The sequence below is a fragment of the Sphingomonas sp. Leaf5 genome (genome assembly GCF_001421155.1).
GTDB lineage: Bacteria > Pseudomonadota > Alphaproteobacteria > Sphingomonadales > Sphingomonadaceae > Sphingomonas.
Genome location: NZ_LMJZ01000014.1, coordinates 1 through 57671, shown reverse-complemented (window position 1 = coordinate 57671; position 57671 = coordinate 1). Strand labels below are relative to the sequence as shown.

Annotated in this window: 48 protein-coding genes and 5 tRNA genes (1 of these 53 running past the window's edge); 25 read left to right on the top strand and 28 right to left on the bottom strand. The window is 66.4% G+C overall.

The features are described 5' to 3' along the window. Window positions 1-88 carry the 3' portion of a hypothetical protein gene (locus ASE50_RS10820; protein WP_156347376.1) on the top strand. 449 nt of this gene lie to the left of the window's left edge, so the window shows 88 of its 537 coding nt (coding positions 450-537); its start codon lies beyond the left edge, outside the window; its stop codon occupies window positions 86-88. A gap of 264 nt (window positions 89-352) precedes the next feature. On the opposite strand, the gene ndk is transcribed toward ASE50_RS10820, so the two are convergent. The 3 genes from ndk to ASE50_RS10805 all read right to left on the bottom strand — a co-directional run bounded on the left by ndk (window position 353) and on the right by ASE50_RS10805 (window position 2865). After that, entirely contained in the window at window positions 353-775 is a 423-nt protein-coding gene (gene ndk / locus ASE50_RS10815) for a nucleoside-diphosphate kinase (protein WP_056399893.1), read from the bottom strand. A 73-nt stretch (window positions 776-848) separates the two neighbouring features. Continuing rightward, complete coding sequence (locus ASE50_RS10810; RefSeq protein ID WP_056399940.1) at window positions 849-1286, bottom strand: DNA polymerase III subunit chi; 438 nt, start codon at window positions 1284-1286, stop codon at window positions 849-851. A 109-nt stretch (window positions 1287-1395) separates the two neighbouring features. Next, window positions 1396-2865, bottom strand: coding sequence for a leucyl aminopeptidase (locus ASE50_RS10805; RefSeq protein WP_056399938.1), 1470 nt, complete (start codon window positions 2863-2865; stop codon window positions 1396-1398). Window positions 2866-3037: 172 nt separating this feature from the next. Here ASE50_RS10805 and ASE50_RS10800 point away from each other — a divergent pair, with 172 nt between their 5' ends. From ASE50_RS10800 to rsmA, 4 genes are all read left to right on the top strand, one after another. Further along, window positions 3038-5272, top strand: a complete 2235-nt coding sequence (locus tag ASE50_RS10800; protein ID WP_156347378.1) for an LPS assembly protein LptD — start codon at window positions 3038-3040, stop codon at window positions 5270-5272. A gap of 68 nt (window positions 5273-5340) precedes the next feature. Beyond that, window positions 5341-6720: a peptidylprolyl isomerase gene (locus ASE50_RS10795; protein WP_056399886.1), complete on the top strand. Its 1380-nt coding sequence runs from the start codon at window positions 5341-5343 to the stop codon at window positions 6718-6720. Between the two features lie 13 nt (window positions 6721-6733). Beyond that, window positions 6734-7729, top strand: coding sequence for a 4-hydroxythreonine-4-phosphate dehydrogenase PdxA (gene pdxA, locus ASE50_RS10790; RefSeq protein WP_082438967.1), 996 nt, complete (start codon window positions 6734-6736; stop codon window positions 7727-7729). Next, window positions 7726-8562 (top strand): 16S rRNA (adenine(1518)-N(6)/adenine(1519)-N(6))-dimethyltransferase RsmA, encoded by an 837-nt coding sequence (rsmA, locus tag ASE50_RS10785; RefSeq protein ID WP_414882092.1) that lies wholly within the window; start codon window positions 7726-7728, stop codon window positions 8560-8562. Before pdxA ends, rsmA begins: the two co-directional genes overlap by 4 nt. Window positions 8563-8581: 19 nt before the next feature. Here the strand turns inward: rsmA and ASE50_RS10780 are convergent, their stop codons facing one another. The 6 genes from ASE50_RS10780 to ASE50_RS10755 all read right to left on the bottom strand — a co-directional run bounded on the left by ASE50_RS10780 (window position 8582) and on the right by ASE50_RS10755 (window position 15048). After that, window positions 8582-9319 (bottom strand): SIMPL domain-containing protein, encoded by a 738-nt coding sequence (locus tag ASE50_RS10780; RefSeq protein ID WP_162236189.1) that lies wholly within the window; start codon window positions 9317-9319, stop codon window positions 8582-8584. 69 nt (window positions 9320-9388) lie between these two features. Next, window positions 9389-9913 carry a tetratricopeptide repeat protein gene (locus ASE50_RS10775; RefSeq protein ID WP_056399929.1) on the bottom strand — a complete coding sequence of 175 codons (525 nt, stop codon included), beginning with the start codon at window positions 9911-9913 and terminating at the stop codon, window positions 9389-9391. A gap of 25 nt (window positions 9914-9938) precedes the next feature. Continuing rightward, window positions 9939-11117, bottom strand: coding sequence for an RsmB/NOP family class I SAM-dependent RNA methyltransferase (locus ASE50_RS10770; protein WP_056399875.1), 1179 nt, complete (start codon window positions 11115-11117; stop codon window positions 9939-9941). A 167-nt stretch (window positions 11118-11284) separates the two neighbouring features. Next, window positions 11285-12742 carry an IMP dehydrogenase gene (gene guaB / locus ASE50_RS10765; RefSeq protein WP_056399872.1) on the bottom strand — a complete coding sequence of 486 codons (1458 nt, stop codon included), beginning with the start codon at window positions 12740-12742 and terminating at the stop codon, window positions 11285-11287. 19 nt (window positions 12743-12761) lie between these two features. Further along, complete coding sequence (locus tag ASE50_RS10760; protein WP_056399869.1) at window positions 12762-14213, bottom strand: M20/M25/M40 family metallo-hydrolase; 1452 nt, start codon at window positions 14211-14213, stop codon at window positions 12762-12764. Window positions 14214-14250: 37 nt separating this feature from the next. Then, window positions 14251-15048, bottom strand: coding sequence for an HpcH/HpaI aldolase/citrate lyase family protein (locus tag ASE50_RS10755; RefSeq protein ID WP_056399863.1), 798 nt, complete (start codon window positions 15046-15048; stop codon window positions 14251-14253). Between the two features lie 49 nt (window positions 15049-15097). Here ASE50_RS10755 and ASE50_RS10750 point away from each other — a divergent pair, with 49 nt between their 5' ends. The 3 genes from ASE50_RS10750 (at window position 15098) to ASE50_RS10740 (ending at window position 18408) form a co-directional block, all read left to right on the top strand. Beyond that, window positions 15098-16075, top strand: a complete 978-nt coding sequence (locus tag ASE50_RS10750) for an SPFH domain-containing protein (RefSeq protein ID WP_056399860.1) — start codon at window positions 15098-15100, stop codon at window positions 16073-16075. Then, the gene (locus ASE50_RS10745; RefSeq protein ID WP_056399857.1) at window positions 16072-16506 is read left to right on the top strand and encodes an NfeD family protein; all 435 of its coding nucleotides are present in this window, start codon (window positions 16072-16074) and stop codon (window positions 16504-16506) included. The genes ASE50_RS10750 and ASE50_RS10745 overlap by 4 nt, the downstream gene beginning before the upstream one ends. 72 nt (window positions 16507-16578) lie before the next feature. Then, complete coding sequence (locus tag ASE50_RS10740) at window positions 16579-18408, top strand: DUF885 domain-containing protein (protein ID WP_056399855.1); 1830 nt, start codon at window positions 16579-16581, stop codon at window positions 18406-18408. Between the two features lie 68 nt (window positions 18409-18476). Here ASE50_RS10740 and ASE50_RS10735 read toward each other — a convergent pair whose 3' ends face one another. Beyond that, window positions 18477-19595, bottom strand: coding sequence for a mechanosensitive ion channel family protein (locus ASE50_RS10735; protein ID WP_056399852.1), 1119 nt, complete (start codon window positions 19593-19595; stop codon window positions 18477-18479). Between the two features lie 127 nt (window positions 19596-19722). Here ASE50_RS10735 and gyrA point away from each other — a divergent pair, with 127 nt between their 5' ends. Both gyrA and ASE50_RS10725 read left to right on the top strand, forming a co-directional pair. Further along, window positions 19723-22506, top strand: coding sequence for a DNA gyrase subunit A (gene gyrA / locus ASE50_RS10730; RefSeq protein ID WP_056399849.1), 2784 nt, complete (start codon window positions 19723-19725; stop codon window positions 22504-22506). After that, on the top strand, window positions 22503-22847 hold the full coding sequence (locus ASE50_RS10725) for a DUF952 domain-containing protein (RefSeq protein WP_056399846.1): 345 nt from the start codon (window positions 22503-22505) through the stop codon (window positions 22845-22847). The genes gyrA and ASE50_RS10725 overlap by 4 nt, the downstream gene beginning before the upstream one ends. Before the next feature lie 133 nt (window positions 22848-22980). Here ASE50_RS10725 and ASE50_RS10720 read toward each other — a convergent pair whose 3' ends face one another. Beyond that, window positions 22981-23412 carry a DUF488 family protein gene (locus tag ASE50_RS10720; RefSeq protein WP_056399843.1) on the bottom strand — a complete coding sequence of 144 codons (432 nt, stop codon included), beginning with the start codon at window positions 23410-23412 and terminating at the stop codon, window positions 22981-22983. 104 nt (window positions 23413-23516) lie between these two features. On the opposite strand from ASE50_RS10720, the gene trmFO reads away from it, so the two are divergent. Then, a complete protein-coding gene (gene trmFO, locus ASE50_RS10715; protein WP_056399840.1) occupies window positions 23517-24842 on the top strand; it encodes a methylenetetrahydrofolate--tRNA-(uracil(54)-C(5))-methyltransferase (FADH(2)-oxidizing) TrmFO in 1326 nt (441 codons plus the stop codon). Here the strand turns inward: trmFO and ASE50_RS10710 are convergent. From ASE50_RS10710 to ASE50_RS10695, 4 genes are read right to left on the bottom strand one after another with little or no spacing between them, the layout of a single operon-like run. Further along, window positions 24829-25080 carry a DUF3325 family protein gene (locus tag ASE50_RS10710; RefSeq protein ID WP_056399838.1) on the bottom strand — a complete coding sequence of 84 codons (252 nt, stop codon included), beginning with the start codon at window positions 25078-25080 and terminating at the stop codon, window positions 24829-24831. The genes trmFO and ASE50_RS10710 overlap by 14 nt on opposite strands. After that, complete coding sequence (locus ASE50_RS10705) at window positions 25077-26663, bottom strand: PepSY-associated TM helix domain-containing protein (RefSeq protein ID WP_056399835.1); 1587 nt, start codon at window positions 26661-26663, stop codon at window positions 25077-25079. Before ASE50_RS10705 ends, ASE50_RS10710 begins: the two co-directional genes overlap by 4 nt. After that, on the bottom strand, window positions 26660-26974 hold the full coding sequence (locus tag ASE50_RS10700; RefSeq protein WP_056399832.1) for a hypothetical protein: 315 nt from the start codon (window positions 26972-26974) through the stop codon (window positions 26660-26662). The genes ASE50_RS10705 and ASE50_RS10700 overlap by 4 nt, the downstream gene beginning before the upstream one ends. Beyond that, window positions 26971-29220, bottom strand: a complete 2250-nt coding sequence (locus ASE50_RS10695; protein ID WP_235512295.1) for a TonB-dependent siderophore receptor — start codon at window positions 29218-29220, stop codon at window positions 26971-26973. The genes ASE50_RS10700 and ASE50_RS10695 overlap by 4 nt, the downstream gene beginning before the upstream one ends. Window positions 29221-29339: 119 nt before the next feature. On the opposite strand from ASE50_RS10695, the gene ASE50_RS10690 reads away from it, so the two are divergent. After that, the gene (locus ASE50_RS10690) at window positions 29340-29966 is read left to right on the top strand and encodes a hypothetical protein (protein ID WP_056399828.1); all 627 of its coding nucleotides are present in this window, start codon (window positions 29340-29342) and stop codon (window positions 29964-29966) included. Window positions 29967-30007: 41 nt separating this feature from the next. On the opposite strand, the gene ASE50_RS10685 is transcribed toward ASE50_RS10690, so the two are convergent. Both ASE50_RS10685 and ASE50_RS10680 read right to left on the bottom strand, forming a co-directional pair. Further along, window positions 30008-31963, bottom strand: coding sequence for a sialate O-acetylesterase (locus tag ASE50_RS10685; RefSeq protein ID WP_082438965.1), 1956 nt, complete (start codon window positions 31961-31963; stop codon window positions 30008-30010). Between the two features lie 107 nt (window positions 31964-32070). Then, a complete protein-coding gene (locus ASE50_RS10680; RefSeq protein ID WP_056399925.1) occupies window positions 32071-32826 on the bottom strand; it encodes a FadR/GntR family transcriptional regulator in 756 nt (251 codons plus the stop codon). 306 nt (window positions 32827-33132) lie between these two features. Here ASE50_RS10680 and ASE50_RS10675 point away from each other — a divergent pair, with 306 nt between their 5' ends. The 3 genes from ASE50_RS10675 (at window position 33133) to ASE50_RS10665 (ending at window position 37812) form a co-directional block, all read left to right on the top strand. Continuing rightward, window positions 33133-34695: a glycoside hydrolase 43 family protein gene (locus ASE50_RS10675; RefSeq protein WP_056399819.1), complete on the top strand. Its 1563-nt coding sequence runs from the start codon at window positions 33133-33135 to the stop codon at window positions 34693-34695. A 97-nt stretch (window positions 34696-34792) separates the two neighbouring features. Beyond that, window positions 34793-36142, top strand: a complete 1350-nt coding sequence (locus ASE50_RS10670) for a glycoside hydrolase family 27 protein (RefSeq protein WP_056399805.1) — start codon at window positions 34793-34795, stop codon at window positions 36140-36142. A 29-nt stretch (window positions 36143-36171) separates the two neighbouring features. Further along, window positions 36172-37812, top strand: coding sequence for a glycoside hydrolase family 43 protein (locus ASE50_RS10665; RefSeq protein ID WP_056399803.1), 1641 nt, complete (start codon window positions 36172-36174; stop codon window positions 37810-37812). Between the two features lie 110 nt (window positions 37813-37922). Here ASE50_RS10665 and ASE50_RS10660 read toward each other — a convergent pair. From ASE50_RS10660 to ASE50_RS10645, 4 genes are all read right to left on the bottom strand, one after another. After that, window positions 37923-37999 (bottom strand) — tRNA-Arg (locus ASE50_RS10660). Between the two features lie 32 nt (window positions 38000-38031). After that, window positions 38032-38108, bottom strand: a tRNA-Arg gene (locus tag ASE50_RS10655). 172 nt (window positions 38109-38280) lie between these two features. After that, a tRNA-Arg gene (locus tag ASE50_RS10650) sits at window positions 38281-38357 on the bottom strand. 32 nt (window positions 38358-38389) lie between these two features. Continuing rightward, window positions 38390-38466, bottom strand: a tRNA-Arg gene (locus ASE50_RS10645). Window positions 38467-38548: 82 nt separating this feature from the next. Between ASE50_RS10645 and ASE50_RS10640 the strand changes: the two genes are divergently transcribed. Beyond that, on the top strand, window positions 38549-39043 hold the full coding sequence (locus ASE50_RS10640; RefSeq protein WP_056399800.1) for a hypothetical protein: 495 nt from the start codon (window positions 38549-38551) through the stop codon (window positions 39041-39043). Between the two features lie 49 nt (window positions 39044-39092). Here ASE50_RS10640 and ASE50_RS10635 read toward each other — a convergent pair whose 3' ends face one another. From ASE50_RS10635 to hemB, 3 genes are read right to left on the bottom strand one after another with little or no spacing between them, the layout of a single operon-like run. Further along, window positions 39093-41288 (bottom strand): spermidine synthase, encoded by a 2196-nt coding sequence (locus ASE50_RS10635; protein ID WP_235512293.1) that lies wholly within the window; start codon window positions 41286-41288, stop codon window positions 39093-39095. Beyond that, complete coding sequence (locus tag ASE50_RS10630; RefSeq protein ID WP_056399797.1) at window positions 41285-41815, bottom strand: GNAT family N-acetyltransferase; 531 nt, start codon at window positions 41813-41815, stop codon at window positions 41285-41287. Before ASE50_RS10630 ends, ASE50_RS10635 begins: the two co-directional genes overlap by 4 nt. Continuing rightward, window positions 41812-42798: a porphobilinogen synthase gene (gene hemB, locus ASE50_RS10625; RefSeq protein WP_056399795.1), complete on the bottom strand. Its 987-nt coding sequence runs from the start codon at window positions 42796-42798 to the stop codon at window positions 41812-41814. Before hemB ends, ASE50_RS10630 begins: the two co-directional genes overlap by 4 nt. 84 nt (window positions 42799-42882) lie before the next feature. Here hemB and ASE50_RS10620 point away from each other — a divergent pair, with 84 nt between their 5' ends. Continuing rightward, entirely contained in the window at window positions 42883-43767 is an 885-nt protein-coding gene (locus ASE50_RS10620) for a diacylglycerol/lipid kinase family protein (protein WP_056399791.1), read from the top strand. Between the two features lie 239 nt (window positions 43768-44006). Here ASE50_RS10620 and ASE50_RS10615 read toward each other — a convergent pair whose 3' ends face one another. From ASE50_RS10615 to ASE50_RS10600, 4 genes are read right to left on the bottom strand one after another with little or no spacing between them, the layout of a single operon-like run. After that, complete coding sequence (locus ASE50_RS10615; RefSeq protein ID WP_056399788.1) at window positions 44007-46841, bottom strand: valine--tRNA ligase; 2835 nt, start codon at window positions 46839-46841, stop codon at window positions 44007-44009. A 45-nt stretch (window positions 46842-46886) separates the two neighbouring features. Beyond that, window positions 46887-47438 carry a DUF2497 domain-containing protein gene (locus ASE50_RS10610; protein ID WP_056399785.1) on the bottom strand — a complete coding sequence of 184 codons (552 nt, stop codon included), beginning with the start codon at window positions 47436-47438 and terminating at the stop codon, window positions 46887-46889. Between the two features lie 32 nt (window positions 47439-47470). Beyond that, window positions 47471-49042, bottom strand: a complete 1572-nt coding sequence (locus tag ASE50_RS10605; RefSeq protein ID WP_056399783.1) for a TolC family outer membrane protein — start codon at window positions 49040-49042, stop codon at window positions 47471-47473. 7 nt (window positions 49043-49049) lie between these two features. Beyond that, the gene (locus ASE50_RS10600; RefSeq protein ID WP_056399780.1) at window positions 49050-49721 is read right to left on the bottom strand and encodes a protein-L-isoaspartate O-methyltransferase family protein; all 672 of its coding nucleotides are present in this window, start codon (window positions 49719-49721) and stop codon (window positions 49050-49052) included. Window positions 49722-50060: 339 nt separating this feature from the next. Here ASE50_RS10600 and ASE50_RS10595 point away from each other — a divergent pair, with 339 nt between their 5' ends. The 8 genes from ASE50_RS10595 (at window position 50061) to purU (ending at window position 57471) form a co-directional block, all read left to right on the top strand. Then, window positions 50061-52022 carry an acyltransferase family protein gene (locus ASE50_RS10595; RefSeq protein WP_056399775.1) on the top strand — a complete coding sequence of 654 codons (1962 nt, stop codon included), beginning with the start codon at window positions 50061-50063 and terminating at the stop codon, window positions 52020-52022. A gap of 259 nt (window positions 52023-52281) precedes the next feature. Continuing rightward, window positions 52282-52355: transfer RNA gene (locus ASE50_RS10590), tRNA-Cys, on the top strand. Window positions 52356-52473: 118 nt separating this feature from the next. Beyond that, a complete protein-coding gene (locus ASE50_RS10585; RefSeq protein WP_156347373.1) occupies window positions 52474-52740 on the top strand; it encodes a hypothetical protein in 267 nt (88 codons plus the stop codon). Continuing rightward, window positions 52737-53180 carry a periplasmic heavy metal sensor gene (locus ASE50_RS10580; RefSeq protein WP_056399763.1) on the top strand — a complete coding sequence of 148 codons (444 nt, stop codon included), beginning with the start codon at window positions 52737-52739 and terminating at the stop codon, window positions 53178-53180. Before ASE50_RS10585 ends, ASE50_RS10580 begins: the two co-directional genes overlap by 4 nt. After that, on the top strand, window positions 53177-53743 hold the full coding sequence (locus ASE50_RS10575; protein WP_056399755.1) for an RNA polymerase sigma factor: 567 nt from the start codon (window positions 53177-53179) through the stop codon (window positions 53741-53743). The genes ASE50_RS10580 and ASE50_RS10575 overlap by 4 nt, the downstream gene beginning before the upstream one ends. A 51-nt stretch (window positions 53744-53794) precedes the next feature. Further along, complete coding sequence (locus tag ASE50_RS10570; protein WP_056399753.1) at window positions 53795-55627, top strand: copper resistance system multicopper oxidase; 1833 nt, start codon at window positions 53795-53797, stop codon at window positions 55625-55627. Next, on the top strand, window positions 55624-56541 hold the full coding sequence (locus ASE50_RS10565; RefSeq protein ID WP_056399750.1) for a copper resistance protein B: 918 nt from the start codon (window positions 55624-55626) through the stop codon (window positions 56539-56541). Before ASE50_RS10570 ends, ASE50_RS10565 begins: the two co-directional genes overlap by 4 nt. Window positions 56542-56589: 48 nt before the next feature. Beyond that, window positions 56590-57471, top strand: coding sequence for a formyltetrahydrofolate deformylase (gene purU, locus ASE50_RS10560; RefSeq protein WP_056399748.1), 882 nt, complete (start codon window positions 56590-56592; stop codon window positions 57469-57471). The last annotated feature ends 200 nt before the right edge of the window (window positions 57472-57671 follow it).

Below are 57671 nucleotides of genomic sequence, written 5' to 3'. Positions count from 1 at the left end.
CCTCGCACGGTTGGAAGGCGCTACCGCGGGGGTTGGCCGGCGGCTGGATACGCTGTGGGCGCAGGAATTGGGGCGGTTGGCGGTTTAGGCTGTTCAGCCCCTTTATTCCTCCACTCCCGTTCGCTTCGAGCCTGCCGAGAACCGTAGTCGAGAAGGCGGTGCCCCAAGCAAGCCGTTCTCGACGGACGCTTCTCGACAAGCTCGAAGCTGCTCGAACCGAACGGGATGGGAGAATGGGGCGGTTTTGTCCCCATCCGTTCGTGCTGGGCAGGTATTGCAGCCGCGCCTTGGCGACAAAAAAAGGCCCGCCTCCTCATCGGAAGCGGGCCTTTCCCGTTAATCAGCCGATCAATCAGCCGACGATCTCTTCGGGCTTGAAGAAGAAGTCGATTTCGATCTTCGCATTCTCTTCGGAATCCGACCCATGGACCGAATTGGCTTCGATCGATTCGGCCAGTTCCTTGCGGATCGTGCCGGCGTCGGCGTTCGCCGGGTTGGTCGCGCCCATGATGTCGCGGTTCTTCTGGACGGCGTCTTCGCCTTCGAGAACCTGCACGACGACCGGACCCGAAATCATGAACGACACCAGGTCGTTGAAGAACGGACGCTCGCGGTGCACGCCGTAAAAGCCTTCGGCCTGTTCACGGGTCATCTGGATGCGCTTCGAAGCGACGACGCGCAGGCCGGCTTCCTCCAGCATCTTGGTGACGGCACCGGTCAGATTGCGGCGGGTCGCATCGGGCTTGATGATCGAAAAGGTACGGGTGGCGGCCATGGTGGTCGCAGCTCCTGCGTTGCTGGTTGGAAGTTGACGGTCCCCTAGTCGGGCACCGCGCGGCAGGCAAGCGTTACGCCGCCTGCTCCCAACCATTGTCGCCTTGCCGCCAGTACCGGCGTTCGACGCCATCGCGCTCGGCCAGGGCTTTCCACGCGCTGCGGGCAGAAGCGATATGGTCCTCGCCGAAGAAGTGAAACGCGCGGTCGAAGGTCAGCGCCGCGTCGCGCCATTGCCCGTCGACGATCGCGATGTTGCGCGCGGCGTTGGCGGGGGTGACATCGGCGGCGATCAGGACCGCTTGCCGGCTGTCGTCCCCTGCCCCGGCCTGCGCGTGCGGCAGGAAGCTGTCGGGCGCGTAGGTCCATAGCAGCATGTCGAGATCGCGGCGCTGGTCGGCATCGTCGGACACCAGCAGCAGCCGCTCGCCGTCGCCGTGCAGCCGCGCGGCGATGCGCGGGAGCACGCGGTCGAGCGGGCTGCGGGTCAGGTGGTAGAAGTCGACTTTCATGTCCGCGTCCACGCGTCGTTCCCGCGCAGGCGGGAACCCATATCCGCTGACGGTTACGATAGAGCCGCAACCTCAGCGTGTATGGATTCCCGCCTGCGCGGGAATGACGTTACTGTTCGAAATGATCCGTCACGAACCGGTCGAGCAGGCGCACGCCGAAGCCGGTCGCACCCTTGTCGTGGTGGTTGCCGGGCTTGTCCGCCCATACCATCCCGGCGATATCGAGATGCGCCCAGCGCACGCCGTCGTCGATATACCGCTTCAGGAACTGCGCGGCGGTGATCGACCCGGCACCGCGCGGCCCGATATTCTTCATGTCGGCGATCGGGCTGTCGATCAGCTTGTCATAGGCAGGCGACAGCGGGAAGCGCCACAACAGGTCGCCCGATTCGCGCGATGCGGCCAGCAGCTGGTCGGCCAGCGAATCGTCGTTGGCGAACATGCCGCCATGTTCGCTGCCGAGCGAGACGATCATCGCGCCGGTCAGCGTCGCGAGATCGACGATCGTCTTTGGCGAATGCGTCTTCTGGACCCAGGTCAGCACGTCGCACAGGACGAGGCGTCCTTCGGCATCGGTGTTGAGCACCTCGATCGTCTGACCCGACATGCTGGTGATGACGTCGCCGGGGCGCATCGCCTTGCCATCGGGCATGTTCTCGACCAGCCCGACGACGCCGACGACATTGGCCTTCGCCTTACGCGTGGCGAGCACCTTCATCGTGCCGGCGACGGCGCCCGCGCCGCCCATATCCCACTTCATGTCCTCCATGCCGGGTCCGGGCTTGAGCGAGATACCGCCGGTATCGAAGGTCACGCCCTTGCCGACCAGCGCGAGGTCGACATCGCCCTCACCCTTCCCGTTCCAGCGCATCGCCAGCAGGCGCGCTTCCTTTTCCGAGCCGAGGCTGACACCGAGCAGCGCGCCCATGCCGAGTTCGGCCATCTGCCGTTCGTCGAGGATAGTCAGTTCGATGCCCAGTTCGGCCAGTTCGCGGCATTTTTCGACGAAGCTGACCGGGTAGAGGATATTCGGCGGATCGGTGACCAGCGCGCGGGTCAGGTCCATTCCCTGCGTGATCGCATCGGCGGCGACGAACGCATCGTCGATCCCCTCGGGCGCGTTGGCGATGGTGATCGTCGTCAGCGTCGGCTTCGACTTTTCGGGTTGCCTGGTGCGATAGCCGTCCTGCCGCCAGCCGCGCTGGGCAGCCGTCGCCGCGAAGCGCGCGACCGATGCCGCCGATGCGTCGGTACCGGCGAAATCGACGGTCAGGTCGGTCAGCCCCGACAGCAGGAACCGCCCGGTCAGCGCGCCGCCCGCCTTTTCCAACGCCGCGCCGTCACCGGCACCGATGCCGAGCAGGATGACGCGGTTGGCGCTGTCGCCTTCGCCGGGGACGAAGATTTCGGCCATCGAACCGGCTTCCCCCTCGAACCGGCCGGCATGGGCGGCACCGGCGACCAAGGTAGCGGTCGAATCGTCCAGCCCGGCCGCGGCGATCCGGTCGAACCCTCCCGTAGCGACGGGCAGGACGAGGGCGGCGGCGGTTCCCCGGTCGGGGGCGAACTGGATCGAGATCGACATGCACTTCCTTCTACGCTGGCGCATCGGCGCTGATCGCTTCTAGGCCGCGGGGCGTGGGCAGGTAAAGCGGGTGGACGGCGATTGCGGTTCCGGCTGCACGATGCGATAGGCACGGGCGACAGGCTCGCCATGGGGCGGCGACGGTGCTGGGGAAGCGGGACTAGTGGTGCGTTCGATCGGGTCACTTGCCCTTGGGTTGACGTTGGCGTTCGGCGGGCCGGCCTTTGCGCAGGACCTGCAGGATCGCGCCGCGCCGCCGCCCGCGCCCGAACGGGCGCTGCCGACCCCGCCGACCAGCGACCAGATCGATTTCTCGTCGGACCTGCTGGAATATGACAGCAACGCCGATATCGTCACCGCCAGCGGAGAGGTTCGCCTGCTGCGCGACGGCAACCGGCTGCGTGCCGACCGCGTGACGTGGAACCGCAAGTCCGGCCAGGTCGTGGCGGACGGCAATATCGCGGTGACCAACCCGCAGGGCGACATCGCCTATGGCGACCGGATCGAACTGACCGACACGCTGAAGGACGGTGTGGTCGACAATATGCTGGTCGTGCTCGACGAAGGCGGGCGGATCGCGGCGAAACGCGGCACCCGGTCCGAGAACGGCGTCGTGACGGTCGAGAGTGCGGCCTACACCCCGTGTTCGGTGACCAATTCGGCGGGCTGTCCGAAGGAACCGTCGTGGAAGATCACCGCGATCCGGGTCCGCTACGATCCGGAGCGCAAGCGCATCCGATATACCGGCGCGGGGCTGACGATCTTCGGCCTGCCGACCATCCCGCTGCCGTCCTTTTCGCATTCGATCGGCGAGGGCAGTGATTCGGGGCTGCTGGCACCGTCGATCCGGCTCGACCGGGTCAACGGGGTCGAGGTCGCGGTCCCCTATTATTTCAACCTCGCGCCCAATCGCGACCTGACGATCACGCCGCACGTCTACACCGCGGTCCTGCCGATGGTGCAGGGCGAGTATCGCGCGCTGACGACGAACGGCGCGTATCGGGTGCAGGGCTATGCCACGGTCAGCCGGCGGAGCGACGATCTGGTCCTCGGCATCGTGCCGACCGGCAGCGAACAGTCGTTTCGCGGCTATCTCGACGCGGTCGGGCGGTTCCAGCTCGATCCGAACTGGGCGGTGTCGGGATCGCTGCGCTATACCACCGACCAGACGTTCCTGCGCCGCTACGACATATCGCGCGACGATCGCCTGCGCAACAACGTGACGGTCGAGCGGATCGATCGCGATTCGATGCTGACGATCAGCGGTTGGGCGGTGCAGACGCTGCGGGTCGGCGACGATCAGGGGATGCAGCCGGTCGCATTGCCCGAACTCGATTACCGCCGCCGGTTCAACGGCCTGCTGGGCGGGGTCGCGCAGGTGCAGCTCAACACGCTGGCGATCGGCCGCAGCGAAGGGCAGGATACGCAGCGCGCCTTTGCCGCCGCGCGCTGGGACCTGACGCGCTACACGCCGCTGGGGCAGGAAGTGACGTTTACCGCCTATGCGCGCGGCGACGTGTATAATGCGCATGATACGATCGATACCGCGGTGCTGAGCTATCGCGGCGACGAGGGCTTCACCCCGCGTGGTATCGCGGCGGCGGCGATCGATATTCGCTGGCCGGTCGTCGGGCCGCTCGGGTCGGGTACGCAGCGGATCAGCCCGCGCGTGCAGCTGGTGGCTTCGCCGAAGATCGCGAATCTGGCGGTCCCGAACGAGGATGCCCGCGCCGTCGACCTCGAGGATTCGAACCTGTTCGCGCTGAATCGTTTTGCCGGATATGACCGGTTCGAGGATTCGTCGCGCATCACCTACGGCCTCGATTATGCGCTCGATCTGCCCGGCGTGACGGTGGCGGCGACGGTCGGGCAGAGCTACCGGGCGAGCGAGCGTGCCAGCATCCTGCCGAGCGGCACCGGGCTGGACGATCGCTGGTCCGATATCGTCGGGCGGACCGATATCCGGTTCCGCGAGCTGGTCAGCTTCACCCATCGCTACCGGCTCGACAAGGACGGGTTGAAGATTCGCCGCAACGAACTGGACGCGACGGTCGGCAGCCGCCGGACGTATCTGCAGGTCGGCTATCTCCGGCTCAATCGCGATATCGACGAACTCGAAGATTTGCAGGACCGCGAAGAAATCCGCTTTGCGGGTCGCGTCGCGTACGGCCCATTCTGGTCGGCGTTCGGATCGGCGACGGTCGACCTGACCGACAAATCGGAGGATTCGCTATCGCTGTCCGATGGTTATGATCCGATCCGCCACCGGCTGGGCGTCCAGTATGAGGACGATTGTCTGCGACTGGGGCTGACGTGGAAGCGCGATTACCAGCGGATCGGCGACGCGCGCAGCGGTAGCAGCTATCTGGTAACGCTGGCATTGAAGAACCTTGGGCGATAAGGCCCTGTTCAGGCGCGGCGGGTCATGAATTTGCCCGAATGGTGCGGCACCGCCCTGATTTCGCGCGCATGGGATATGACGACCAAGTGACCAACAACATCGTGAATGTCGGCCGCATCGGCCGTTCGATCGCCGGATTCGTCGCGATCGCCGCCGCCGCCACGCTGACGGCACAGACCGTCAGCGACGGGCAGGAGGTGCCCGGGGCCAACCTCAACCTGCCGGGCAACCCGATCATCTTCGGGAAACTCGACCCGAATATCCGCAAGCCGACCGCGATCGTGAACGATACGGTGCTGACCGGCACCGATGTCGACCAGCGGATGGCGCTGATCGTCGCGCTGAACGATTTCAAGCTCAGCGACGCGGACCGCGAGGTGCTGCGCCAGCAGGTCGTGCGCCAGTTGATCGACGAAACGCTGCAGATCCAGCAGGCGAAGGCGAAGGACATCACCGTCACGCCGGCCGAGCTGGAACAGAGCTTCAACCGGCTGGCCAAGCAGCGCTTCAACCAGACGCCCGAGCAATTGCGCGCCTATCTGCGGACCGTCGGGTCGTCGGATCGTTCGCTCCGGCGGCAGATCGAGGGCGAGCTGGCGTGGAGCCGGTTGCTGCGGCGGCAGGTCGAGCCGTTCGTGAATGTCGGCGAGGAGGAAGTCGCCGCCGTCATCAAGCGCATGGAGGAATCCAAAGGCGCGGAAGAATACAGCCTGCGCGAAATCTATATGAGCGCCACGCCCGACCGCGCCGCCGAGGTGCAGGCGGGCATGACGAAGATGATCGAGCAGATCCGGCAGGGCGCGCCGTTCGAATATTTCGCGCGCAATTTCTCCGAAGCGTCGACCCGTGCGGTCGGTGGCGATCTGGGCTTCGTGCGGCTGAACATGCTGCCCGACCCGTTGCAGCGGGCCGCGCAACAGATGCAGGTCGGGCAGATCGCCGGGCCGATCGAGGTACCGGGCGGCTATTCGATCCTGTATCTGACCGACAAGCGGCAGGTGCTGACCGCCGATCCGCGCGATGCCAAGCTGGCGCTGCGGCAGTTGTTCCTGCCCTTCCCCGCCGGCACGACCGAGGCGCAGGCGAGCGCCAAGGTCGCGGCCTTCACCGAAGCGACCCAGACGATCCGCGGGTGCGGCGACGCGACCAAGATCGCGCAGGCGCAAAAGGCGGAAATCGTCGACAACGACGCGGTGACCGTCCGCAGCCTGCCGCCGGCGCTGCAGGAAATCATCCTGAAACTGAACGTCGGACAGGCGACCCCGCCCTTCGGTTCGCCCAAGGACGGCGTGCGCGTGCTGGTGCTGTGCGGTCGCGAAGACGCACGCAACGGCGCCTTGCCGAGTGCGGCGCAGATCCAGCAGGGACTGGAGCAGGAACGCGTCAACCTGCGGGCGCAACGGATGATGCGCGATCTGCGGCGGGACGCGGTGATCGAGTATCGCTGAGGGAACGGGCGCGATGCGGGGAATCGCTCCTCTGGCGGTATCGATGGGCGATCCCGCCGGGATCGGTCCGGAGGTGATCGCCAAGGCATGGGACCGGCGGGAGGGCGAGACGCTGCCCTGTTTCTTCGCGGTCGGTGACGTCCGCGCGGTATCGGCAGTGTGGAACGGGCCGGTCGCGCGGATCGACGACCCGCGCGATGCCGCCGACGTGTTTCGCCGTGCGCTGCCGGTGATATCGGTGGTCGACGACGACGCGATCGTGCCCGGACGGCCCGATATCGGTGGTGCGCGTTGCGCATTGCAGTCGCTCGAATTGGCGGCGGGGCTGGCGCGATCGGATGCGGCGTCGGCGCTGGTGACGGCCCCGGTGTCCAAGGCCGATCTGTACCGGGTCGGTTTCGATTATCCGGGGCAGACCGAATTTGTCGCCGAACGCTGCGGCGTGGCGCGTGAGAATGCGGTGATGATGCTCGCCGGACCGACCCTGCGCGTGGTGCCGGTGACGATCCACGAACCACTGGCGGCCGTGCCGCAGGTGCTGACAGTGGAGCTGTTGCTCGCGCGGGCGCGGGTCACGGCACGCGGCCTGATCCGCGATTTCGGGATCGAGGCACCACGGCTTGCGCTGGCCGGGCTCAATCCGCATGCCGGCGAAGGCGGCGCGATCGGACGCGAGGAAATCGACGTCATGATGCCCGCGGTGGAGCAGTTGCAGGCCGAAGGAATCGATATCGTCGGCCCGCTGGCCGCCGACACCATGTTCCATCCCCGCGCGCGGGCGCGATATGACGCGGCGCTGTGCGCCTATCATGATCAGGCTTTGATCCCAATCAAGACGTTGCATTTCGACGACGGCGTCAACATCACGCTGGGCCTGCCGATCGTGCGGACCTCGCCCGACCATGGCACCGCCTTCGACATTGCCGGGCGCGACATGGCGGAGCCGGGCGCGATGATCGCCGCGATTCGCATGGCGGGCGAAGCCGCCGCCCGCCGGGCCGCCGCGTGAGCATCGCCCCGGTCGGCGACTTGCCGCCGCTGCGCGAGGTCATCAAGCGGCACGATCTGTCGGCGAACAAGGCACTGGGGCAGAATTTCCTGTTCGATCAGCAATTGCTCGACCGGATCGCGCGCGTGCCCGGCGACCTGCACGATCGGGAAGTGCTGGAGGTCGGACCCGGGCCGGGCGGCCTGACCCGCGGGCTGTTGCTGGCCGGGGCGAAGGTGACCGCGATCGAGCGCGACCGTCGCTGCATTCCGGCGCTCGAGGAACTTGGTACAGCGTTTCCCGGACGCCTGCGCGTGATCGAGGGCGACGCCCTAGAAATCGATGCGCCGTCGTTGTTCGAAGGGCGGCCGCATATCGCGTCCAACCTGCCCTATAATGTCGGAACCGCGCTGTTCGTCGGCTGGCTGTCGGCGGCGTGGGAACCGTGGTGGCAGAGCCTGACGCTGATGTTCCAGCGCGAGGTGGCGGACCGGATCGTCGCCAGTGCCAATGACGACGCGTTCGGGCGGCTGGCCGTACTGGCGCAGTGGCGCAGTGCGGCGCGAATCGCGATGCCGGTGCATCGCAGCGCCTTCACCCCGCCGCCCAAGGTCATGTCGGCGGTGGTCCATGTCGTCCCGACCGATGCGCCCGAAGGCGTTTCGCTCAAGACGCTCGAACGCCTGACCGCTGCGGCATTCGGACAGCGGCGCAAGATGTTGCGGCAGAGTTTGAAGGCGGTGCCGGGCGCGATCGACGCGGCGGAAGCGATCGGCATCGATCCGACGCGTCGGGCGGAAACGGTCAGCGTTGCCGAATTCGTGGCAATGGCGCGGGTGCTGGACGCGGGCTGAACCGGGTAGCCCGCGATCCTTACCGCAGGATCGCGTACCGGGCGTTCACGCGGGCCTGCGTCTCGATCGCCTTGGGCGCGATGGCAATTTCAACCCGGGGACGGGCATTGCCGAGGCTCATCGACCCGATATCGTCCGCCGACATCGCCATGTCCATCTGCGCGTTCGGATCGTGCAACGCCAGCAATTCGCCGAGCCGAACGCCAGCACCGGCGGCCATCACCTCCGCCTTGGCGCGGGCGGCAGCGATCGCGGCGGCGGTTGCGCGACGTTGTGCTTCCGCTGGATCGCGCAACGAGAACCCCTGTATCCGCGCATCCCGCGCCCCCAGTCGGGCGACGGCACCGACGGCGGTCCCGGCCCGATCGACCGCACCCGTCCGCGCCGTGCCCTGCAAGGTCGCGATGTACCCGGTCACGGCGCAATCCCCCTCACTCAGTCGGGGGCGGCTGTTATAACCGGTGAAATTCTCGCATTTGTCGGATCGGGCTTCGATTACGCTCACCTCCCCCGACGACAATCGCGCGCCACGCCCGAGCACCGCCGTCAACTCCGCGACGATCGCCCGCTGCTTCGTTGCCAGGGCCACGCTGGCGTCGTCGGCGGTCTTGCCCTCGCCGATGACGGAATAGGAGATGGTCGCCACGTCGGGCGGCGTCGACACGGTGCCGACACCAATCACCTGAATGAGCGACACCCGTTCATCGGCAGACTGGGCCATTGCAGGAGTCGCGGCCAAGCCCAGAAGCAGCATCATCGCATGTTGCATCGCATCTCTCCCCTGCGTTTTCGATGCCAAGCGCCGCACATGACCGCGCAAAGGCGATTACTGGTTCGTCGGAGCGACCTTGCCCGGCACCGGTACCGTCGGCGGCGTCTGAAGCGCGGTCGCTGTCACCGGGGGCCCCTTGGCGATGGACGCTGCCAGTTCGTCGCTCGCCGGGCAGGTAGCACCGCAGACGGTCTTCAGCTTTGCGAGCGTTTCGCGCGCCTTGGTGACAGCGCCCTTCTGGACCAGCGCCTCACCCTCGCCCTTCAGCGCGACGACGTCATTGGGTTCGAGGCTCAGCGCTTCGCGATACAGGCGGATGGATTTTCCCGGCAATCCCTGCCCGCGTGCGATATCGGCCAGCGCGATATAGGCGGGCCGGTTGCGCGGATCGACTACGAGGGCGCTTTCGATCAGTCCGACCGCGCCCTCGATATTGCCGGATGCCTGTGCCGCGCGCCCCTGTTGAAGCAGAGCGGTCGAACGCGGGTCGATCTGATTATCGGGACGCTGCCCGCTGAGCGACGTCGAAGCGCATACCAGCGCGAGCGCGGCCGCGACCGAAACCGAGGTGAACCGCATCAACTTCTCCGACCGCGACACTGCCTTATCCCCGGCCGAGCCGTGCGACGAAGAAGCCGTCGGTTGAATCGGATGCCGGGGTCAGGCGCATTCCCGGACCGTGGACGCGCCCGCGCGGCAATGCAAGCGGCAGCGCGCGCCATTCGGGATGGCGGGTCAGAAACGCATCGACCTGCCCCGCGCCTTCGGCATCGAGCAGTGAGCACACGACATAGGTGATCGTGCCGGTCGGCGCGGTAAGGCCGGCGGCAATGTCGAGCAGCCGCTGCTGTGTCGCAACCACCCGGTCGAGCCGGTCAGGGGTCAGCCGCCAGCGCGCCTCCGGGTTGCGCCGCCAGGTGCCGGTACCCGAACACGGCGCATCGACCATCACCCAATCGGCCTGCCCGGCGACATCCGCCAACATCGCCGCTTCCTTGCCCGGATCGAGCAGCCGGGGTTCGGCGACCGACACCCCGGCGCGTGCGGCGCGGGGGGCGAGCCGCGACAGACGCGGGCGATCGGTGTCGGTGGCGAGGATGCGCCCCTCCCCCGCCATCTGCGCGGCGATCGCCAGCGTCTTGCCGCCGCCACCGGCGCACAGGTCGATGGCGAAGCCGCCCGGTTCGGCGCAGGCGGCGAGCGCGACGATCTGGCTGCCGAAATCCTGCACCTCGGCACGACCGTCGCGCAGCGCCTCGCTATCCGGCAGCGTGTCGGCGGGCAGCCGGATCGCGTCGGGCAGATCGGCCGCCGGTTCGCCGCCCAGTTCGCCGAGCAGCGCATCGCGATCGGTCCGCAGGCGGTTGACGCGGATATCGAGCGGTGCGCGCTCCAGCAGCGCGGCAAGGTCGGCATCGTCCAGCCCCGAGTGCCGCAACGCATCGACCAGCCATTCCGGCGCGAAACCCGGCTCGGCGCGGGGTTCGCCGGCAGCGATCGGCGCGGGGCCATAGGACGAACCGTCGAACGTCGCGGCGAGATCCTGATCGCTTTCGGCCAGCGCCACGATCGCGGCGCGGGCATTGACCGGTACCGCGCCGAACCGGCGGACCGCATCATAAGCGAGGGTGCGGATCGCGCGGCGATCCTTCGACCCGGCATAGCGGCGGGCGGCGAAAAACCGTTTGGCGACCTGATCGCCCGCCGCCCCACCGGTGCGTGCGGCGTCGAGGATCGCATCGACCAGATCGATCGCCGCCTGGGTACGTGCCGCCGGAGTCATACGCTATTGTCCAGAAAAACCATGCCCGACGCTACCAACATAACCTGGATCAATCCAGTGTCCGAAGCCACACGCGCGGTGCCGTACCGTCGAACGCGCGGTAGCGGGAAAGAGCACGGACGCGTCGAAAAGGCTGCGTGCCGCCGGCGACACGCAGCCGCCGATCGTCAGCGTGTCGGGTAGTTCGGCGCTTCGCGAGTGATCGTCACGTCATGGACGTGACTCTCGCGCAACCCAGCATTTGTGATGCGGACGAAGCGGGCACGCTCCTGCAGATCGGTGATGGTGTTCGATCCGGTATAGCCCATCGCCGCCTTCACCCCGCCGACCAGCTGGTGGATGACGTCCTTGGCCGGCCCCTTGAACGCGACCTGCCCCTCGATCCCCTCGGGTACCAGCTTCAGCTGATCCTTGATATCCTGCTGGAAATAACGGTCGGCCGAACCCTTGGCCATCGCACCGACCGAGCCCATGCCGCGATAGCTCTTATAGGCGCGGCCCTGATACAGGAAGGTTTCGCCGGGTGCCTCTTCGGTACCGGCGAGCAGCGATCCGATCATCACCGCCGATGCGCCGGCGGCCAGCGCCTTGGCGACGTCGCCCGAGGTGCGGATGCCGCCATCGGCGATGACCGGAACGCCGGTTCCCGCCGCTGCCTTTGCCGCGTCCATGACGGCGGTCAGCTGCGGCACGCCGACGCCGGCGACGACGCGGGTCGTGCAGATCGAACCCGGACCGATGCCGACCTTGATCCCGTCCGCACCCGCATCGATCAGCGCGCGGGTCGCTTCGCCGGTGGCGACGTTGCCGGCGATGACCTGCACATGCGGTGCGATCGCCTTTACGCGCTTCACCGCCTCGGCAACCTGCCGGTTGTGGCCGTGCGCGGTGTCGATGACGATCAGGTCGCATTCGGCCGCGATCAGCGCCTCGGTCCGCTCGTAACCCTTGTCGCCGACCGTGGTCGCGGCGGCGACGCGCAGACGGCCGGTCCCGTCCTTGGTCGCGTTGGGATAGGTGACCGCCTTCTCGATATCCTTGACGGTGATGAGGCCGACACAGGCATAGTCGTCGTCGACGACCAGCAGCTTTTCGATGCGACGATGGTGCAGCTGGCGACGCGCCTCTTCCTGCGAAACGCCGATGCGGACCGTGGCGAGGTTTTCGTGCGTCATCAGCTCGGCGACGGGCTGGTTCGGATTTTCGGCGAAGCGGACGTCGCGGTTGGTCAGGATGCCGACCAGCTTGCCCGAACCCTCGACGACCGGAATGCCGCTGATCCGGTGCCGTTCCATCAGCGCGCGCGCGGCCGAGAGCGGGGCGTCGGCGGTGATGGTGATCGGGTTGACGACCATGCCGCTTTCGAACCGCTTGACCGCGCGCACCGCCGCGACCTGTTCCTCGACGGTCAGGTTGCGGTGGAGCACGCCGATCCCGCCCAGCTGCGCCATGACGATCGCCATGTCGGCTTCGGTCACCGTGTCCATCGCGGAGGACAGGAACGGGATGTTAAGCGCCAGATCGCGTGCGACGCGGGTGCGCGGGTCGGCCTGGCTGGGCAGTACGTCCGATTCCTGCGGAACCAGCAGTACGTCGTCGAAGGTCAGGCCGAGGGTGATATCCATAACAGGCGTCGTCTCGTCTTCAGTTGGCGGGGTAGCGGATCGGGTCGGCAAGCGCGCGGGCGAGCGCGACATGCAGGTCGGCATCCTCGGCGGCACCCGACATGTCGATATGCGCGAGGTCGTCGTTCGGTTTGTGATAGGGGCCGTCGAGATAGGCGAACAACCGCTTCATGTCGCTGACCGAACCGGTCACCATGACGGCGGGGATGCCGCGCTTGCCGAACGCCCAGCCGTCCTGCCGCTGCACCATGATGTTCGCTTCGGTATCGGTATCGACCTTGCGGCCGATCGCGCGGGCGGTGGCGTCGACGATCGCGTCGATCTTCGGATAATTGCCGCGCCCGACCATCGCCACCGGCATGCCGGTCGGCACGATCGCGGCAGTATCGATATTGAGGTTCGCGACGATCTTCAGCGGGGTTTTGGCGACGGCAGCGGCATAGGCGTCGGCACCGATCAGGCCCTTCTCCTCCGCCGTCGTCGCGACGAAATAGATGCTGCGTTCGGGGCGCGGTCCCTTGGTCAGCGCCCGGGCCACTTCGATCAGGATCGCCGTGCCGCTGGCATTGTCGGCCGCGCCGTTGCAGATCCGGTCGGGTGCGCCTTCGGGACGGCAGATGCCGATATGATCCCAATGCGCCGACAGTAGAACGGCTTCGTTCGGGCGCGTCGTGCCGGGGATCATGCCGACGATATTGGCGGTGGTGTAGCGATGAACGGCGCCGGTCGCGGCGATATCGATCGTCGTCGCGGCACGGATCGGACGGAACTCCGCGGCGATGGCGGCCTTTCGCAGATCGGCCGCCGATCGGCCCAGCAGCGTTTCGGCAAGCGAGGCGGGCACGACGCCACTGAAATCGGGACGCCTGGCGATGCCGGCGACGGTCGCGCTCGTAAAGCTGTGAGCGACATCGGTCCATGGCGCCTGCGCCGGCGCGATCAGCAGCACTCCGATCGCACCCGCCGCCAGCAGTGCCGCGTTGCGGTCGGCGGTCGGGACCGGCGGCGCATCGGGCGCGGTACCGCCGATGAGCACCGCGATCGCACCGTTCAGCGGCGTACCGCGCATCTGCGCCGGATCGCCGCGCCCGACGAAGACGAGCGGGGCGCGCTGGATATTGGTCTTGGCGGACAGGCCGAGTCCTGCGATCTGGTCGGCGGTCAGCGGCGTGGTACGATCGCCCTGCCGAACGAAGGCGGTGATCGTTTCCGCGCGATATTCGGCCAGCGCCACTTCCTGCCGCCAGCGGCCATCGGGCGCGCCGGGCTTGAGACCGGCGGCGGCGAAGGCCTGCAATACATATGCTTCGGCCCGGTCACCGCCCGGCGTGCCGGGTTCGCGGCCTTCATAGGCATCGCTGGCCAGCACCGCGACATGGTCGCGCAGCATTTGTGGCGTGATCTGCTGGGCGAGGGCCGACGAGCCGCTGCTCAGCAGGGCGGCGAGTCCGAGGATCGTGCGGAGCGACATGCGCCCCACTATCGATCCGAAACGTGACGGGCAAGCGTCAACGCGCGCGTTCGATCAACCTTCGCGCGGTTTCGACGTGCATATCCTCGATCATCCGGTCGCGAAACCGCTCCGCTCCGCCGGTCGCGGCGGCGATCAGCGCCCGTGCCTCGTCCAGTTCGGCAGGACTGGGAGAGAAGGCGGCGTTGGCAAGCGCGATCTGGCCGGGATGGATCAGCGATTTCCCGTCGAAGCCGAGCGCGCGCCCCTCCGCACATTCGCGCGCCAACCCTTCGGCATCGGCGAGCGCGTTGAACACGCCGTCGATCGCCCAGCCGCCCGCCGCCCGCGCGGCGAGCACCACTTGCTGCAACGCCAGCACCATCGCCCCCCGCCCCGCATCCGGTGGCAGGCGCAGGGCCGCCGTAAGATCGTTGGTGCCGATCATCAGCCCGATTACGCCCGGCGATGCGGCGATCTCCGCCGCGGCCAGCACACCGCGCGGCGTTTCGATCATCGCCAGCACCGCGCGCCCGGTAAGGGCGGCGACGTCCGCGCTACCTTCGACCTTCGGCACGACGATCAGCGGACCGGCGATATCCCGGATCGCTGCCAGATCGGCAGCGAAATGCGCGCTGTCGGGGGCGTTGACCCGAATGGCGGCACGCAGTCCGACGCGGCCGATCGCCGCCGGCAACGCCGTGCGCGCCGCCGCCTTTTCATCCGCCCGGACCGCATCTTCAAGGTCGAGGACGATCAGGTCGGCGGGCAGGCCCGCAGCCTTTTCGATCATGCCGGGGCGGGCGGCGGGGACGAACAAAACGCTGCGCGGCGCAAGGGGGATGGTGGGTTCCATGCGGGCGCTATGCTAGACGTGTCGAGGTCGAGGCAAGCGGGGATGAACGATGATAGTGGGCGTGATCGCGGCACTGGTCCTGATGGTGCTGCTCTACCTGTTCGCGAGCGTGAAGATCGTCACGCAAGGGCATCAATACACGATCGAACATTTCGGTCGCTTCACCGCGGTCGCCCGACCCGGGTTCAACTTCTACCCCGCCTTTTTCTATCGTGTCGGCCGGAAGGTGAACATGATGGAGCAGGTGATCGATATACCGGGACAGGAAATCATTACCCGCGACAATGCGATGGTGTCGACCGACGGAGTCGTGTTCTTCCAGGTGCTTGACCCGGCCAAGGCGGCCTATGAGGTGTCGGACCTGTATGTCGCGCTCCAGCAGATCACGACCACCAATTTGCGCACGGTGATGGGGTCGATGGATCTGGACGAGACGCTGTCGAAGCGCGACGAGATCAACGCCCGGTTGCTGGGGGTCGTCGACCACGCCACCAATCCATGGGGCGTGAAGATCACCCGGGTCGAGATCAAGGACATCCGCCCGCCCGCCGACATCGTCAACGCGATGGGCCGACAGATGAAGGCCGAGCGCGAGAAGCGCGCCAATATTCTGGAAGCGGAAGGCACGCGTGCGTCCGAAATCCTGCGTGCCGAGGGACAGAAACAGGCCCGCATCCTCGAAGCCGAAGGCCGGCGCGAGTCGGCGTATCGCGACTCCGAAGCGCGCGAACGTGCCGCCGAAGCCGAGGCGAAGGCGACGCAGGTGGTGAGCGACGCGATCAAGTCGGGCGGTACGCAGGCGATCAATTATTTCATCGCCCAGAAATATGTCGAGGCGGTCGGCAAGTTCGCGACCAGCCCCAATGCCAAGACGATCCTGTTCCCGGTCGAGGCGACGCAGTTGATCGGGACGCTGGGCGGGATCGGCCAGCTGGCGAAGGAAGCGCTGAGCGAAACCACGGACGGAACGCCGGCACCCGCGCTGCGCGATCGGCCGGTCGGTCCGTTCGAACCGCCCGCGCGATGATCGACGGCGGCTATGGCTGGCTGTTGCTGGCGGCGGCGCTCGGTGCCGCCGAACTGGCGGTGCCGGGCGTATTCGTCGTGTTCGTGGCGATCGCGGCGGCGATCACCGGTCTGCTGGCGCTGTTGTTTTCGGCGCTGACATTGCCGGCCGAACTGGCGGTGTTCGGTGCGTGGAGCGTGGTGACGGTGCTGATCGGACGGCGCTGGTACGCCGAATATCCGGTCGACAGCGACGATCCGTTGCTGAACGATCGCGCGGCGCGGCTGATCGGGCAGCAGGTCGTGGTGGTCGAGGCGATGGTCGGCGGCTGCGGCCGCGTGCGGGTCGGCGACAGCGAATGGATCGCGCGCGGACCCGATCTGCCGGTCGGCCACCGCGTCCGGATCGTCGGGGTCAGCGGATCGACGCTGACGGTCGTGGCGGACGATTGACGCGCGGCGCCGGGGACGGGACAAGGCACCGACACTTCGTTCACCCGATGCTTCGTTTACAAGGGATTGCCGATGGACCTGACCCGCCGCGACTGGATCGCCGGAGCCGCCGCGACGACGCTCGCCACCGCCCTGCCCGCCCGCGCGCAGAACGCGGCGGTGGCCGCCAGCGCCGCGGACACGACAGCCGAGGCGACGCTGTCGCGGATCGCCGAGGCGATGCTGGTCGATTCGCCCGAGTCCGCAAGCGGTCTGGGCATCGATACCGGCGCGCGCGCGGCGCTGAAGGCGCGGCTGGGCGATCGGTCGGCAGCCGGACAGCGCGCCGTCGCCGATCATCTGCGCGCGCATGTCGCGACGCTGAAGACGATCGACGCGGCCAAAGTCTCGGCAGCGACGCGCACCGATATCGATGTCGTGCGGACCGCGTTCGAAACCGCGCTCGACGGGTTCGCCCTGCCGTACGGTGACGTCGCCGTCGGCGGGTGGCGCAACACGCCCTATGTCGTGATCCAGAATGTCGGGGCCTATCTCGACGTGCCGCGCTTCCTCGACAGCGATCACAGCATTGCGACGAAGGCCGATGCCGATGCGTATTTGGCGCGGCTGGAAAGCTATGCGACGCAGCTGGGCGGGGAGACGGCACGGGTGCGCGCCGCGTCGGCACGTGGCGTGGTGCCGCCCGACTTCCTGCTGGACAAGACGCTGAAGCAGATGACGCAGGCGCTGGCGGGCGATCCGGCCGGCTGGGACGTGGTGACGTCGCTCACCCGGCGTACCAAAGACATTCCCGGCGACTGGGGCAATCAGGCGGCCGCCATCACCCGTGACAAGGTCAAGCCGGCGCTGGAACGGCAGCTGGCGGCGATGCAGGACGACCGGAAGAAGGCGACGTCGGATGCCGGCATGTGGGCGCGGCCCGATGGCGATGCGTGGTATCGCTGGGGGCTGCGCGCATCGACGACGACCAATATGACGCCCGACGAGGTCCATGCGATGGGCCGCGACGAACTGGCCCGGTTGCAGTCGCAGATGGACGTGATCCTGAAGGGGCTGGGCTATAGCAAGGGCAGCGTCGGCGCGCGGATGACGGCGCTGGGCAAGGACCCGCGCTTCGTCTTTCCCGAAGGGGATGCCGGACGCGCGCAGATCATGGAACTGGTGCAGAACCGGCTGCGCGATATCCGCGCCCGGATGCCGCGCGCGTTCAACACGCTGGCACCGGGCAATGTCGAGGTCCGCCGCATCCCGCCGGTCGAGGAAGCGGGTGCGCCGGGTGCGTATGGCGGGGCCGGTTCGATCGACGGCAAGGTGCCGGGCAAGATGTGGATCAACCTGCGCACCACCGGCATCTGGACCCGCTATTCGTTGCCCACGCTGGTCTATCACGAAGCGATTCCCGGCCATGTCTGGCAGGGGGAATACAGCTTCCGCCTGCCGCTGATCCGCTCGCTGCTGCAATTCAACGCCTTTTCGGAAGGATGGGCGCTCTATGCCGAGCAGCTGGGCGACGAACTGGGCGCGTATGAGGGCGATCCGGTCGGGCGGCTCGGCTATCTCCAGTCGATCGCGTTCCGGGCGTGCCGGATGGTGGTCGATACCGGGCTGCACGCGAAACGCTGGACGCGCAGCCAAGCGATCGACTGGTTCGCCAGCACCAACGGGTCGAGCGTCGACGAGGTGACCGGCGAGGTCGATCGCTATTGTTCGTGGCCGGGGCAGGCCTGCGGCTACAAGGTCGGCCATTCGGAGATCAACCGGCTGCGTGATCGGGCGAAGGCCGCGCTTGGCGGACGTTATCACTTCAAGGCGTTCAACGATGCGGTCGTGCAGGGCGGCGGGGTGCCGATGACGGTGCTCGGGCGCAATGTCGATGCGTTCGTGGCTGGGCGGAGAAAGTAGGGTTTTCGCTTCCAGCCGCACACGTCACCCCAGCGTAGGCTGGGGTATCTCCCGGCTCCTGTCAGTCCCTACCCGCGGGAGACCCCAGCCTGCGCTGGGGTGACGTTGGTGGAAACGAGTTGCTCCCCTCCCCCATCAACCGCCACCCGCCGGCGCGGCAACGCTTCGGGCATCTCGTCGCGGATATAGGCCAGCATCCCCTCGCGCAGCGAACAGCGCAGGTCGAAGGCGCGGGCGGCGTCGGAGGCGGTGGCGAGGATGCGAACCTCGATCGCGTCGGGCTTGGTATCGGTCACCTGCAACACATAGGCCCGCCCGTCCCAGAGCGGATCGCTCTTCACCAGTTCCTCGAACCGCGCGCGCAGGCGCGGGATGTTGGTCGTGGGGTCGAGCCAGAAGAACGCCGATCCCAGCAGGCCGCTGGTCGTGCGCGTCCAGTTCTGGAAACTCGATTCGAGGAATTTCGATACCGGTACCACCAGTCGACGTTCGTCCCACAGGCGGACGACGACATAGGTCAGGCGGATTTCCTCGATCCGGCCCCATTCATTCTCGATGATGACGACGTCGTCGATGCGGATCGGTTCGGTGAACGCCATCTGCACGCCGGCGATGATGTTCTTGAGCGCGGGCTGCGCGGCGGCACCGACCGCGAGACCGGCAAGGCCCGCCGATGCCATCAGCGTGACCCCGATCGAGCGGATGCTGGGGATCGACAGCAGCATCAGGCAGACGGTGATGAAGCCGATGGCGATGATCGCGATCCGCCCCAATATGGCACTGCGTGTCCGCCGACGCCGGGCGCGCAGATTGTCGGCGACGGTGATGTCGGTCGCGACCTCCACCGCCTTTACCGACGCGCGGATCATCGCGATCGCGAACCATCCCATCAGCAGCGGCACGATCAGCCCCGCCATCTGCGTCCACAGATCGTCCCAGCGATCGGGCAGGCGCAGCGGCTTGCGGACGCTGGCCAGTCCCATCGCCACCAATATCCAGCGCATCGGCCGAAACGCATGGTCGACATAGACGTCGTCGACCGATCCCGGCGTACGTTCGGCAAAACGCAGCAACAGGCGAAAGGCGACGGCGTGCAGCAGCAGCGCCGCCAGCACCGACCCGGCGACCGTGGCGAGATCGGCGGCGGCCGGGGGCAGTGTGTTCAGATACCGTTGTACATCGCGCATGGGCGGGCAACCTTTTGCGCCGCAGCATGTTCCGGGCACCCGCCGAACGAAGCCGCGACGCTTGGCTTTCGCGACCCGACCGGCTAGGTTGTCGCCCAACCGAAACATTCCCCGAAAGCATCGAACTTTGACAGACGCGACGCTGATCGCCGACCCATCCGATATCGCCCCCATCTCGATCGTGGACGAGATGCGGTCGAGCTATCTCGACTATGCGATGAGCGTCATCGTATCGCGCGCGCTACCCGACGTGCGCGACGGGTTGAAGCCGGTCCATCGCCGCATCCTGTTCTCGGCACAGGAAAGCGGCTTCGTTCCCGGCAAGCCGTATCGCAAATCGGCGCGTATCGTCGGTGACGTGATGGGTAAATATCACCCGCACGGCGACACCGCGATCTACGACGCGCTCGCGCGCATGGCACAGCCATGGTCGATGCGGCTGCCGCTGATCGATGGTCAGGGCAATTTCGGTTCGATGGACCCTGATCCGCCCGCCGCGATGCGCTATACCGAGGCGCGGCTTGCCAAGTCGGCGATGGCGCTGCTCGACGATCTCGACAAGGATACGGTCGATTTCGTCCCGAACTATGACGGGTCGGAGCGCGAGCCTGCCGTCTTGCCGGCGCGCTTTCCGAACCTGCTGGTCAACGGCGCGGGCGGGATCGCGGTCGGCATGGCGACCAACGTCCCGCCGCACAATCTGGGCGAAGTGGTCGACGCCTGCCTCGCCACGATAGACCGCCGGGTCGAGGGCGGCGAGCCGCTGACCCATGAGGAACTGTGCGAGATCGTGCCCGGACCGGACTTCCCGACCGGTGCGCTGATGCTCGGCCGGGCCGGGGCGCGTGCGGCCTATGCCGGCGGGCGCGGATCGATCATCCTGCGGTCGCGCCACACCGTCGAGGCGCGGGGCGAGCGGCGGTCGATCGTCCTGACCGAAATCCCGTTCCAGGTCGGAAAGTCGGGGCTGGTCGAAAAGATCGCCGAGGCGGCCAAGGACAAGCGGATCGAGGGCGTCAGCGACATCCGCGACGAATCGAACCGCGAAGGCGTGCGCATCGTCATCGACCTGAAGCGCGACGCAACGCCTGATGTCGTCCTGAACCAGCTGTGGCGGCACACGCCGGCGCAGTCGAGCTTCGCCGCGAACATGTTGGCGATCCGTGGCGGTCGGCCCGAACTGCTCAACCTTTCCCAGATCATCGACGCGTTCGTCGGCTTCCGCGAGGAGGTCATCACCCGGCGGTCGAAATACGAGCTGGCCAAGGCGCGCGAGCGGGCGCACCTGTTGCTCGGCCTCGTCATCGCAGTCACCAATCTCGACGAGGTGGTGCGGATCATCCGCGGGTCGGACAGCCCCGCCGCCGCCCGCGCCGCATTGCTGGCACGCGAATGGCCGGTCGCCGAGATCGCGCCCTATCTGAAGCTGGTCGAGGCGGTCGAGGCCGACCTGACCGACGACGTGTACCGGCTGTCCGACCTGCAGGTCCGTGCGATCCTCGATCTGCGCTTGCATCGCCTGACAGCACTCGGCCGCGACGAGATCGGCGATGAACTCAAGACGCTGGCAGCGTCGATCAGCCACCTGCTCGAAATCCTCGGCAACCGGGGCATGCTCTATGCGGTGATGCGGCAGGAACTGGTCGAGATCCGCGCCGAATTCGCGACGCCGCGCCGGACCGAGATCGCCGGTGCCGCCGACGGGATCGACGACGAGGACCTGATCGAGCGCGAGGAGATGGTCGTTACCGTCACGGTGCAGGGCTATATCAAGCGCACCCCGCTCGACGCGTTCCGTGCGCAGAAGCGCGGCGGCAAGGGCCGCGCCGGCATGACGACGAAGGACGAGGATGCGATCACGAACCTGTTCGTGACCAGCACCCACACCCCGGTGCTGTTCTTCTCGACCGCCGGCAAGGTGTATCGCATGAAGGTGTGGCGCCTGCCCGAAGGTGGGCCGGCGACGCGTGGACGGCCGATGGTGAACCTGCTGCCGCTGGCGGCGGGGGAGACGATCTCGACCGTGCTGCCATTGCCCGAGGACGAGGAACGCTGGGCCGACCTGCACGTGATGTTCGCGACCGCGAACGGCACGGTACGCCGCAATTCGATGGATGCGTTCGCCAACGTGCCCACCGCGGGCAAGATCGCGATGCGCTTCGACGACGATAGCGACGATCGGCTGATCGGCGTGGCGCTGCTGACCGAGACCGACGACGTGCTGCTCGCGACCGGGGCGGGCAAGGCGATCCGTTTCAGCGCGACCGACGTGCGCGAGTTCCAGAGCCGTACCTCGACTGGGGTGCGCGGGATCGCGCTGGGCAAGGACGACGAGGTCATCTCGCTGTCGATCCTTGGCGGGTTCGAGGCGAGCGCCGACGAGCGCGAGGCGTATCTGAAGGCGGCACCATGGAAGGAAGGCGACCGCGAGGTCACGCTGTCGGCCGAACGCATGGCCGAGTTCGAGGCGGCGGAGGAGTTCATCCTCACCGTTACCGCCAACGGCTTTGGCAAGCGTACCTCGGCCTATGAATATCGCCGGACCAATCGCGGTGGTCAGGGGATTACCAACATCGTCACCTCCGACCGCAACGGTCCGGTCGTGGCGAGCTTTCCGGCGCATAATGGCGAGCAGCTGATGCTGGTGACCGATCAGGCCAAGCTGATCCGCACCACCGTCGGTGATATCCGGGTGGCAGGCCGCAATACGCAGGGGATCACCATCTTCCGTGTCGGCATGGGCGAACAGGTCGTGTCGGCGGCGAAGATCGACGAGGACGAGAACCCCGAGAACGAAGCCGAAGCGATCGTCGCCGAGGAACGTGCCGCGATGCCGCCGGCCGAAGGCGATATCGTCCTCGACGACGGCACCGGCCCCGCGACGATCAGCGAGAAGGATATCGAGGAATGACCGCCACGACCGCCTTCAAGGTGCTGACCGCCGCGCAGATGGCGGCGCTGGAGACGGGCAGCTTCGACGGCGCGCCGGTCGATCTGGCCGATGGCTATATCCACCTGTCGACCTTCGAACAGTTGACGGAAACGGTCGACAAGCATTTCGCCGGGCAGGACGATCTGCATGTAGCCGAGGTCGATCTGGAAGCATTGGGCGAGGCGGTGAAGTGGGAGCCGTCGCGCGGCGGGCAGTTGTTCCCGCATGTGTACGGCCCGCTTCCGCTGGAGGTGGTGGTGGCGTACGGGCCGCTGCATCGGGATGATGCGGGGCGGGTTCAGCGGCCGGTAGCGGGCTAACTCCTTCCCGGCACGAGGAGGGAGACCAGCTGCAGGCTGGTGGAGGGGCGTCGCCGCAAACGGTGTCGCTTGGGGCATTGCCCCTCCACCGCCCTACGCGGCGGTCCCCCTCCCCATCTGTGATGGGGAGGATTTAGGCGTACAACTCCACTACCTCCGCCCCCTGTCCGACCGCTTCGAGCAACAAGGTGCGGTGGCAGTGCGCCGGCTCGCGCTCGAAACAGAGCAACGCCGATGGCATTTCGGCGGCCAGCCCCAGCATGATCGCCGCCTGCGCCTGCGCTTCGGGCAGTTCGAGCTGTTCGTCATACACCGCGCGGAGCGTGGCGACGTCACCCTTCTTCGCCGCGTCACGCCCGCACTTGGGCGTGCCGAGCGCCTTCAAATGCACATAGTCGATCGCGTGCGTCGACAGTTCGGCGGCGAGCGACGATTTCGAAAAGCCCGGCCGCCGCGACAGGGGCAGCGCGCGCACGTCGATGACCCGCCGCACGCCCGCCGCCTGCAACGCCGCCACGAATTCGGCCATCGTCACCGCCTCATAGCCGATGGTGTAGATTTTCATGCGCCCTCCCTTCGTCGTACGCCACCAACGCATAACCCAATAAATCGACGGTCCGTTTCGTACGTTCATTGCCGGTTGGGCTTGTCGGGCCTAGACGCCCAGACATGAAATATGACGTTCACATCATCGGCGGCGGCCTCGCCGGGTCCGAGGCTGCGTGGCAACTGGCAGAGGCCGGGGCGAAGGTCCGCCTGTCCGAAATGCGGGGTGGTGGCGACAGCACGCCCGCCCATCAGGGCGACGATCTGGCCGAACTGGTCTGTTCGAACAGTTTCCGGTCCGACGATGCCGAATCGAATGCGGTCGGGCTGCTCCATGCCGAAATGCGGGCGCTCGGCTCGCTCATCATGACCAAGGGCGACGAGCACAAGGTGCCGGCCGGGTCCGCGCTGGCGGTCGATCGCGACGGTTTTTCGGCGGGCGTCACCGCCGCGCTGGCGGCACATCCGAACATCACCATCGTCCGCGAACGGATCGATACCCTGCCCGACAGCGGCATGACGATCGTCGCCACCGGGCCGCTGACCGCGCCCGGCCTCGCCGGCGATATCGGGAGCGCGACCGGCGCGGAGGCGCTCGCCTTTTTCGACGCCATCGCACCCATCGTCCATCGCGACTCGATCGACATGGAGCAGGCATGGTTCCAAAGTCGCTGGAACAAGGGCGACGGCAAGGATTACATCAATTGCGCGATGAACCGCGAACAATATGAGGCTTTCCACGCCGGGCTGATCGCCGGGGAAAAAGCCGAGTTCCGCGAATGGGAAAACGTCCCCTATTTCGAAGGCTGCATGCCGATCGAGGTAATGGCCGAACGCGGCCTGGACACGCTGCGCTTCGGACCGATGAAGCCGGTCGGGCTGGACGATCCGCGCACCGGGCGCTGGCCGCATGCGGTGGTGCAACTGCGGCAGGACAATGCGTCGGGCACGTTGTGGAACATCGTCGGGTTCCAGACCAAGCTAAAACATGGCGAACAGGTCCGGCTGTTCCGCACCATTCCCGGCCTCGAGAATGCCGAGTTCGCCCGATTGGGCGGGCTGCATCGCAACACCTTCATCCGCTCGCCCGAGCTGCTCGACGAAACGCTGCGACTGAAGGCGCGGCCGCATCTGCGCTTCGCCGGGCAGATGACGGGATGCGAGGGCTATGTCGAAAGCGCCGCGGTCGGGCTGTTGGCCGGGCGCTTCGCCGCCGCCGAGCTGGCCGGGCGCAGCGTCGCGCCGCCGCCGGTCGAAACAGCAATGGGCGCGTTGTTGCACCACATTACCGGCGCGGCGGTGGCCGAGACCTATCAGCCGATGAACGTCAATTTCGGACTGATGCCGCCGATCCCCGGCCGCACCAAGAAGGCCGATCGCAAGAAGATGTACACGGCGCGCGCCCGCGACGCGTTCGAACCATGGGCGAGCGCGCTTACGGTCGGGTGAGGTTGAGCGCGAGGAAACTCGCGCCCGCCCCCAGCATCAGCAGGCCGGTCCCGCCGATCGCGCCATAGACCGGCCCCCATGTCGCGAAGGCCGCGACAAAGGTCGCGACGACCAGCGCCCAGCCGCCACGTCGTCGCCAACGCCGGTCGATGCCCTGCCAGCGGTTGCGATGCCGTTCGCTGGCGAGCGCCAGCAGCGCGAAGGCGGCGAGCGCGCTGAACAATGCGATCAGGATCATTCGGCGGGTGCCCAGCTTGCGGTGTCGATCGATGGCGTGGTGCGGACGGCACGTCGCCGTATCGTCGGACGGAAGCGGTGCACCCGCCACGCCGCGAAGCCGAACCCCGTCCCCAGCGCCAGCAAGGTCAGGTCGGCCCCGGCCAGCACCCAGTCACCGCGCGCGATCGTCGCGGGAAGTCCGGTCGGCAGCGCGATGATGTTGTACAGCGGCAGGGCGAGCAGCAGTGCCGCCTGCAACGTCAGCAGTTCGACCCAGGCGCGTGCCGGTTTCCGTGCCAGCACATAGACGAACAGCGCGGCCCAGCCGGCGAACATGACGTTGACCTCCGCATCGGCGCGACCCATCGAACCGACCGGCAGCAACCGGTTGGCCCAAAGATACAGCGTCATCGCGATCGGGAAGCCGGCGACGAACCCGACATTCAGCCGCTCGACCAGCCGGAAGCCGAAATGCGGGCGGGCGGGATCGGGCAGCCGCTCGCGCCGCTTGACGGTCCACAGTACCAGCCCGCTTGCGACCATCAGCGACCCGGTGATTCCGCACAGGAAATACAGCCAGCGCATCGGATAGTCGCCGAACCGTCCGGCATGCAGCCCGACCATCACCCCCTGCGTCTCGACCGCGCCGCCCGCCGGCGGTCCCTGCCACACCAGTCGACCGGTGACGCCGTCATAGGCGATGGCCGGTGTCCGCGCCGACAACATCGACGTGCCCGACCGGGTCAGCGTGATCCGCGCGGCGGCATCGCCGGGATTGAAGACGGTGATATAGCCGATCTCGCCGCCGACCCGCCGCTCGGCATCGCGCAGCACCGTGGCAAGATCGATCAGCGGTGCGGGACGTTCGGTCCGTTCGGCCGCCGGCGCTTCGGGGAAGACGGCGGCATAGAGCTTGGCGGGATCGTCGTAATTGGCGACGATCGCCCATGGCATCAGCATCGCGATCAGCGTGACCAGCCCGGTATAGGTGATCATCAGGTGGAACGGCAGCGCCAGCACCGCGCTGGCGTTATGGCCATCGAGCCACGACCGCTGCCCCTTGCCCCGCCGCAGCGTGAAGAAATCGCGGAAAATCTTCTTGTGGGTGACGATGCCGGTGAAGATCGCGACCAGCATAAACATCGCGGCGATACCGACCAGCCAACGCGCCCAGAGCACCGGGACATAATGTAGATCGAAGTGGAACCGGTAGAAGAAGTCGCCGCCACGCGTCTCGCGCGCGGTCCCCTCCTGCCCGTCGCTGCCGATGAAGGCGCGGGTGTCGCGGCGTCCGCGGCGGCGTTCCTCGCCGGGCTTGGCCTGTGGTACCCAGAACACGTCGCCGCCGGCGCTTTCTGCGCCGGGGACGGTAATGAACCAGCTTTGCGCATCGGGCGCGCGGCGGGTCAGAAACGTCACTGCCCCCTCGACCACCCGTTCGCGGCTGGCGATCGGGGCCAGTTCAGGCCGCGCCCAGCGGTTCAGCGCCTCCCGCCAATAGGCCGAGGTACCCGCGACGAAGATCGCGAACAACAACCAGCCGAGCAGCAGGCCCGACCAGGTGTGCAGCGTCGATTGCGACTGGCGAAACCCCTTGTTCATACCCGTCCCCACAGCGCGATCGATCCCCAGGTGATCGCCCCCGCGATGCCACCCGCCACGACCAGCGTCCACAGCGCCCGCCAGCCACTGCGCGCGGCATAGGCCCACATCGCCGCCAGCGCGCAGAGCAGCAGCGCGATCAGCGCCGCCGCCATCGTCGTCTGCACCGGATCGCCCGGCAGGATCCGGGCAAGCGCCATCGCCCACAGGCTGGCGACGGCATAGCCGACCGGCATCGCCGCGATCAGCCGCAGCGCATTGTCGCCCAGCCGCCGCCAGAGGACATGGCGTGCCTGCCCGGTCGCGGTCATGGCATCGTCACCCGCAGGCTGGCGAACACCGTGCGCGGGCTGCCATAATAATTGCCGCGCCCGGTCGAGGAAATGCGGGCGTAATAGGTACGGTCGAACAGGTTGTTGACGTTCAGTGCCAGTGACAGCTTCTCGTTAATGCGATAGCCCGCGCGCACATCGGCGACCGCATAGCTGCCCTGTCGCACGATCGTCGACGCCGTGCGCAGCGTACCGTTGGCGTTGAAGGCCGGCGGATTGCCGCTCCACGTACTGTCGAACCACGTGATGCCAGCGCCGACGCTGGCACCGGCCAGCGGACCTTCGCCCGCGTCATAGTTGGTGAACAGCTTGACCATATGCTCGGGGATGACCGGCAACAGGCTCAACCCCTCCAGCACCGGATTGGCATCCTCCAGATATTGGGTCCGGGTGAAGCTATAGCCACCATTGACACGCCAACCGGGCAGGATCTCGCCGCTCGCCTCCGCCTCGATCCCGCGCGCGCGAACCCTGCCGATCTGATAGGTCAGTGTCGGTTCGTCGGGATCGTTGAACAGGCGGTTGCGCTGCGTGATCTGATAGACCGCCGCCGACAGCAACAGGCGCTGGTTCATCAGCGACAGCTTCGTGCCCGCCTCATATTGATCGCCGATCAGCGGCTGGATCGCTCCGCCGCCGGGCAGGCTGCGGCCGACCGGCGGTGCCTGCGGCGTGAAGCTGTCGGCATAGCTGGCATAGAGGTTGAGGTCGTCGGTGACGTCCCACACCACCCCGGCATAGGGGGTGAAGCGTTCGTCGAAGCTGTAGCGGGTCGGTAGCGGGATCGCACCGGTCGCGACGCGCGTCGTGGCGACGGTCGTGTCCCACCATGTCATGCGCCCGCCGCCGACCAGCGTCAGTCCCTTGGCCGGGCTCAGCCGCATCTGCCCATATAGGCCATATTGCTCGACCTCGGTCGCCGACCCGCCATAGACCTGCGTGACCGGACCGTTCGGCCCCGAAAATGCCGGCAACGGACCATAGGGGTCGAGTGGCGGTTCGGCGGGCGATACCGGATTGTAGACGTTGATCCGCGCATAGTTGGACAGGCGGGTAAAGTCCGACGTCGCCGAGCTCGCCTGATAATCGGCCCCTACGATCAACGTCTGATCGCGGCCGAACGCGGAAAAGCTGCCGACGCCGTTGAAGTCGAACGAGCGCGTCTGCATCGCGCTGTCGCCGCGATAGGCGATGTGGTTGGTGGTGCCGCCATTGGCCGGCGTCACCGGCTGGTTGCCGATATAGCTGTAGATATCGATGCGATCGACATCGGTCAGCATCCCCGTTGCGCGCAACGTCCAGCGGTCGCTGATCCGGTGCGCGATCTCGACGAAACCCGACCAGCTTTCCGACCGGAACCGGTTCCAGTCGGCCCCGAGATAGGTCGAGCGATCGACGTCGAGCAACCGGCCGTCGCTACCGTCCGCGCCGCCGACAAAGCCCGGCAACCCCGACTGGATCGCCGGCTTGAACAGGTCGTAATTGCCGCCAACGGTCAGCGTCGTATCGTCACCGATCTCGGTATCCGCAACCCCGAATGCCGCAAAACGGTAGCGATGGGCAATGTCGAAGAACTGGTCCTGATCCTGCGCCATGACGCCCAGCCGCAGGCCGGAGCGATCGTCGAGCGGTGTCGACACGTCGACCTCACCCCGGAAATTCTGGAAGCTGCCATAGCCCGCCATCGCACTGACCGCGAACCGGTCGAGCGGTCGCTTGCGGACCAGATTGATGCTGCCCGCCGGGTTGCCCGCGCCGCTGAACAGCCCTGCCGGCCCGCGCAACACCTCGACCCGGTCGTACAGGAACAGGTCGGGCACGACCGCCGGAAACGCGAAGGAAAAGGTCGGCACGCCGTCGACCAGATAGTTGCTGATGATGAAGCCGCGCGACAGATAGGACGGGTCCTCGCTGCCGATGCCGGTCACGGTCACGCCGTTGGTGACGGTCAGTGCGTCCTCCAGCGTGAACAGGTTGCGCTGTTGCAACTGCACCTGATCGATCACGGTCACCGTGTTCGGCACGTCCTTCAGCGGCGTGACGGTCTTGCCGACCGCCTGGCCATAGCTTTTGCCGACCACCAGAATGTCATCGCCGCGTTGCGCGTCCTCGTCCGCCGGCAGCACCGGTTCGGCCAGTGCGGGAGCCGCCATCACGAGCGCCAATAGCCCTGCCAACGTCATCGTGCGTACCGGACGCGCCATCATTTCCCCTTTGCGAGTCATTTGCAATATGTGGCGCTCTAAACCCAAGAAACCGACAATGCAACGCTATTGCGACCCACTCTCATTATATCTATGAGGCAGATGGCTGGTGCAGACCGCCAGCGACCGGGAGAAAAGTTATGCGATTGCTGACCCTTGTTCTCGCACTGGCGCTGCCCTCGCTGGCGGGGGCGCATGAAGTGTGGGTCGAACGCGACGGCAGCGGCCCAGCGCGCATCTATCTCGGCGAACCTGCTGAGGCCCTGCCGCCGGGTGGCGATCCCGAGTTCAAACGGCTGGTCACGCCGAGGATCGTCGGACAGGCCAACGCCCGTCTTCAACGCAAGGCCGGCTTTCTCGAAGCGAACCTGCCCGCGGGCGATGTCCGCGTGATCGACAATTCGGTGTTCGCGCCATGGGGCGAGGACGGCGCGAAGGAGGGCGTCGCCTATTACGCGCGCGCCGGTCGCGCCGATACCACGACCCGGATGCCCTATGAGATCGCGCCGCTGACCGCCGGTGGCAACCGCTTCGCGCTGATGCAGGGCGGCAAGCCGATCCCCGCCGCCAAGGTCACCGTCATCACGCCGGAGCGCAAGAGCGTCGAACTGAGCGCCGACGCCGCCGGCGCATTCGTGGTGCCGGTCGCGGGCAAGGGCCGTTATCTGCTGACCGCTGCGCAGGCCGAAACCGGCAAGCTGCGCGTTGCGGCCGGCCCGGTCGACAAGCTGCATCACATCGCGACGACCAGCTTCGTCGTCGAATGATCGGGCGGGCGGCGGGGGCACATCCCGCCGCCCCGCGCGTATCAGCGCACCGGCAGTTCGAACGGTGCGGCCGGCAGGTCGGCCCCGTCGAACAGGTTGACGAACGGCGCATCGGCCCAGGCATAGCGGACCGCCGTCACCTCCGGCCGGCCCGCACCGGGCAGTATCACCGTATCGCCCTGTACGCGCCCGTCGACATAGGTGCAGGTCGCGCCGGCGCATTGTTCGAACCCGATCGCCCCTGCCCCGCCATAGCGTTGCAATCCACCGGTCACGTTGCGGAAGCGGACGACGATATCGCTCCCCTGCCGCACCGCGTCGGCCGCTTCGGGGCCGCTGCGCAAGCCCGGCTGGCCATAGGCGACGACCCGCGCCAGCCGTGCCAGCCGTTCGCCAATCACCGTCTTTTGCGCCGGATGAATGTCGAACCGGTCGCCGACATCGATCGTCACGGCGAGGCCGGCATGGCCATCGGCGGCAACCGCCTGCGCCTGCGACTGGCGCAGTGCCGCCCAACCGGACTCACGCGGGGCGGTCGCCGGGGTGCCATAGCCGGTGAGCTGGACGACGAAGAACGGCAGCTGGGGCGATGCGAATGCCCGCCGCCAATCGGCCATCAATGTCGTCATCAATCCGCGATAGGCCGCCGGCTGTCCGGTGTTCGACTCCCCCTGATACCATGCCGCCAGCTTCAGGCCGTAGGGCGCGATCGGGGCGATCATGCCGTTGTACAGCGTGGTGAGGCTGTTCGGGACGTCCCATGGCGCCGGGCCGACCGAACCGTCCTTCACTGCGGCGCCGAGGCGGTACCGCCAAGGTCCCGACAACGGCACCGCGCCGCCATCGGCCAGCCCGATCGTGCGGATGCTCATGTCGGTGAACCGCCCGTCCTTCTTCGCGCCGACCGCACGGATGGCGATGACGTTGCGGCCGGGGCGCAGCAATCCGGCGGGTACGCCGTAGCTGCGCCATGCCCAATCGACGCTCCCACCGCCGACGAAACGACCGTTGATATAAGTTTCGTCGTATCGTGCGATCGGTCCCAGCCGCAGCGTCTGCGCCGCCGCAACCTGTGCCGGGGTCAGATCGACGGTCGTGCGCAGCCATACCACCCCGTCCAACCGGTCGCGATCGGCGGCGGGCAACTGTTCATATTGCGCCGGCACCGTGGCCCAGCGGCGATCGTCATACGTCGCCGCCTGAAACGCGCGCTCGGTCTTGGCAGCAGGGTCGAGTGCTTCCCACGCCTTTTCGCGCCGGGCACCGTCCGCCGCCGTTGCCGCGGCCGGATCGCGATCGAACGTCGCGATGGCGTTCAGTCCGTCGGTAAAGCCCGGCTGCGTCGCCAGCGCCGGGGCGCTGATCCAGCTTTCGATCCGCGTGCCACCCCATTCGGACGCGATGAACCCCATCGGCACCTTTTCGGTCCCGCGCAGCGAGCGCGCCATGAAATAACAGACCGCCGATGCGTCGCCGATCGTTTCGGGCGTGACGCTGCGCCAGTCGACCCGCTTGGCAAGGTCGCCGGCAGGCGCGGTCTTGCTGCTGTCGGGGATCGTCGTGAACCGCAGCGATGCGTCGTTGGCCGACGGGATCACGTCCAGTCCGGTCGCGTGCTTGACCTGAAATTCCATGTTCGACTGTCCGCCGCACAGGAACACGTCGCCGATCATGATGTCGGACAGCCGCTGCGCCGCCGCGTTCCCGCCGCTGACCTCCAGCACATAGGGGCCACCGGCCTTCATCGCCGGCAAGGTCGCCCGCCACTTGCCGTCGCCGCCGGCCTGCGCAGTGACGCTCCGATCGTTCAGCATGACCGTGACCGATGTGCCGGGCGCGGCATTGCCCCAGATCGCGATCGGCCGATCCCGCTGCAGGACCGCATGATCGGCGAAGATGTTGGCGAGTGCCGGCGACGTCGATTGCGCACGGGCCAATCCCCCCCACGCCAGCGACGCGACCACCGCGCAGATCGCCGAAGTCCGAACCGAACGCATAACCCCTCCCCGAATCATTGTGAACGCTACCATGCCGCAGTGGACAGCGACGCGCTACTGCGGCGTGAGGAAGCGGTTTGCACGCGACCGTACGGCCGGGACTTGCGTCACATCGCGGTGCGGGTGTCCTCCAGCGCGAGCGAGACGAGCAGGGTCATCGCATCTTCGGCCGCCCTCGCATCGCCGGCGACCACCGCCTCGAACACGCGGGAGTGATCGGGCACCGGGTCGCGGGGCAAGGCGCGCTGCCGTTGTTTGAACTGCGTGGTCCAGTTGACGGCCGCACCGATGCTGGCGCTGAGCGCGACGAACGTCTCGTTATGCGTGGCGTAGATCAGCGCGTCGTGGAAGTCGCGATCGGCGGCGCGTCCGGCTTCGGTGGCAAGCGTATGCCGCCGCATCCCGCCCAGCGCCGCGCGTAACGCCTTGATGTCGTCCTTGTCGCGCCGTTCCGCCGCCAGCCGCGCCACCGCCGGTTCGACGACCGCGCGCAGTTCGAACAGCCCGCGGATGAACGACATGTTCGGTTCGCCCTCGAACGCCCAGGCAAGGACCATCGGGTCGAGGAAGTTCCAGCGCCGGCGCGGCAGCACGCGCGTGCCGATCTTCGGGCGACTTTCGACCAGTCCCTTGGCGGTCAGGACCTGCACCGCCTCGCGATAAGCGCTGCGCGATACGTCGAGCGCCTCGGCATTGGCGACCTCGCCGGTCAGCAACTCGCCCGGCGCGATCCGGCCGGAGACGATCGCCGTGCCGAGATAATGGGCGACGGCACCGCGCAGCCGCCGGCCCGACCCCTTTCGGGCGGGTACGGTGGGTTCGTCCAACGGCGTCTCGTCCGCGTTCTCGTCGATATCGGCCATGTCGATATCGTGCCCCGGTTCCATGCTCACCGTACTTCCCTCGCCATCGGCGTCGACGTGGCGGCCGCCAGCGCGATGTATACGTAAAGGGCCGCGGATCGATGCCGGATAAGATTTGCCGGCGATGCTACGGACCCGGACCCCCGCCGTCAAATCGCGGCTGAAACCGGCCGCTCCGGCACGCGACAACCCATATCGACGGAGAGGTCGTCAGCGACGTTAACGCTACCACCAACGGCATTGACGCGTCGCCGGCAACTCAATACCCAGACAAAAACGGCCGTAAGTCGCCGGAATGGGAGAGCGATGTTGGCGATCAGATCGATCCGGATGGCGATGCTTGCCGTCAACGCTGTTCTGGGGGGCACCGCGTCCGCACAGGTGTGGCGCGCCGATCAGGGCGATGGCAGCTATCGCAATCCCATCTTCTACGCCGATTATCCCGATCCCGATATCATCCGCGTCGGCGGCGATTATTACTTCGTCACGACGACCTTCGCCAATGCGCCCGGCCTGACCCTGCTCCATTCCAAGGACCTGCTGAACTGGCAGGTCATCAGCCACGTCGTACCGCGCCTCGACGATCGCCCCGAATATACGCTGACCGACGGCAAGAACGCGTATCGGCGCGGACTGTTCGCCGCCAGCCTGCGCCATCATGCCGGCACCTTCTACATCGCGGTGACCCCGGTCGGACAGAATACCCGCATCTATCGCACCCGCGATCCGCGTGGGACATGGACGATGAACGAACTCGACCGGGCGGCCTTCGACCCGGGCATGTTCATCGAACCCGACGGCACCGGCTATATCGCGACCGCGATCGGATCGGACGGCACCACCCGCCTGCTCAAGCTGGACCGCGACTTCCGAAGCGTGATCGACGATCGCAAGATCCATTACAACGCCGGTGCCGAGGGATCGAAGATCGTCCGGCGCGGCGAATATTATTACCTGTTCAACGCGATCCCCCGCCGGCTGGGCCTGACGGTATCGCGCGCGCGCAGCCTGTATGGACCATGGGAAACCCGTCCGCAGATCGACGACAAAAGCGGCGGGCATCAGGGGGCGCTGGTCGATACGCCGGACGGGAACTGGGTCGGCTTCGTGATGATCGATTCCGGATCGATCGGCCGGATGACGAACCTCAGCCCCGTCTTCTGGCGCGACGACTGGCCCATATGGGGAACGCCGGAAGCGCCCGACCGCGTACCCGATCGCGCCGAAAAGGCGATCAAGGGCTTCCCCTTCGTCGAACCCGCCACCTCGGACGACTTCGGCACGTCGAAGCTGGGCCTGCAATGGCAGTGGAACCACAATCCGGTCGACGATCGCTGGTCGCTGACCGAGCGCCCCGGCTATCTGCGGCTGCGCCCGACCAAGGCGGATGGGTTCTGGACGGCGCGCAACACGCTGGTGCAAAAGGCACAGGGACCGCGCAGCCGGGCGGAGGTGAAGCTGGATATCGCCAACATCCGTCCCGGTGACCGCTGCGGGTTCGGCACCTTCGGCCAATATAGCGCGACGCTGTCGGTGACACGGGCCGCCAACGGCGCGCCGTCGCTGGCGATGGACGTGCTCGAAAGCACCGAGGCCGGTCCCAAAACCGATAGGCGCGTGGCGGCGCAGTCGATCAGCGGGCGGGCTTTGTGGATGGCGATGGACCTCGACTTCGCCACCGATCGCGGGCGGCTTTCGTTCAGCAGCGACGGCAAACGCTGGCAGGCGATCGGTGGCGACTTCCCGCTGGCGTTCGCATGGCGGACCGGCACGTTTCAGGGGGAGCAGATGGCGATCTCCTGCTACAATCCGGCACCGGGCGCCGGCTTCCTCGATGTCGACAGCTTCACGCTGAAGGCTTCGAAATGAAGCGTCGGCTGTTGGGTGCGCTGCCGGCCGCCGCCTGCCCGTGACCTTCCCGGACGGCTGCTCGACAAATGATGACAACAGGCAAGGGGAACGGGGCATGACCATCGACGGGATCACACGGCGCGGACTGATCGGGGCGGCAGGCGTGGTCCCGATCGTCGCCGGCGCGACACGGGCGACGGCGGCCCCCCGCGGCCGGCCCAGGCTGGCGCAGACCCCGCCGATGGGCTGGAACAGCTGGAACAGCTTCGCCACGACGATCACCGAGGCGCAGGCGATCGAAACCGCGCGCATCATGCGCGAAAAGCTGTTGCCGGTCGGTTATTCGATCTTCACCATCGACATTCAATGGTACGAACCGGGCGCGACCGGCTATGCCTATCGCGCCGATGCGGTGCCGGTGCTCGACGGCTATGGCCGCTTGCAGCCCGATCCGAAGCGATTTCCCTCCGCCGCCAACGGCCGGGGGTTTCGCGCCATCGCCGATCAGGTCCATGCGATGGGGCTGCAATTCGGCATCCACCTGATGCGCGGCATCCCGCGCGAAGCGGTGCGCCGCAACCTGCCCGTGCTGGGCACAAAATACCGCGCGCAGGACATCGCCGACACGTCGAGCATCTGTTCGTGGAACAGCGACATGTACGGCGTCGACATGCGGCGTCCCGGTGCGCAGGCCTATTATGACAGCGTGTTCGCGCAATATGCCGATTGGGGCGTCGATCTGGTCAAGATGGACGATATGAGCCGCCCCTATGACGCCCACGCGCCGGAGATCGAGGCGGCAAGCGCGGCGATCGCGCGATCGGGTCGCCCGATCCTCCTTAGCCTGTCGCCCGGCGAGACGCCCGTGGCGAACGGCAACCATGTCCGCGCGCACGCCCAGATGTGGCGGATCAGCGACGATTTCTGGGACGAATGGTCGCTGCTCGACGCGCAGTTCGTCCGGCTGGAAAACTGGCAGCGTTTCGCCGGCCCCGGCGGCTGGCCCGATGCCGACATGCTGCCGCTCGGCCGGCTGGCGCTGGGCCAGCGTGACACCAAATTCACGCCCGCCGAACAGCGTACGCTGATGACTTTATGGTCGATCGCCCGATCGCCGTTGATCATGGGCGGCGACCTTCGCCACCTCGATGCGCCGACGCTGGCGCTGCTGACCAATCCGGAAGTCATTGCGGTCAATCAGGCCAGCACCGCCAACCGCCCGTTGCAGGTACAGGACGGCATGCGTGCATGGACCGCAAGGGCAATGAATGGCGCGACCTATCTCGCCTTGTTCAATCCGGGTGAGAAGGCGCTGCGGCCGGGCGTCGATCTGCGCTGGTTGAACCTGAAAGGCCCTGTCCGGATCCGAGACCTGTGGGCGCGGCGCGATCTCGGCACGGCGGCGACGCGGGTCGAGGCCGACCTGCCGCCGCACGGTGCCGGGCTCTATCGCCTCGACGCCTGATCTTCCTCCCTTTCCGACAGGACGAACCGATGCTCCGAACGCTGATGACCGGGTTGGCGCTGGCCGCAAGCACCAGCGCCCTTGCCGAACCGGCGCGCTTCAGCCGCTTTATCTATGAAGGGCGCAGTGTCGAGCGGGCAACGCCCGGCCCCGACCAGTATCGCAACCCGATCCTGTCGGGCTATTATCCCGACCCGTCGATCACCCGCGTCGGCGACGACTATTATCTCGCGCTGTCGTCCTTCGCCCATTATCCGGGGCTGCCGATCTTTCATTCGAAGGATCTGGTCCACTGGACACAGATCGCCAACGCGATCAGCCGGCCCGAACAGCTGGATTTCACCGGTCGCCGTGTATCGGAGGCCGTGTTCGCGCCCGACATCTCGTATCACGACGGCACTTTCTACATCGTCAACACCTGCGTCGCGTGCAAAGGCAATTTCGTCATCACCGCGAAAGACCCGAAAGGGCCATGGTCGAACCCGATCTGGCTGCCGTTCGAAGGGATCGACCCTTCCATCTATTGGGAAGGCGACCGCGCGTATATCGTGAACAACCGTGCCCCGAACGAACCGCCGCGGTACGAGGGGCACCGCGCGATCTGGGTCCAGGAATTTGACTGGCGCGCCGGCAAGATGGTCGGTGAATCGACTCAACTCATCAACGGCGGCGTCGACCTGACCAAGAAACCGGTATGGATCGAAGGGCCGCATATCTTCCGGAAAGACGGCTGGTATTATCTGACCGCGGCAGAGGGCGGCACCAGCGTCAACCATTCGCAGGTCGCGTTCCGCTCGAAAAACCTGCGCGGGCCGTTCGCGCCGTGGAGCGGCAATCCGATCCTGACCCAACGCGACTTGCCCAACGACCGCAGCGATCCGGTATCGGCGGCGGGCCATGCCAAGCTGGTGCAGACCCGTGCCGGCGACTGGTGGGCGACGTTCCTCGCCGTGCGTCCCTATGGCGATGATTATTACAATATCGGGCGCGAGACGTTCCTGTTGCCGGTCACGTGGAAGGATGGTTGGCCCACGATCCTTCCGCCCGGCCAGCGTGTGCCGTTCATCGCCACCCGCCCGACGCCGCCGCGCCAGCCAGCGCCCAAGCTGCCGACCAGCGGGGACTTCGGCTATGTCGACGAATTCGACGGCAAGGCGCTCGGTCTCCAATGGATCGGTGTCCGCACGCCCAAGACGCCGGTGTATCGCATGACCGGCGGCGAGCTGCTGATCGACGGCGGCGCGCCGATCGGCGACCTGAACGGGGTGCCGGGCTTTGTCGGGCGGCGTCAGCAGCATCATATCGCGACGATCGCCACGACGGTCGCGTTCACGCCCCGGCAGGACGGCGACCGCGCCGGTCTGGCCGCGATCCAGAATGACGACTATTACCTGTTCTTCGGGCTTACCCGTCTGGCCGGCAAACGCGTCGTCGCGCTCTACACGCGGGCAAAGGGTGCGGAACGACTGGTCGCGTCGACCCCGATTGAGGGGGCCGCGCCGGTCACGCTGACCATCCGTGCGGACCGTGGCACGATGGCGTTCGATGTCGCGGCGGGGGGTAGGAAACAGACGTTGAAGCGCGACGTCGACGTCCGGTTCCTCAGCACGAAGATGGCCGGTGGCTTCGTCGGCACGGTCGTCGGGCCCTATGTCTGGCAGGCCAGATAACAGCGAATGGTGACCGGAGCGTCGGTTGGGCGCTCCGGTTTTCGAAGGACCGGTCCGGTAAGGCGCACAAAGAAAGCCCCGCCGGACCGTTGGTCTGGCGGGGCTTTCCATGGTGCACCCGGAGCGATTCGAACGCCCGGCCCTCAGATTCGTAGTCTGATGCTCTATCCAGCTGAGCTACGGGNCCCCGCCGGACCGTTGGTCTGGCGGGGCTTTCCATGGTGCACCCGGAGCGATTCGAACGCCCGGCCCTCAGATTCGTAGTCTGATGCTCTATCCAGCTGAGCTACGGGTGCCCGGTGGAGGCCGCCTGTTAGACGCGACGTTTCGGTCTGGCAAGCCCTCGCCCCGTCAAATAACTGTGTCGACGTTTTCGAGTATGGCCAAACATTTTCGCAGCCGAAACCGAACTTCGGCAACACAGACAAAGAAAACCCCGCCGGACCGTTGGTCTGGCGGGGCTTTCCATGGTGCACCCGGAGCGATTCGAACGCCCGGCCCTCAGATTCGTAGTCTGATGCTCTATCCAGCTGAGCTACGGGNCCCCGCCGGACCGTTGGTCTGGCGGGGCTTTCCATGGTGCACCCGGAGCGATTCGAACGCCCGGCCCTCAGATTCGTAGTCTGATGCTCTATCCAGCTGAGCTACGGGTGCCCGGTGGAGGCAGCCTGTTAGACGTGGCTTTTTGGTCTGGCAAGCCTGTCGCGCGATTTTTTTTGGATGCATAGCGGGCGACATGAAAGCCGCCCCGATCCCGCTCGTCCTGTTCGCCGCCCTGCTGTCGGCCTGCGCCGCGCCGGGTGGGGAGTATCCGTCACTGCTGCCCCGCCCGATCGAAAAGATCAGTCTGGCCGAACCGTCACGCCCGGTGCCGGTCGCAACGCCCGACGCCGGGCTCGATCGAAGGATCGCGACGCTGACCGGTAGCGTCGACAGCGCGACGTCCGCGTTCGACGCGGCGGTAAGCCGCGCCCGACCGCTGGTCCGTGCCGCCGCCGGGACGGCACAGGGCAGCGAACGCTGGCTGGGCGCGCAGGTGGCGTTGGCGGAACTGGACGTCGCCCGCACCGCGATCGATACGCCCCTCGCCGATCTCGAACGGCTGGCGATCGACCGCGCCGCGGCCGGATCGCCACCCTATCCCGCGCTGGACACTGCGCTGGCAAAGGCGACCGAGGCGGCGAAGGCCCAGCGTGCAACCATCGCGACGCTGGGCGCGAGCCTGCGCTAAACCACGGCCGACCGGTACTCGGACGCCGGACGGACGGCAGCGAAATCCGTTATTGCAATGCCCGCAGCACCGGCAGGATCGACGCATAATCGTCGGTCCACGACGCGGTATCGGTCACCGGCAGCGGTTCCCACGCACCGCCGCGCGCCAACAACTCGCCCAGCACGCCGGGATCGCGGGTCAAGGCGATCCAGACCGACCCGCTGTCGCCCGCCCCGCCGCCGACTGGTTGATAGGCCAGCTGCGCCGCCATCCATCCCGATGCCGTCCGCGCCACGACCGGGGCCAGATCGAGATAGCGGTTTGACACATGGACCAGCAGCAAGCCGCGCCGCCCCAGCACCCGGCCATAGGTATCGAACGCCTCCCGCGTCATCAGGTGCATCGGCACCGCATCCGACGAGAAGGCGTCGAGCGCCAGCAGGTCGAGGCTCCCCGCCGAAGCCTGCGATATGCTCAAGCGCGCATCGCCCAGCACGATCTGCGCGTCGGGTGCACAGCGGCGCAGGAAGGTGAAGGCTCCCGAATCGCGCGCGATCCGCACCACGACCGGATCGATCTCGTAGAACCGCCATTGCTGGCCCGGCTGCGCATAGCAGGCGAGCGTCCCGGTTCCGAGGCCGACGATGCCGATCCGGGCGTCGCGGCCATATAGCGCGGGGACGGCGCGCAAAGCCTCGCCCACCCCCGAATTGGGCACGTAATAGGTGGTCGGGGTTCGCTCGCGCGCGGGACTGCCGGTCAACTGGATACCGTGCAGGGTGGTGCCGTGCTGCAACTCGTTCACCCCCTCGCCGCGGGTGATCGTATAGACGCCGAAATAGCTCCGCGTCCGTGCCCCCGGTTCCAGCGACAGCTGGATCGCACGATAGCCGCCGAACAGGAACAGCGCGCCGGCCAGCGCAAAGACATAGGGCAGGCGCGATCCGATCGCGAACACCCCGACGATCGTGATCGCCAGGAACGCGATCGGCTCTGGCCTCGGCCCCAATAGCTCACCCGGATTGGCAAGGCCCAGCAGGATGAAGCCGGTAATCGCCACCAGCACACCGATCGTCAGTCGCCTGCCGCCCGCTGCCCATATCCGCTGCGTGACCGGCAGCAGGAACGGCAGCGGTGCCAGCGCCCCCGCGGCGAGGATCAGCAGCGGATATTCGTAACTCCAGTCGAACAGTACCGGTGCGATCAGCCCGGAAAACACCCCACCCAGCGCTCCGCCGACCGACATCGCCAGATAGAATCCGGTCAGCCGCGCCGGTGCAGGGCGAAGCGCATACATCCGGGTATGCAGCGCCACCGACACCGCGAACAACAGAATCAGCGCCGCCAGCGCGCTCAACAGCGGATAGTCGTGATGCCCGCCGATCATCATCCCGCCAAAGACGAGGATGGTGATCGGCGCATAGCGGGTGATGGCTTCCGCCAGCCCGCGTCGATCCGCAAAGGCGACCGTGAAGCTCAACAGATACAGCCCCAGCGGCAATACCCAGAGCAGCGGCACCGCAACGATATCGGTCGTCAGAAAGGTCGAGGTCGCCAGCATCAACCCCGACGGCACCAGCGCGAGCACGATCCAGTGCAGCACGCGGCGCTTGTCCGGCGCATCGCCCGGATCGAGCGCCGCCACCTGTTCGCGCCGCTGCGGCAACAGCCATCCGCATGCCACGACCAGCAACGTCACCAGCGCATAGCCCGCGCTCCACCCCCAGCTTTGCGACCGGAGCGGCAGCAATGGCTCGACCAGCAGGGGATAGGCGATCAGCCCGGCGAAACTGCCGACATTCGACGCGGCATACAGCGCATAGGGATCACGCCCCGGACAGATGAACGCGAACCAGCGTTGCAGCAACGGTGCCTGTGCCGACACCGCAAAGAATAACGGCCCGATCGACGCCGCCAGCAGCCACGGTGCCCACAGCGCCGGCTCGATCCCGACGGGCACCTGCGTCGCACTGACCCCGATCGGCAACCACACCGCCGCACACAGCAGCACCATCAGATGCACCGCCGCCTGCGCCTTCGGCATCAGCTTGCCGAGCAGATGGGCATAGGCATAGCCGCCCAGCAGCAGCGCCTGATAGACGAGCATCGCCGAGTTCCACACCGCCGGCGCGCCGCCCAGTTGCGGCAACGCCATCCGCGCGACCATCGGCTGGACGAGGAACAGCAGGAACGACCCGGTCAGGATCGTCGCAACGAAGATCCAGCGGATCGGCCATCCGGTAATACGCTCCGATACGATCACGGGCGGTTCTTCCAATAGGTGACGTGGCGTTTCAGCGGGCTGTCGTCGGGGACGGTCGGATGATCGAAATCCTGATCGACCGCGCGGACCATCTCCAGCCGCTCCATCAATCCCCAACTGCGGGTATTGGCAAGGAAGGTGATCGCCCCGATCCGTTCGACGGGCAGGTTGGCGAACCCCCAATCGAGGCTCGCCAACGCCGCTTCGCGCGCGAAGCCCCTGCCCCAATGTTCCTTGCCGAAGCGCCAGCCGATCTCGACTTCACCTCCCAGCGGCGTGCCCTCGGCACCGGGCTTCAATCCGCAAAAGCCCAGCATCCGCCCGCTGGCGCGTTCCTCGACCACCCAGAAGCAATAGCCATGCAGGTCGGCGAACCCATCCTGCCGGGCAATGGACGCATCGACCTCTTCGCGGGTCATCAATGCCGGAAAATAGCGCATGACCTCCGGATCGGAACAATGCGCGTACAAGGTCGCGCGATCCCGCTGCTGCCAGCGCCGCAGCACCAGCCGTTCGGTGTCGATCATGCCCCCAGCAACCGCGCCGCATGTGCCGCATGATAGGTCAGCACGGCCGAACATCCCGCCCGCTTGAACGCGAGCAGCGTTTCCAGCACCAGCGCATCGCGATCGGCCACCCCCGCCGCGACCCCTGCCTCGATCAGCGCATATTCGCCCGACACCTGATAGGCGAAGACCGGTATTTCGAACGCCGCCTTCACCCGCGTGATGATATCCAAATAGGGCAGACCCGGCTTCACCATCACGCTGTCGGCGCCCTCGGCGATGTCGAGCGCGACCTCGCGCAGCGCTTCCTCGCTGTTCGCCGGGTCCATCTGATAGGTCTTCTTGTCCCCCTTCAGCAGCCCGCGCGATCCGACCGCGTCGCGGAACGGCCCGTAAAAGGCGCTCGCATATTTGGCGGCATAGGCCATGATCTGGACATTGACGTGCCCCGCCCCCTCCAGCGCATCGCGGATCGCGCCGACCCGGCCGTCCATCATGTCCGACGGCGCGACGATATCGCTGCCCGCCTCCGCCTGTACGATCGCCTGTCCCACCAGCATGTCGGAGGTCACGTCGTTCAGTACATAGCCGTTCGCGTCGACGATGCCGTCATGGCCGTGCGCGGTATAGGGATCGAGCGCGACATCGGTCAGCACGCCGATATCGGGCACCGCATCCTTGATCGCCCGGATCGCGCGACACATCAGATTGTCGGGATTGAGCGCCTCGGCCCCGTCGTCGCTGCGCAACCCCGGCGGCGTGTTCGGGAACAGCGCCACCACCGGTATGCCGAGGTTCCGCGCTTCCCGCGCCCGCTCGACGATACCGCCTAGATTCCAGCGCGATACGCCCGGCAACGCCGCGATCGGCTCCCCCTCCCCCTCGGTCACGAACAGCGGCCAGATTAGATCGGCGGGGGTCAGGACCGTTTCGGCATGAAGGCGGCGGCTCCAGCCGGAGGCGCGGGTGCGGCGCAGGCGCAGCGCGGGGTAAGCAGCGGACATGGCCGCGACTTGTGGGCCAACCCCGCCAGCCGATCAACCCAAAGTCGCGTGGGTCCATTTTCGTTACGGAGCGTTACCGACCGCATGACGCAGATCCGCTCCGCCGCCATGATCGTCAATGCCCGGTCACGCAGCGGGCAGGACCAGTTCGCCCAGGCATGCAGCGCGATGCAGGGCATGCCGTTCGAGGTCGATGCCCATGCGGTGGAAAACCCGAAAGACCTTGTGCCGACGCTCGAACGTGCGCTGGAACGCAAACCCGATCTGGTGATCCTCGGCGGCGGCGACGGTACGATCAGCAGTCTGGTCGACCATCTGCTCGGCCATGACGTGATCCTCGGCGTGCTTCCGTTCGGCACCGCCAACAGCTTCTGCCGCACGCTCGGCATCCCGCTCGACATTCCCGGCGCGGTCGAGGTGCTGAAGACCGGCCGGCCACGCCGCATCGACCTCGGCATGGTCGACGGTGATTATTTCGCCAATTGCGCCGCGATCGGCCTGTCACCGCAAATCGCGCAGACCGTGCCGCATGGCGTCAAGAAGCTGTTCGGACGCGCCGGCTATTTGGCATGGGCGACGCTGCAATTCGTCAAGTTCCAGCCGTTCCAGTTGATCGTCGGCGAAGGCTCCGACGCCAAACGGATGACCGCGACCGAGGTCCGCATTTCGAACGGCCGCTTCCACGGTGGCACCGAACTGGTCGAGGAAGCGCGGCTCGACAGCGGCGAGATCATCGTTCAGGTCGTGTGCGGCAAGGGCAAGCGCAGCCTCGTGCGCAACTGGGCCGCCGGCTTCTTCCGCCTCGACTCCCGCCGCGTCGATACCGTGACCTTCCACGGCAAGGCGCTGCGCATCGAAACCGTACCGCCGCTGCCGATCTCGATCGACGGCGAGGTGCTGGCCAAGACACCGATCATGGCCAAGGTCGCGGCCGGGATCATCGAGGTAATGGCGCCGATCGAGGGGTAAGTACCCGCCTCTCACTCCTGTCATTCCCGCGCAGGCGGGAATCCATAAACGCTGACGTCCGCGAGGGAGTCGAAACGCTGCGCCTATGGATTCCCGCCTTCGCGGGAATGACGCACGGGCCGTCAACCAGACTCGTCATTCCGGCGGAGGCCGGAATCCATTGTGTCGGGCACTGGCGGCAGGAACGCAGGCGTCACCCCATCCATGGATTCCGGCCTGCGCCGGAATGACGACAGAAATTACCCCAACCGCCCCAACGCCGCATGCAACCGCGCCGCCTCGGCCATCTTGTCGTTATGATCCGCCCGCGCCTTCTCCACCGCCTCAGGTTTGGCGCGCTCGACGAAGCTCGCATTGCTCAACCGTCCGGCCAGCGCATCACGCTCCTTCTCCGCCGCCGCGATCGCCTTGGTCAGGCGCGCGCGCTCCGCGTCGAGGTCGATGACATCGCCCAGCGGAAGGACGAAGGTCGCTTCGTCCACCACGATCTGCAACGCGCCGCCCGCCGGCACGTCCTCGGCAACCGCATCGACCCGCGCCAACCGCGCCAGCACAGCGCCCTGTCGTGCCAGCCGCTCGACCGTCTCGCCCGACGCATCGCGAACATGCAGCGGCAGCCGCGCGCCCGGCGGCACGTTCAGTTCGGTCCGTGCCGCGCGAATTTCGCCGACCAGCCGGATCAACCAGTCCACCTCCGCCCGCGCCGCCGGATCGATCACGCGCGCATCCGCCATCGGCCAGCGCGCGACGATCAGGTCGCTCGAACGCTCGCCGAGCGCATGCCACAGCTCTTCCGTAATGAACGGCATGAACGGGTGCAGCATCACCAGGATCTGGTCGAGCACCCAGCCCGCGACCGCCCGCGTTTCCTCGCCACCCTCGGCCCCGCCCTGCAACACCGGCTTGATGAGTTCGAGATACCAGTCGCAAAACCGGCTCCATGTGAACTGATAGATGGTGTTCGCCGCCCCGTCGAAGCGCAGGTCGGCCAGCGCGAGGTCGAGCGCCTGCACTGTCTCGATCGTCTCGGCGATGATCCAGCGATTGACCGCCAGCTCGGCCTTGGGCGGCTCGATCGTCGCCGAAGCGCCGATGCCGTTGGCCTGCGCAAAGCGGGTCGCATTCCACAGCTTCGTCGCGAAGTTGCGGTATCCCTCGACCCGCTTCTCATCCATCTTGATGTCGCGGCCCTGGCTTTCCATCGCCGCCATGAAGAAGCGCAACGCATCGGCGCCATAGCGGTCGATCAGCCCGAGCGGATCGACGGTATTGCCTTTCGACTTCGACATCTTCGCGCCATCGGCGGCGCGGACGAGACCGTGCAGATACAGCGTCTTGAACGGCACTTCCTTCATGAAGTGGATGCCCTGCATCAACATCCGCGCGTCCCAGAAGAACAGGATATCGAAGCCCGAAATCAGCACGTCGTTGCTGTAGCGACCACCCAGCGTCGGATCGCTATTCTCGGGCCAGCCCAGCGTCGCAAACGGCCACAGCGCAGAGGAGAACCACGTGTCGAGAACGTCGGGGTCGCGCTGCAAAACCACGACCTGCCCGTCTCCTTCCGGCTGACGGATCGGTTCGCCTTCATTCAGCTCCGAGAATAGGACCTGAAAATCCGAACCATAATAGGCTTCTGCCTGGAGGCGGGCTTCCTCTTCATTTTCGGCGACGAACGCCTTTGTCTCCGGGGCATGACCTTCGAACAGTTCTTGGCCAGCCTCTCGGTATGACCGATCCGAATTCCGAGCCAGCCATTCCTTGGAAAAGCCAAACCATGCCGGAATACGATGCCCCCACCACAGCTGACGCGACACGCACCATGGCTGGATGTTTTCCATCCAGTTGAAATAGGTCTTTTCCCACGACTTCGGCACAATCTTGACCGTACCCGATCGCACCGCATCGATCGCGGGCTGCGCCAGCGTCCTGGCATCGACATACCATTGGTCGGTCAGCCACGGTTCGATCACCACGCCCGACCGGTCGCCATAGGGCGTCTGGATCGTGCGCGGTTCGGCGTCGTGTTCGGCACCGTCCTTGTCGACGTGCGGGATCAGGACGCCTTCGTCCTTCAGCCGCGTGACGACCGCCTTGCGGGCGTCAGCGCTCGACAGGCCGAGAAAGGCGTCGGGGATCAGCCCGTCGGCGGTCTGCACGATGTGCGCCCTGGCATCGAGCATGTTGAGCATGTCGCGCGCCTCGATCCCGGCGCGGCGGCCGACCTCGAAATCGTTGAAGTCGTGGCCGGGCGTGATCTTCACCGCACCCGATCCCAGTTCAGGGTCGGCATGTTCGTCGGCCACGATCGGGATCAGACGACCGGTGATCGGCAGGCGCACCTGCTTGCCGATCAGCGCGGTGTAGCGCGCGTCGTCGGGATGCACCGCGACGGCCATGTCGGCCAGCATCGTTTCGGGCCGCGTCGTCGCCACCTCGATAAAGCCCGATCCGTCCGCCAGCGGGTAGCGCAAGCGCCAGAAATTGCCCCTGACTTCGCGCGTCTCGACCTCGAGGTCGCTGATCGCCGTGCCGAGACCCGGGTCCCAGTTCACCAGCCGCTTGTCGCGGTACAGCAGACCCTCGCGATGCAGCTGCACGAACACCTTCAGGACGGCGGCCGAAAAGCCTTCGTCCATGGTGAAGCGTTCATTGGCCCAGTCCATCGAACAGCCGAGCCGCCGCAGCTGCCCGGTGATCTGCCCGCCACTTTCGGCCTTCCATTCCCAGACCTTGGCGACGAAATCGTCGCGCGAATAATCGGTGCGCTTTTGCTGCTGCTGCGCCATCTGGCGTTCGACGACCATCTGCGTCGCAATGCCGGCATGGTCGGTGCCGACGACCCAGCGCGCGTCCTTGCCCTGCAACCGGGCATGCCGCACCAGAATATCCTGCAACGTGTTGTCGAGCGCGTGGCCGATATGCAGGCTGCCGGTGACGTTGGGCGGCGGATTGACGATCGTCCATGGCGTGGCGTTCGGCCGCTCGGGCCGGAACAGGCCGTCCTGTTCCCAGTGGGCATACCAGCGCGCTTCGATGGCGGCGGGATCGAAAGTCTTGGGCAGTTCGCTCATCGCCGTCGCATGGCGCGGATGCGACGGCGTTGCAAGAGAGCGGCGTTATTCGCGTCCGCTGATCCGGGCGATCTCGCGCGCCACCATCGCCTCGACGATGCCCGGCAACTTTGCGTCCAGCCACTCGCGCAGCATCGGGCGCAGCATCTCGCGCACCATCCCTTCGAGCGAATCGGCACCCGGCGTTTCGGGCTTCACCAGCATCCGCGACAACTGGTCGAGCGCACCGCGACTCGCCTCGGCGGCACGGTCGGATACGATCGACGCATCGATCTTGCCGGGTGCGGGCGCTGCTGGCATCGGTTCGGGCTCGGCTTCCATGCGGGGTTCGGGAGCGCGCGGCCGTTCGGCGCGCGGTGCGTCGACACGGGGCTGTTCGACCCGCGGCTGTTCCATGCGCGGCGGCGGTGGCGGCGCGGCAACGCTCTGATTCAGTTCAAGAATTTCGTCGGCATCGTCAAGGTCGCGTGCCTGCGCCGTGCGGATCGACTTGCGACCGCGCAACGCCTGGGCCGATCCTTCGCCCTCTTCGGCGATGATCCGCTTGATCGAAGACAGGATGTCCTCCATCGACGTTTCGTTGCTGATATCGCCCATCGCAACCCTCATGCCTGACGCCTCTTGAACGCTTAGCCTTCGGGGTTGACGCGCGGCGTGTCAACGCCTTGCGTTGCCCGAGCGGCTCCCCCCTGCCGATTAGGGGCATCGATGCCCTGCGTCGGCGTATAGGGATTGGGCGTCCGCTGCAATGCGGGATCGAGTTCGCGGGTCACCACCGGCGTCTGTGCCGGGGTGTTGACCGTGCTGGGCGCGATCGGCACCGGCGCGGGATCGTCGCTCCAGTCCCAGATGCGATTGCGCACCCGATCGTAATTCGCGACCGGATCGTACAGCGCCCCGCCGTCGAGCCCCAGATCGCGCGCCTCGGCCCGACCCATCGCCGCCAGCAGCGCGAAGCCGGCGACATAGGCATCCCGCCGCGCCGACACCAACTGCACCTGCGAATTGAGCAATTCCTGCTCGGCATTCAGGATGTCGAGGATCGTCCGCGTGCCGACGCTGTTCTCGGCGCGGACACCCTCCAGCGACAGGCGGTTGGCCTGCACCTGCACTTCGGACGATTCGATCACGCGCAGCGCCGATTGCCACGCGGCGAACGCCGATCGCGCATCGGATACGACCGACCGTTCGACCTGCGTCACCTGCTCGATCGCGGCCCCTTCCAACGCCTGCGCGCGCCGGATCTGCGCGCTCGGCCGTCCGCTCTGGAACAGCGGCAGGCTGAACTGCACGCCGGCCTGCGCCTGTCCACCATCCTGTTGCAAGACGATGCCGTCGACCGACTGCGCCGACCCGAGGAAGCTGGTATAGCTGCCCCCGGCGATCGCGCTCACCGTCGGCAGCCGGTTGGCGCGGGCGACACGTACGTCGAACCCGGCCGCATCGCTGCTGCGCCGGGCCGCGATCAGCGCCGGATTGTTCGATACCGCCACCCCGACCGCACCGTTGGGATCGGCGGGCAGATTGGGCAGCGCGGGCGGCGCGTCGAGTGTCCCCGCCGGCGTACCCGTGGTCGCGACATAGTTTTCGCGGCTCTGGATCAGCGACGCTTCGGCATTGCGCAACTGCGCCTGTGCCGATGCCAGCCGCGCCTCGGACTGTGCTACGTCGGTGCGGGTCAAGTCACCGACCTGGAACCGGTCCTGCGACGCCTGAAGATTGACTTCGAGCACGCGGACATTCTGCTGGTTCAGGCGCACGATCGCCTCGTCACGGATCACGTCGTTATACGCGGCGACGACCAGCGTGAAGACGTTGGCCTCGGTGCTGCGCAGGTTGGCGCGACCGGCCTCGACCCGCGCATCGGCGGCGCGCACCCCGTTGCGGATCGATCCGCCCGCGTAGAGCGACTGGCTGACGTTCAGCTGCACGTTCCCGCTCCGCGGTGCCTGCGTGAACCCGCGGCTTGCGGGGTTCAGGACATTCTCGATGACCTGACCCTGCGTGACGACCTGCGGCAACCCCTGCGAACGGGTGATCGGCACCGTTTCGTCGGTCGCCCGCTGGTTGGCGCGCGCCTGCGTCAGCTGCGGATTGGTTGCATAGGCGCGTACCAACGCCTCCCGCAACGTCTCCCCACTCGCAGGGGACGCCAGCAATGCCAGCACCGCAACCCCGCCGATGAACTTCCCCCCCCGCATCTTTTTCCTACCTTGCGAATTGAAACGTCTTGGGCCGAGCGAAGCCCGGCAGCTCGACGCAGTCGAGATCGGCGAAGTCGACAAGCCCGAACCCGCCTTCGCTGCGCCGGCCGAGCGCCAGCCGCGTCACGCCACGATCGACCAGTCCGGTCGTCAGCCGTCCGCCGGGGGCAAGCTGATCGGCGATCGCATCGGGCACCGCATCGACCGCACCGTCGATGATGATGACGTCATAGGGCGCAGCCTCGGCCCAGCCGGCATTCAGCGGCCCCTCGACCAGCGTGACCTTCGCATCGGCAATCGCATCGCGGGCCGAACCGGCCAGCCGGGCATCTTCCTCCAGCGCGACGACCGACGCCGCCAGCCGCGCCAGCACCGCCGCCGCATAGCCCATCGCCGCGCCGATCAGCAGCACATGATCGGTCGGACGGATGTCGGCCGCGACCAGCAACCGGCCGGTAATCAGCGGCGGATTGATCGCGCGGCCGCCCCCCAGCGGCAATGGCGCGTCGCGATAGGCAAGCGCCGCCTGCGAAGCGGGCACGAAGGCTTCGCGCGGCACCTCGCCCATCGCGTCGACGACGCGTGGATCGCTGACGGCGCTGGTGCGAAGCTGGCTGACGACCATCGCATGGCGCATCGCTTCGAAATCGGGGCGGGTCTGGTTCGAATCGGTCATGGTGCAATCCTGTCGCACAACTGTTTTAGCCACGCAATACACATCGCATCGCGACCGCTGTCTATCGCGACGCGGTGCCCTCGCCAAGGACGGGGTGGCGTATAATTTCGGCGCATCCGACTTCTCGCACGGCGAATATAACGCTGCGAACGGAGCCTGTTTCGCCGAACGGTACCGATCAGAACCGCCTGATAGGGTCAGCTGCTTCGTGAGCGGTGCTCAGACAGCGTACGCGCGGCGCGTGGCCGGCAACGGTCCTACTTTGGGAGGAGCGAGCAAAAATTTTATGTTATATCTTATGCGGGTAAGATACTGGCCACCGATCGAAGCGGGGGCTTAATGATTAAATATCGTCCGGATATTGATGGACTGCGAACGATTGCCGTTGGCGGCGTCGTGCTGTTTCACGCATTTCCGTGGTTGCTGTCCGGAGGATTCGTCGGTGTCGACGTGTTCTTCGTACTGTCGGGCTACCTAATTACTTCGATCATTTTCGGCGAGGCGCAGCGTGGCGATTTCTCCATCGCGCGCTTTTATGAGCGGCGGTTCCGGCGAATCCTGCCGGCGCTCGTTCTGGTGGCGTTGGCGACCACGGTCGCGGCGATCGTCATTCTTTCTCCTTCCGAACTCGACGATTATGGAAAAAGCCTGTTCGGAGTTGCCACCTTCACCGCCAATTTTGTCTTTTGGTGGGACACGGGATATTTCGCATCCGAGGCATTGGACAGACCGCTCCTACACACGTGGTCGTTGGCGGTCGAAGAACAATTCTATATCTTGTGGCCGCTGATCGTACCGATGCTGGCACGCCGGAAAAGCGCGCGCCCGCTGCGGGCGTTCGTGGTCGCAACCGTCATCGTATCGCTGCTACTGTCTATCGTCGGATTACAACTCTATCCCGAAGCGACCTTCTACATGCTGCCTACCCGCGCATGGGAACTCGGCCTTGGTGCGATGCTCGCGGTGCGCGCGATACCAGCAATTCGGACCGCGATGGTGCGTGAAACGGCCGCAATACTGGGTTTATTGCTGATCCTGGTACCGATGGTGATGTACAGCGAAGCGATGCCGTTCCCGGGGCTTGCTGCATTGCCACCGTGTTTGGGTGCCGTCCTGATCATCCACGCTGGCGATAAATCCTCTACGCTGGCCGGACGAGCATTATCGGTTGGGCCGGTGCTGTACGTCGGACTGATCTCCTACAGCCTATACCTGTGGCACTGGCCGTGGCTTGTACTGCCCCGCATCGCCTTGGGGCGTCCGTTAACGGCGATCGAGACGATCGCCGCAGTCGGCATGGCCTTCGTTCTTGCAATTCTGTCTACGAAGTTCGTCGAAGCACGGTTTCGTGGTCGCGGGGCTTGGCCCGTCAGTCGCGCTAAGGTTCTGGGAGCTAGCGCGGGGATAGCAGGCGTCCTGGCCGTAGCAGGAATGACGCTTGTGAAGACCGATGGCCTGCGGGCAATCAGCGGTCCCGCTGTTCAGGTCGCAGATCGCGCGAATGATGCTTTCAATCCGCGCCGTCCGAACTGCCATATGGAAAGAACGCCGGCTTCGAACGGAACATTGGGCCATGCTGACAAGTGTATCGCGGGCAGACCGGACGCGGTCACCGGGTATGATGTTCTACTCTGGGGAGATTCGCACGCCGATCATTTGATGCCCGGCCTCGCCAGCATGGCGAAGGAAGGCAATTTTGAAATCAGGCAGACCACTGCTTCGGGTTGCAGCCCGATACTGCGGTTTATCGCCTATATTCCAAAGTTGGCCCCTTGCACTGCGTCTTACCAAAACGCGTTGGAAGAAGCTGCCCGCCAGGCTGACATTGATACGGTGGTAGTAAGTTCGAGCTGGTCGGCGGTCCTAGCATCCTTAACCGCGACGACCGCCAACAATGATCCCGAGCTTGCGGAACGGCAGTTCGCAGACGGGTTGCGGTATATTGTACGATGGATTCACAGCGAGATACCGAAAGCGCGGATCGTTTTCGTAGGATCGACGCCCGATTACGACCTTTCGTTGCCGAAATGCTTCGCCCGGGCTGCCAAAGTCGGATTCGGTGACAGCGCGTGTGCGGCGCGCGAACCGAACGACCATATCTGGGGTCCAAAGGCGGACAAGATACTCGCAACTATGCGGGACAACGGCGTCACGGTCGTTCTGCCGCGGTCGGCGTTTTGTAAGGGTGATATTTGCAAGACCCGACAGGATGGCCATATCCTGTATTATGACGATGATCATCTTTCGATAGATGGGTCGAAGATCGTTGCGCGACCTATCATGGCGGCGATACGATCCTAGCTCCGCCACGGTTGCGATGCGACGCTACGATTGGTCCAGAAGCAAAATTACGCGATATTCGCTCGCGTTCATCCATGGCGCTGACCAAGGTAATTGGTATCGGCGCTGTTACGTAGCGCGACTACCTATTGCCGCGCGCCGCGTCATGCCGCCGTCGGGCAACGTTTCCGAAGTGGGCGCGCAAACATCGATCAAATCGGGCGATCGCCGGGTTGACGTGGAATGAAATCCAACGCAAACGGCCGCTCCACCGTATCGAGGCGCGATGGCGGAGTGGTGACGCAGAGGACTGCAAATCCTTGCACCCGGGTTCGATTCCCGGTCGCGCCTCCAGGGTCGGCATTGGCCGGCCCGATCGGGAACCCCGGTAAATTCGGTATGATCTGCGTTCCGGTCGAGGGCTGACCGGTGATGCTGCGTAGCATTCCTGCGTAAGGGTGGAATGGATGCCATGATCGACGATCTCGACCAATCGCTGCGCCGGCTGTCGGACGTCACCGACGATCCGCGTCTCGACGCGCTCGCCCCGGCCGTGTTCGCGCGGGTGCGGGCGGATGGTGCTGCGCGCGCGGCGGGCTTGCGGCTGGCGGGGGTCGCCGCGATCGGGGCGGTGACCATGGGGCTGGTCGCCGCTGATCCGATACCGCGTCCGCAACCCGCGGCGACCTTTGCCGACGACCTCGCGCTCGCGCCCTCGACGCTGCTGGCCGGTCGATGAGCCGGACCCGGTGGACGGTGCTGGTCGCCATCGTCGCGTTTCTCGCGGCGCTGGGCGGGGTGCTGGCCGGTCGCATGATCGGTGATCGTCCTGCGACGGCGCATGGCGGTGAACTTCATGCCCTGCTGCATGACGACATGCAGTTGACGCCCGGGCAGATGCGCCGGCTCGACGCGCTGGAGGCGGAGTATGCGACGCGGCGTGCGGCGTTGCAGGCGCAGATGCGCGCCGACAATGCCCGGCTGGCACAGGCGATCGCCGCCGAGCAGGATGACGGCCCGCGCGTCGCCGCGGCAGTCGATGCGTCGCACCGGACGATGGGGACGTTGCAGAAAGCCACGCTCGCGCATGTCTTCGCGATGCGGCGACTGCTGCGTCCCGATCAGACCCCGGCGTTCGACCGGGCGGTGGCACGCGCGCTCACCCACCCGGCGCAGTGACCGCGGCCAATCCCGGCCCCGATGACGGCGAACTGGCGGCAAAGGCACTGGCCGGCAGCGAAACCGCTTTCGCATCGCTGATGCAGCGTCATCGCAGCCGGGTGTATCGCCTGATCCTGAACAGCGTCGGCGATCCCGACGAGGCGCTCGATCTGGTGCAGGAGACGTTCCTGTCCGCCTATCGCGCGCTCGGTCGCTATGACGGAACGCGCCCGATGGCGGCGTGGCTGGCGACGATCGCGCTGAACAAGTGCCGCGATCTGGCGCGGCGGCGGGCGCTGCGGCGCTTCTTCTTCGGCGCACGATCGGTCGACGAGCTGGCCGATACGATCGCGACGAACGATCCCGATCAGGCGAAGGCCGCCGAACAGCGACAGGAAACCGCCCGGCTGCGCGCGGCGATCGCGATGCTGCCCGCCGCGCTCCGCGAACCGTTGTTGCTGTGTACGGTCGAGGAAATGCGCCAGTCCGACGCCGCCGAGTTGCTCGGCATATCGACCAAGGCGGTCGAGACCCGCATCCGGCGCGCCCGCATCAAGCTGAACGAATTGCTGGCCGGTTGAGGGGGCGGTGCCCGTGCTGCGTATGACCGGATGGATGACGAGGATGTTTGCATGACGACGACGATCGATCGCCGCCGGTTGTTACGCGGCGCGGCGCTGGGCGGCGGCGCGATGACGCTGGGCGCATGGACACCGCTTGGCGCACGACAGGCGACGAACGGCCCGGTGGTGTCTGGCGACCTGATCGAACTGCGGATCGGCCGGATCAACCGCCTGGTCGATGGCCGCCCGTCGCGCAGCATCGGCATCAACGGCATGTCCCCCGCCCCGCTGATCCGCCTGCGCGAGGGGCAGCGCGCGCGGATCCGCGTCGTCAACGACCTCGACGTCGAAACCTCGCTGCACTGGCACGGGCTGCTGGTGCCGTTCCAGTATGACGGCGTGCCCGGTATTTCCTTTCCCGGCATTCCGGCGGGACAGAGCTTTCTGTACGATTTCCCGGTCCGGCAGAACGGGACCTATTGGTATCACAGCCATTCGGGCGGGCAGGAACAGGCCGGACTTTACGGCCCGATCGTCATCGACCCCGCCGCCGCCGATCCCGTCGCCTTCGACCGCGAGCATGTGATCGTCCTGTCCGACCATAGCCGGTCGAGCCCGGCGACGATTTTTCGCCGGATGAAACTGCAACCGGGCTATTATAATTTCCAGCGGCAGACGCTGGCCGGATTGCTCGCGGGTCGCGACCAGCCCGCCAAGGATCGCGCCGAATGGGGCAAGATGCGGATGGACCCCGCCGACATCGCCGACGCGACCGGCGCGACCTATACCTATCTGGTCAACGGCCATGGCCCGGTCGACAACTGGACCGGCGCGTTCACGCCGGGCGAGCGGGTGCGGTTGCGGATCGTCAATGCCTCCGCGATGACGACGTTCAACGTGCGCATCCCCGGCCTGCCGCTGACGATCGTCCAGTCCGACGGGCTGAACGTGGAGCCGGTGACGGTCGACGAGTTCCAGATCGGCGTCGCCGAAACCTATGACGCGATCGTCACCCCCGGCGACGCTGCCTATACGCTGGTCGGGGAAAGCGTCGACCGATCGGGCATGGCCCGCGCGACGCTCACCCCCCGCCCCGGCCTGACAGCGCCGGTCCCGCCGCTGCGAGCCCGCCCGCTTGCAACCATGACCGACATGGGCATGGGCGGCATGGGCCATGAAGACAAAGCCGGTGCCCCCGACCCGACCATCGAAAAGAACGCCTCTGCCCGCCTCGCCACGCAGCAGGGTGCACCCGCATCGGCCGCACCCGCCCCGGATCACGCCGCGATGGGCCATGGCGACGCGATGGGCGGCATGGCGGGAATGGAGGGCATGGGCGAGATGAAGCACGGCATGCGCGACTTCGCGAACGCCCCCGGCGTCGCCAAAACCCCCGGCGTGCAGACCATCTCCCCCATGGCCGCCGACCGCACCGACTATCCGGGACAGGGGCTGGAGGATGTCGGCCACCGCGTGCTGACCTATCGCCAGCTGCGCTCGCTCGACCGCAATCCCGACGTCCGCGCGCCGGGTCGCCAGATCGACATCCACCTGACCGGCAATATGGAACGCTTCATGTGGGGGTTCGACGGCAAGCGCATGGTCGACACCCACGAACCCTTTGCTTTTGCCGAAGGGGAGCGGGTTCGCATCAACCTGATCAACGACACGATGATGGCGCATCCGATCCATCTGCACGGCCATTTTTTCGAGCTCGTCACCGGGCATGGCGACCATAGCCCCCGCAAGCATACCGTGCTGGTGCAGCCGGGCGGGATCGTCAGCCTCGACTTGACCGCCGATGCGGTCGGCGACTGGGCGTTCCACTGCCACATGCTCTACCACATGCTGGCGGGGATGATGCGCGTCGTCACCGTCCGTCCGCAGGGGAGCGTTGCATGATCCGCACCCTCGCACCGCTGCTCGCGCTCGCCGCTGCCGTCCCCGCCGTCGCGCAGGACCATAGCCATATGGGGCATATGCAGATGCCCCCCGCCGCACCTGCACAACCCCAGCCGCAACCGGCCGGGAAGACCACCGAACCGGCCGCCCCCGCCGAAGCGCCCGAACCGACCGGCACCGACCAGTCCCCCGGCAGCGCGCCGCCCCCGCCCGTCCCGATGCCGCACTACGCCGACCGCGTCTGGGGCGGCGATGTCATGGCCCGGTCGCGCGATGCGATGATGGCCGAAGAAGGCGGCGGCCAGCGTTTCGCCCAGCTCCTGCTCGACCGGGCCGAGTGGAAGGACGGCGGCTATGCGTGGGAAGGCGAGGGCTGGTATGGCGGCGACATCCACCGCTTGGTCGTCAAGAGCGAGGGCGAAGGCGGCGACCGCCTCGACGCCGCCGAAGTGCAGGCGCTCTATTCGCGCGCGATCGATCCCTATTTCAACCTGCAGGCCGGCATCCGGCAGGACATCCGCCCCACCCCGGCACGCACCTATTTCACGGTCGGCATCGAGGGCCTCGCCCCCTATTGGTTCGAACTGAACGCCGCCGCGTTCCTCTCGACCAAGGGCGAATTGCTCGGCCGGATCGAGGGCTATTACGACCAGCGCCTTACCCAGCGCCTGATCCTGCAACCGCGCGCCGAACTGAACCTGTCGGCGCAGGATATCCGCGAGACCGGCACCGGATCGGGGCTGACCAACGCCGAACTCGGCCTGCGCCTGCGCTACGAAATCGCCCGCGAATTCGCACCCTATGTCGGGGTGAACTGGGAACGTCGCTTCAGCGATACCCGGCGTTTCGGCCGCGCGGCGGGCGAGGATAGCGGTGGCATCGGTCTGGTCGCCGGCATCCGTGCATGGTTTTAACCACGCGCATTCGTCGCTAGAGCCCCCCGATCAACAGGGGAAAAGTCGATGCCGGTTTCCGACGCCGCGGGGTCGCCCGCCTATGTGCTGACGCTGTCGTGCGCCGATCGCGTCGGGATCGTTGCGGCGGTCAGCGGGCATCTGGCGCGGATCGACGGCTTCATCCTCGACAGCCAGCAATATGCCGATCTGGAGGCCGGACGTTTCTTCATGCGGGTGGAATTCGCCGGCGCCGGCCCCGCCTTTCCCATCGATCCCGATGCGCTGACGCAGGGGTTCGCCACGATCGGCGAAGACTTCGCGCTCGACTGGTCGATCGTCCCCCGTGCCGAACGGATGCGCGTGCTGATCGCGGTGTCGAAGGGCAGCCATTGCCTCAACGACCTGCTCCATCGGTGGAAGACCGGCGATCTGCCGGTCGAGATCGTCGGCGTCGTTTCCAACCACCCGTCGCTGCGCGCGCTGACCGAATGGCACGGCGTGCCGTTCCATCACCTGCCGATCGTCGACGGCGACCGATTGGCGCAGGAAGCGGCGATGCTGCGCGTGTTCGAACATTCCGATGCGCAATTGCTGGTGCTCGCCCGCTATATGCAGGTACTCGGCAGCGACCTGTCGCATCGGCTGGCCGGACGCTGCATCAACATCCATCACAGCTTCCTGCCGAGCTTCAAGGGTGCCCGCCCCTATGCCCGCGCGCACGACCGCGGCGTCAAGCTGATCGGCGCGACCGCGCATTATGTCACCGGCGATCTCGACGAAGGCCCAATCATCGAACAGGCAGTCGAACGCGTCGATCACCGCGACACCGAAGCCGACCTGATCCGCATTGGTCGCGATATCGAGGCACAGGTGCTGGCCCGCGCTGTGCGCTGGGCGGCGGAACGGCGGTTGTTCCTGAACGGACACCGGACGGTGGTGTTTCGCTGATCTACTCCCTTCCCTGGTCAAGGGAAGGACGGGAGATGAGTCGGTTAGCTAGACGGGATCGACATTCAGTTCGCTGGGCCCAGGAATAGCGTTTTATCCTCTTTCGTCATTCCCGCGCAGGCGGGAATGTGGATTCACGTTTGAAGTGCACCGGTTGAGATGCGCAGGAATGCCTCGGCGGGGGTTTGGAAGTCGAGACA

Excerpts from the sequence above, each read along its gene's own strand:
- ndk (WP_056399893.1), bottom strand. The coding sequence starts at position 775 with ATGGCCGCCACCCGTACCTTTTCGATCATCAAGCCCGATGCGACCCGC.
- ASE50_RS10810 (WP_056399940.1), bottom strand. The coding sequence starts at position 1,286 with ATGAAAGTCGACTTCTACCACCTGACCCGCAGCCCGCTCGACCGCGTG.
- ASE50_RS10795 (WP_056399886.1), top strand. The coding sequence starts at position 5,341 with ATGGGATATGACGACCAAGTGACCAACAACATCGTGAATGTCGGCCGC.
- pdxA (WP_082438967.1), top strand. The coding sequence starts at position 6,734 with ATGCGGGGAATCGCTCCTCTGGCGGTATCGATGGGCGATCCCGCCGGG.
- ASE50_RS10780 (WP_162236189.1), bottom strand. The coding sequence starts at position 9,319 with ATGATGCTGCTTCTGGGCTTGGCCGCGACTCCTGCAATGGCCCAGTCT.
- ASE50_RS10775 (WP_056399929.1), bottom strand. The coding sequence starts at position 9,913 with ATGCGGTTCACCTCGGTTTCGGTCGCGGCCGCGCTCGCGCTGGTATGC.
- ASE50_RS10770 (WP_056399875.1), bottom strand. The coding sequence starts at position 11,117 with ATGACTCCGGCGGCACGTACCCAGGCGGCGATCGATCTGGTCGATGCG.
- guaB (WP_056399872.1), bottom strand. The coding sequence starts at position 12,742 with ATGGATATCACCCTCGGCCTGACCTTCGACGACGTACTGCTGGTTCCG.
- ASE50_RS10760 (WP_056399869.1), bottom strand. The coding sequence starts at position 14,213 with ATGTCGCTCCGCACGATCCTCGGACTCGCCGCCCTGCTGAGCAGCGGC.
- ASE50_RS10755 (WP_056399863.1), bottom strand. The coding sequence starts at position 15,048 with ATGGAACCCACCATCCCCCTTGCGCCGCGCAGCGTTTTGTTCGTCCCC.
- ASE50_RS10750 (WP_056399860.1), top strand. The coding sequence starts at position 15,098 with ATGATAGTGGGCGTGATCGCGGCACTGGTCCTGATGGTGCTGCTCTAC.
- ASE50_RS10745 (WP_056399857.1), top strand. The coding sequence starts at position 16,072 with ATGATCGACGGCGGCTATGGCTGGCTGTTGCTGGCGGCGGCGCTCGGT.
- ASE50_RS10740 (WP_056399855.1), top strand. The coding sequence starts at position 16,579 with ATGGACCTGACCCGCCGCGACTGGATCGCCGGAGCCGCCGCGACGACG.
- ASE50_RS10735 (WP_056399852.1), bottom strand. The coding sequence starts at position 19,595 with ATGCGCGATGTACAACGGTATCTGAACACACTGCCCCCGGCCGCCGCC.
- ASE50_RS10725 (WP_056399846.1), top strand. The coding sequence starts at position 22,503 with ATGACCGCCACGACCGCCTTCAAGGTGCTGACCGCCGCGCAGATGGCG.
- ASE50_RS10720 (WP_056399843.1), bottom strand. The coding sequence starts at position 23,412 with ATGAAAATCTACACCATCGGCTATGAGGCGGTGACGATGGCCGAATTC.
- trmFO (WP_056399840.1), top strand. The coding sequence starts at position 23,517 with ATGAAATATGACGTTCACATCATCGGCGGCGGCCTCGCCGGGTCCGAG.
- ASE50_RS10710 (WP_056399838.1), bottom strand. The coding sequence starts at position 25,080 with ATGATCCTGATCGCATTGTTCAGCGCGCTCGCCGCCTTCGCGCTGCTG.
- ASE50_RS10705 (WP_056399835.1), bottom strand. The coding sequence starts at position 26,663 with ATGAACAAGGGGTTTCGCCAGTCGCAATCGACGCTGCACACCTGGTCG.
- ASE50_RS10700 (WP_056399832.1), bottom strand. The coding sequence starts at position 26,974 with ATGACCGCGACCGGGCAGGCACGCCATGTCCTCTGGCGGCGGCTGGGC.
- ASE50_RS10695 (WP_235512295.1), bottom strand. The coding sequence starts at position 29,220 with ATGACTCGCAAAGGGGAAATGATGGCGCGTCCGGTACGCACGATGACG.
- ASE50_RS10690 (WP_056399828.1), top strand. The coding sequence starts at position 29,340 with ATGCGATTGCTGACCCTTGTTCTCGCACTGGCGCTGCCCTCGCTGGCG.
- ASE50_RS10685 (WP_082438965.1), bottom strand. The coding sequence starts at position 31,963 with ATGCGTTCGGTTCGGACTTCGGCGATCTGCGCGGTGGTCGCGTCGCTG.
- ASE50_RS10680 (WP_056399925.1), bottom strand. The coding sequence starts at position 32,826 with ATGGCCGATATCGACGAGAACGCGGACGAGACGCCGTTGGACGAACCC.
- ASE50_RS10675 (WP_056399819.1), top strand. The coding sequence starts at position 33,133 with ATGTTGGCGATCAGATCGATCCGGATGGCGATGCTTGCCGTCAACGCT.
- ASE50_RS10670 (WP_056399805.1), top strand. The coding sequence starts at position 34,793 with ATGACCATCGACGGGATCACACGGCGCGGACTGATCGGGGCGGCAGGC.
- ASE50_RS10665 (WP_056399803.1), top strand. The coding sequence starts at position 36,172 with ATGCTCCGAACGCTGATGACCGGGTTGGCGCTGGCCGCAAGCACCAGC.
- ASE50_RS10640 (WP_056399800.1), top strand. The coding sequence starts at position 38,549 with ATGAAAGCCGCCCCGATCCCGCTCGTCCTGTTCGCCGCCCTGCTGTCG.
- ASE50_RS10630 (WP_056399797.1), bottom strand. The coding sequence starts at position 41,815 with ATGATCGACACCGAACGGCTGGTGCTGCGGCGCTGGCAGCAGCGGGAT.
- hemB (WP_056399795.1), bottom strand. The coding sequence starts at position 42,798 with ATGTCCGCTGCTTACCCCGCGCTGCGCCTGCGCCGCACCCGCGCCTCC.
- ASE50_RS10620 (WP_056399791.1), top strand. The coding sequence starts at position 42,883 with ATGACGCAGATCCGCTCCGCCGCCATGATCGTCAATGCCCGGTCACGC.
- ASE50_RS10615 (WP_056399788.1), bottom strand. The coding sequence starts at position 46,841 with ATGAGCGAACTGCCCAAGACTTTCGATCCCGCCGCCATCGAAGCGCGC.
- ASE50_RS10610 (WP_056399785.1), bottom strand. The coding sequence starts at position 47,438 with ATGGGCGATATCAGCAACGAAACGTCGATGGAGGACATCCTGTCTTCG.
- ASE50_RS10605 (WP_056399783.1), bottom strand. The coding sequence starts at position 49,042 with ATGCGGGGGGGGAAGTTCATCGGCGGGGTTGCGGTGCTGGCATTGCTG.
- ASE50_RS10600 (WP_056399780.1), bottom strand. The coding sequence starts at position 49,721 with ATGACCGATTCGAACCAGACCCGCCCCGATTTCGAAGCGATGCGCCAT.
- ASE50_RS10595 (WP_056399775.1), top strand. The coding sequence starts at position 50,061 with ATGATTAAATATCGTCCGGATATTGATGGACTGCGAACGATTGCCGTT.
- ASE50_RS10585 (WP_156347373.1), top strand. The coding sequence starts at position 52,474 with ATGATCGACGATCTCGACCAATCGCTGCGCCGGCTGTCGGACGTCACC.
- ASE50_RS10580 (WP_056399763.1), top strand. The coding sequence starts at position 52,737 with ATGAGCCGGACCCGGTGGACGGTGCTGGTCGCCATCGTCGCGTTTCTC.
- ASE50_RS10570 (WP_056399753.1), top strand. The coding sequence starts at position 53,795 with ATGACGACGACGATCGATCGCCGCCGGTTGTTACGCGGCGCGGCGCTG.
- ASE50_RS10565 (WP_056399750.1), top strand. The coding sequence starts at position 55,624 with ATGATCCGCACCCTCGCACCGCTGCTCGCGCTCGCCGCTGCCGTCCCC.
- purU (WP_056399748.1), top strand. The coding sequence starts at position 56,590 with ATGCCGGTTTCCGACGCCGCGGGGTCGCCCGCCTATGTGCTGACGCTG.